Origin of the sequence: Xenorhabdus lircayensis, assembly GCF_016306625.1 — a bacterium.
Lineage (GTDB): Bacteria > Pseudomonadota > Gammaproteobacteria > Enterobacterales > Enterobacteriaceae > Xenorhabdus > Xenorhabdus lircayensis.
Genome location: NZ_JACOII010000023.1, coordinates 1 through 57,671 on the forward strand (window position 1 = coordinate 1; position 57,671 = coordinate 57,671).

General features: G+C 43.1%; 49 protein-coding genes. 14 read left to right on the forward strand and 35 right to left on the reverse strand.

The features are described from left to right. The coding region (icd, locus tag H8A87_RS05300; protein ID WP_198688956.1) for an NADP-dependent isocitrate dehydrogenase at positions 1 to 1,112 on the reverse strand (1,112 nt) is incomplete at its 3' end. 140 nt (positions 1,113 to 1,252) lie between these two features. Between icd and rluE the strand changes: the two genes are divergently transcribed. The 8 genes from rluE to H8A87_RS05340 all read left to right on the forward strand — a co-directional run bounded on the left by rluE (position 1,253) and on the right by H8A87_RS05340 (position 9,550). Then, entirely contained in the window at positions 1,253 to 1,882 is a 630-nt protein-coding gene (rluE, locus tag H8A87_RS05305) for a 23S rRNA pseudouridine(2457) synthase RluE (protein ID WP_198688957.1), read from the forward strand. Next, positions 1,875 to 2,327, forward strand: coding sequence for an NUDIX hydrolase (locus H8A87_RS05310; RefSeq protein ID WP_198688958.1), 453 nt, complete (start codon positions 1,875 to 1,877; stop codon positions 2,325 to 2,327). The genes rluE and H8A87_RS05310 overlap by 8 nt, the downstream gene beginning before the upstream one ends. A 109-nt stretch (positions 2,328 to 2,436) precedes the next feature. Next, positions 2,437 to 3,540: a tRNA 2-thiouridine(34) synthase MnmA gene (gene mnmA, locus H8A87_RS05315; RefSeq protein ID WP_198688959.1), complete on the forward strand. Its 1,104-nt coding sequence runs from the start codon at positions 2,437 to 2,439 to the stop codon at positions 3,538 to 3,540. A gap of 2 nt (positions 3,541 to 3,542) precedes the next feature. Then, a complete protein-coding gene (gene hflD, locus H8A87_RS05320) occupies positions 3,543 to 4,169 on the forward strand; it encodes a high frequency lysogenization protein HflD (RefSeq protein ID WP_198688960.1) in 627 nt (208 codons plus the stop codon). A 50-nt stretch (positions 4,170 to 4,219) separates the two neighbouring features. Continuing rightward, positions 4,220 to 5,590, forward strand: a complete 1,371-nt coding sequence (gene purB, locus H8A87_RS05325; RefSeq protein WP_198688961.1) for an adenylosuccinate lyase — start codon at positions 4,220 to 4,222, stop codon at positions 5,588 to 5,590. A 604-nt stretch (positions 5,591 to 6,194) separates the two neighbouring features. Next, positions 6,195 to 6,878 (forward strand): two-component system response regulator PhoP, encoded by a 684-nt coding sequence (gene phoP, locus H8A87_RS05330; protein WP_198688962.1) that lies wholly within the window; start codon positions 6,195 to 6,197, stop codon positions 6,876 to 6,878. After that, positions 6,868 to 8,325, forward strand: coding sequence for a two-component system sensor histidine kinase PhoQ (gene phoQ / locus H8A87_RS05335; RefSeq protein ID WP_198688963.1), 1,458 nt, complete (start codon positions 6,868 to 6,870; stop codon positions 8,323 to 8,325). The genes phoP and phoQ overlap by 11 nt, the downstream gene beginning before the upstream one ends. 103 nt (positions 8,326 to 8,428) lie before the next feature. Further along, entirely contained in the window at positions 8,429 to 9,550 is a 1,122-nt protein-coding gene (locus H8A87_RS05340; protein WP_198688964.1) for a ribosomal protein uL16 3-hydroxylase, read from the forward strand. A 44-nt stretch (positions 9,551 to 9,594) separates the two neighbouring features. On the opposite strand, the gene pepT is transcribed toward H8A87_RS05340, so the two are convergent. The 5 genes from pepT to lolC all read right to left on the reverse strand — a co-directional run bounded on the left by pepT (position 9,595) and on the right by lolC (position 15,039). Beyond that, a complete protein-coding gene (gene pepT, locus H8A87_RS05345) occupies positions 9,595 to 10,842 on the reverse strand; it encodes a peptidase T (protein WP_198688965.1) in 1,248 nt (415 codons plus the stop codon). A gap of 64 nt (positions 10,843 to 10,906) precedes the next feature. Next, positions 10,907 to 11,737 (reverse strand): Sir2 family NAD+-dependent deacetylase, encoded by an 831-nt coding sequence (gene cobB / locus H8A87_RS05350; RefSeq protein ID WP_198688966.1) that lies wholly within the window; start codon positions 11,735 to 11,737, stop codon positions 10,907 to 10,909. A gap of 158 nt (positions 11,738 to 11,895) precedes the next feature. Beyond that, positions 11,896 to 13,143 carry a lipoprotein-releasing ABC transporter permease subunit LolE gene (gene lolE, locus H8A87_RS05355; RefSeq protein WP_198688967.1) on the reverse strand — a complete coding sequence of 416 codons (1,248 nt, stop codon included), beginning with the start codon at positions 13,141 to 13,143 and terminating at the stop codon, positions 11,896 to 11,898. Beyond that, a complete protein-coding gene (lolD, locus tag H8A87_RS05360; protein ID WP_198688968.1) occupies positions 13,143 to 13,844 on the reverse strand; it encodes a lipoprotein-releasing ABC transporter ATP-binding protein LolD in 702 nt (233 codons plus the stop codon). The genes lolE and lolD overlap by 1 nt, the downstream gene beginning before the upstream one ends. Further along, complete coding sequence (gene lolC / locus H8A87_RS05365) at positions 13,837 to 15,039, reverse strand: lipoprotein-releasing ABC transporter permease subunit LolC (protein WP_198688969.1); 1,203 nt, start codon at positions 15,037 to 15,039, stop codon at positions 13,837 to 13,839. The genes lolD and lolC overlap by 8 nt, the downstream gene beginning before the upstream one ends. 186 nt (positions 15,040 to 15,225) lie before the next feature. On the opposite strand from lolC, the gene mfd reads away from it, so the two are divergent. Further along, positions 15,226 to 18,675 (forward strand): transcription-repair coupling factor, encoded by a 3,450-nt coding sequence (mfd, locus tag H8A87_RS05370; RefSeq protein ID WP_198688970.1) that lies wholly within the window; start codon positions 15,226 to 15,228, stop codon positions 18,673 to 18,675. 148 nt (positions 18,676 to 18,823) lie between these two features. Here the strand turns inward: mfd and umoD are convergent, their stop codons facing one another. From umoD to yceD, 19 genes are all read right to left on the reverse strand, one after another. Beyond that, positions 18,824 to 19,294 carry a UmoD family flagellar biogenesis regulator gene (gene umoD / locus H8A87_RS05375; protein WP_198688971.1) on the reverse strand — a complete coding sequence of 157 codons (471 nt, stop codon included), beginning with the start codon at positions 19,292 to 19,294 and terminating at the stop codon, positions 18,824 to 18,826. Positions 19,295 to 20,136: 842 nt separating this feature from the next. Then, on the reverse strand, positions 20,137 to 21,441 hold the full coding sequence (locus tag H8A87_RS05380) for an NAD(P)/FAD-dependent oxidoreductase (RefSeq protein WP_198688972.1): 1,305 nt from the start codon (positions 21,439 to 21,441) through the stop codon (positions 20,137 to 20,139). 426 nt (positions 21,442 to 21,867) lie between these two features. Then, the gene (nagZ, locus tag H8A87_RS05385; protein ID WP_198688973.1) at positions 21,868 to 22,887 is read right to left on the reverse strand and encodes a beta-N-acetylhexosaminidase; all 1,020 of its coding nucleotides are present in this window, start codon (positions 22,885 to 22,887) and stop codon (positions 21,868 to 21,870) included. Positions 22,888 to 22,971: 84 nt separating this feature from the next. Continuing rightward, the gene (locus H8A87_RS05390) at positions 22,972 to 23,856 is read right to left on the reverse strand and encodes a phosphotransferase (protein WP_332460334.1); all 885 of its coding nucleotides are present in this window, start codon (positions 23,854 to 23,856) and stop codon (positions 22,972 to 22,974) included. Then, complete coding sequence (gene lpoB, locus H8A87_RS05395; protein WP_198688974.1) at positions 23,819 to 24,388, reverse strand: penicillin-binding protein activator LpoB; 570 nt, start codon at positions 24,386 to 24,388, stop codon at positions 23,819 to 23,821. The genes H8A87_RS05390 and lpoB overlap by 38 nt, the downstream gene beginning before the upstream one ends. 67 nt (positions 24,389 to 24,455) lie before the next feature. Beyond that, on the reverse strand, positions 24,456 to 24,803 hold the full coding sequence (gene hinT / locus H8A87_RS05400; RefSeq protein WP_198688975.1) for a purine nucleoside phosphoramidase: 348 nt from the start codon (positions 24,801 to 24,803) through the stop codon (positions 24,456 to 24,458). A 27-nt stretch (positions 24,804 to 24,830) separates the two neighbouring features. After that, a complete protein-coding gene (locus H8A87_RS05405) occupies positions 24,831 to 25,610 on the reverse strand; it encodes a metal-dependent hydrolase (protein ID WP_198688976.1) in 780 nt (259 codons plus the stop codon). Positions 25,611 to 25,632: 22 nt separating this feature from the next. Further along, positions 25,633 to 26,622: a DNA polymerase III subunit delta' gene (gene holB, locus H8A87_RS05410; protein ID WP_198688977.1), complete on the reverse strand. Its 990-nt coding sequence runs from the start codon at positions 26,620 to 26,622 to the stop codon at positions 25,633 to 25,635. Between the two features lie 19 nt (positions 26,623 to 26,641). Beyond that, positions 26,642 to 27,274: a dTMP kinase gene (tmk, locus tag H8A87_RS05415; protein WP_198688978.1), complete on the reverse strand. Its 633-nt coding sequence runs from the start codon at positions 27,272 to 27,274 to the stop codon at positions 26,642 to 26,644. Beyond that, positions 27,271 to 28,296, reverse strand: coding sequence for an endolytic transglycosylase MltG (mltG, locus tag H8A87_RS05420; RefSeq protein WP_198688979.1), 1,026 nt, complete (start codon positions 28,294 to 28,296; stop codon positions 27,271 to 27,273). The genes tmk and mltG overlap by 4 nt, the downstream gene beginning before the upstream one ends. 60 nt (positions 28,297 to 28,356) lie before the next feature. Beyond that, entirely contained in the window at positions 28,357 to 29,184 is an 828-nt protein-coding gene (pabC, locus tag H8A87_RS05425) for an aminodeoxychorismate lyase (protein ID WP_198688980.1), read from the reverse strand. Between the two features lie 186 nt (positions 29,185 to 29,370). Continuing rightward, positions 29,371 to 30,612 (reverse strand): beta-ketoacyl-ACP synthase II, encoded by a 1,242-nt coding sequence (fabF, locus tag H8A87_RS05430; protein WP_198688981.1) that lies wholly within the window; start codon positions 30,610 to 30,612, stop codon positions 29,371 to 29,373. 74 nt (positions 30,613 to 30,686) lie between these two features. After that, positions 30,687 to 30,923 carry an acyl carrier protein gene (gene acpP / locus H8A87_RS05435; protein WP_012989255.1) on the reverse strand — a complete coding sequence of 79 codons (237 nt, stop codon included), beginning with the start codon at positions 30,921 to 30,923 and terminating at the stop codon, positions 30,687 to 30,689. Positions 30,924 to 31,074: 151 nt separating this feature from the next. Then, the gene (gene fabG, locus H8A87_RS05440) at positions 31,075 to 31,809 is read right to left on the reverse strand and encodes a 3-oxoacyl-ACP reductase FabG (RefSeq protein WP_198688982.1); all 735 of its coding nucleotides are present in this window, start codon (positions 31,807 to 31,809) and stop codon (positions 31,075 to 31,077) included. A gap of 11 nt (positions 31,810 to 31,820) precedes the next feature. Continuing rightward, positions 31,821 to 32,750, reverse strand: a complete 930-nt coding sequence (gene fabD / locus H8A87_RS05445; RefSeq protein WP_198688983.1) for an ACP S-malonyltransferase — start codon at positions 32,748 to 32,750, stop codon at positions 31,821 to 31,823. Positions 32,751 to 32,768: 18 nt separating this feature from the next. Continuing rightward, positions 32,769 to 33,722: a beta-ketoacyl-ACP synthase III gene (locus tag H8A87_RS05450; protein WP_198688984.1), complete on the reverse strand. Its 954-nt coding sequence runs from the start codon at positions 33,720 to 33,722 to the stop codon at positions 32,769 to 32,771. Then, on the reverse strand, positions 33,723 to 34,766 hold the full coding sequence (gene plsX / locus H8A87_RS05455; protein ID WP_198688985.1) for a phosphate acyltransferase PlsX: 1,044 nt from the start codon (positions 34,764 to 34,766) through the stop codon (positions 33,723 to 33,725). 29 nt (positions 34,767 to 34,795) lie between these two features. After that, complete coding sequence (gene rpmF / locus H8A87_RS05460) at positions 34,796 to 34,966, reverse strand: 50S ribosomal protein L32 (RefSeq protein WP_004247080.1); 171 nt, start codon at positions 34,964 to 34,966, stop codon at positions 34,796 to 34,798. Between the two features lie 12 nt (positions 34,967 to 34,978). Continuing rightward, positions 34,979 to 35,503 (reverse strand): 23S rRNA accumulation protein YceD, encoded by a 525-nt coding sequence (gene yceD / locus H8A87_RS05465; protein WP_198688986.1) that lies wholly within the window; start codon positions 35,501 to 35,503, stop codon positions 34,979 to 34,981. 144 nt (positions 35,504 to 35,647) lie between these two features. Between yceD and H8A87_RS05470 the strand changes: the two genes are divergently transcribed. Continuing rightward, positions 35,648 to 36,241: a Maf family protein gene (locus H8A87_RS05470; RefSeq protein ID WP_198688987.1), complete on the forward strand. Its 594-nt coding sequence runs from the start codon at positions 35,648 to 35,650 to the stop codon at positions 36,239 to 36,241. Here the strand turns inward: H8A87_RS05470 and rluC are convergent. Continuing rightward, positions 36,235 to 37,191, reverse strand: coding sequence for a 23S rRNA pseudouridine(955/2504/2580) synthase RluC (gene rluC, locus H8A87_RS05475; protein ID WP_198688988.1), 957 nt, complete (start codon positions 37,189 to 37,191; stop codon positions 36,235 to 36,237). The genes H8A87_RS05470 and rluC overlap by 7 nt on opposite strands. A gap of 557 nt (positions 37,192 to 37,748) precedes the next feature. On the opposite strand from rluC, the gene rne reads away from it, so the two are divergent. Continuing rightward, a complete protein-coding gene (gene rne / locus H8A87_RS05480; protein ID WP_198688989.1) occupies positions 37,749 to 40,976 on the forward strand; it encodes a ribonuclease E in 3,228 nt (1,075 codons plus the stop codon). Positions 40,977 to 41,154: 178 nt separating this feature from the next. Then, the gene (locus H8A87_RS05485; RefSeq protein ID WP_198688990.1) at positions 41,155 to 41,781 is read left to right on the forward strand and encodes an SDR family oxidoreductase; all 627 of its coding nucleotides are present in this window, start codon (positions 41,155 to 41,157) and stop codon (positions 41,779 to 41,781) included. A gap of 74 nt (positions 41,782 to 41,855) precedes the next feature. On the opposite strand, the gene tmaR is transcribed toward H8A87_RS05485, so the two are convergent. Beyond that, positions 41,856 to 42,176, reverse strand: coding sequence for a PTS system regulator TmaR (tmaR, locus tag H8A87_RS05490; protein WP_187654960.1), 321 nt, complete (start codon positions 42,174 to 42,176; stop codon positions 41,856 to 41,858). 693 nt (positions 42,177 to 42,869) lie between these two features. Here tmaR and sbcB point away from each other — a divergent pair. Beyond that, positions 42,870 to 44,336 (forward strand): exodeoxyribonuclease I, encoded by a 1,467-nt coding sequence (sbcB, locus tag H8A87_RS05495; protein WP_198688991.1) that lies wholly within the window; start codon positions 42,870 to 42,872, stop codon positions 44,334 to 44,336. Positions 44,337 to 44,424: 88 nt separating this feature from the next. Here sbcB and dld read toward each other — a convergent pair whose 3' ends face one another. From dld to yieE, 8 genes are all read right to left on the reverse strand, one after another. After that, on the reverse strand, positions 44,425 to 46,170 hold the full coding sequence (gene dld / locus H8A87_RS05500) for a D-lactate dehydrogenase (RefSeq protein WP_198688992.1): 1,746 nt from the start codon (positions 46,168 to 46,170) through the stop codon (positions 44,425 to 44,427). A 233-nt stretch (positions 46,171 to 46,403) separates the two neighbouring features. Next, the gene (locus H8A87_RS05505; RefSeq protein ID WP_198688993.1) at positions 46,404 to 47,780 is read right to left on the reverse strand and encodes an APC family permease; all 1,377 of its coding nucleotides are present in this window, start codon (positions 47,778 to 47,780) and stop codon (positions 46,404 to 46,406) included. A gap of 664 nt (positions 47,781 to 48,444) precedes the next feature. After that, positions 48,445 to 50,427 carry a ligand-gated channel protein gene (locus H8A87_RS05510; RefSeq protein WP_198688994.1) on the reverse strand — a complete coding sequence of 661 codons (1,983 nt, stop codon included), beginning with the start codon at positions 50,425 to 50,427 and terminating at the stop codon, positions 48,445 to 48,447. Positions 50,428 to 50,585: 158 nt separating this feature from the next. Beyond that, positions 50,586 to 51,374: an ABC transporter ATP-binding protein gene (locus H8A87_RS05515; protein ID WP_198688995.1), complete on the reverse strand. Its 789-nt coding sequence runs from the start codon at positions 51,372 to 51,374 to the stop codon at positions 50,586 to 50,588. Then, positions 51,371 to 52,456, reverse strand: a complete 1,086-nt coding sequence (locus H8A87_RS05520) for a FecCD family ABC transporter permease (RefSeq protein WP_198688996.1) — start codon at positions 52,454 to 52,456, stop codon at positions 51,371 to 51,373. The genes H8A87_RS05515 and H8A87_RS05520 overlap by 4 nt, the downstream gene beginning before the upstream one ends. Positions 52,457 to 52,475: 19 nt before the next feature. Further along, positions 52,476 to 53,576 carry an ABC transporter substrate-binding protein gene (locus H8A87_RS05525; RefSeq protein ID WP_269749520.1) on the reverse strand — a complete coding sequence of 367 codons (1,101 nt, stop codon included), beginning with the start codon at positions 53,574 to 53,576 and terminating at the stop codon, positions 52,476 to 52,478. Positions 53,577 to 53,844: 268 nt separating this feature from the next. Further along, positions 53,845 to 55,329 carry an amino acid permease gene (locus H8A87_RS05530; RefSeq protein ID WP_198688998.1) on the reverse strand — a complete coding sequence of 495 codons (1,485 nt, stop codon included), beginning with the start codon at positions 55,327 to 55,329 and terminating at the stop codon, positions 53,845 to 53,847. A gap of 139 nt (positions 55,330 to 55,468) precedes the next feature. Then, complete coding sequence (gene yieE, locus H8A87_RS05535) at positions 55,469 to 56,332, reverse strand: DNA-binding transcriptional regulator YeiE (RefSeq protein ID WP_198688999.1); 864 nt, start codon at positions 56,330 to 56,332, stop codon at positions 55,469 to 55,471. A gap of 188 nt (positions 56,333 to 56,520) precedes the next feature. Between yieE and H8A87_RS05540 the strand changes: the two genes are divergently transcribed. Next, positions 56,521 to 57,600 carry a YeiH family protein gene (locus H8A87_RS05540; protein ID WP_198689000.1) on the forward strand — a complete coding sequence of 360 codons (1,080 nt, stop codon included), beginning with the start codon at positions 56,521 to 56,523 and terminating at the stop codon, positions 57,598 to 57,600. The last annotated feature ends 71 nt before the right edge of the window (positions 57,601 to 57,671 follow it).

The following is a 57,671-nucleotide window of genomic DNA, read 5'->3' on the forward strand; positions in this document are numbered from 1 at the left end:
AACCATCCCATGTGGCGCAACATCATCTCTGCGGAAAGGATCACAGAGCCTGGGTTTACTTTGTCCTGGCCAGCATACTTAGGTGCAGTACCGTGTGTTGCTTCGAACAGTGCACACTCGTCACCAATGTTCGCACCTGGTGCAATACCGATACCACCTACTTGAGCAGCCAGAGCATCAGAAATGTAGTCACCGTTCAGGTTCATACAGGCGATAACATCGTATTCTGCCGGACGCAGCAAAATCTGTTGTAAGAAAGCATCCGCAATCACATCCTTAACGATGATGTCTTTGCCATTCTTAGGATTCTTGATCTTAACCCATGGACCACCATCCAGCAGTTCTCCGCCGAATTCGGTACGAGCCAATTCATAACCCCAATCTTTGAAGGCACCTTCTGTGAATTTCATGATATTGCCTTTATGAACCAAAGTAACTGATTCACGGTCATTATCGATGGCATATTCAATTGCAGCACGTACCAAACGCTTTGTACCCTCTTCTGAACAAGGTTTTATGCCGATACCACACTGTTGAGGGAAACGGATCTTATTAACGCCCATTTCATCCTGTAGGAATTTGATGACTTTGTCCACTTCCGCTGAACCTGCTTTCCACTCAATCCCCGCATAAATGTCTTCTGCGTTTTCGCGGAAAATGACCATATCAGTCAGTTCAGGTTGCTTAACAGGGCTTGGTGTACCTTGATAGTAACGAACCGGACGCAAGCAGACATACAGATCCAGTTGCTGACGCAGTGCGACGTTCAGCGAACGGATACCGCCACCTACTGGCGTTGTCAGAGGACCTTTGATAGCAACACGATATTCACGGATCAGATCCAGCGTCTCATCTGGCAACCAAACATCTTTACCATAGACATGCGTGGATTTTTCACCCGTGTAGATTTCCATCCAAGAAATTTTGCGCTCACCGCTATAAGCTTTCTGAACCGCAGCATCAACAACTTTCAGCATGACCGGCGTAACATCAACACCAATGCCATCCCCTTCGATGTAAGGGATTACAGGGTTATTCGGAACATTTAATTTACCTTTGGCATCAATAGTAATTTTTTTACCTTCCGCCGGAACAACTACTTTGCTTTCCATTAACCTCTCCTTTCAAATAAGCGCAATGCCTTGTTAATTTTTTGTAAGGGACCTGTCAATACTACTTGAATATTCCGCAAACGCCAACGGTCACAGATTTAAGGTATAATACACGCCCTAATTTTTCACGATGGCTTATCATGACAAATATCTCTTTTAAAAAACGCCAACTTAACCGATTCAGCCAAAGAAAAAATAACAATACTATAAAAAAATTAACAGGCCCCCGTCGGGTATTGGTTTTTAACAAACCTTATGATGTTCTGCCCCAATTCACCGATGAAATGGGAAGAACAACGTTAAAAGATTTTATCCCGTTTACTGATGTTTATGCCGCAGGTCGTCTGGATCGCGATAGCGAAGGACTACTGGTGTTGACCAATGATGGCAAATTACAGGCTAAATTGACGCAACCCCATAAAAAAACAGCTAAAGTTTATTATGTTCAGGTCGAAGGTATTCCTGATGAAACCGCCCTGAATAAGCTGCGTAACGGCATCACGTTGAAAGATGGCCCAACTCTGCCTGCTGGCGCAGAGTTGGTAGAAGAACCTGAGTGGCTCTGGAAGCGAACACCCCCTATCCGGGAACGAAAAAGCATTCCGGTAAGTTGGCTCAAAATTACTCTGTATGAAGGCCGTAACCGTCAGGTACGTAGAATGACAGCCCATATTGGCTTTCCTACATTGCGCTTAATTCGTTTCAGTATGGGTTCGATACAATTAGAGCCATTATCCCCCGGAGAATGGAGAGAAATTAATTTTGTTTAGTCCACACGTCACCGTTGCTTGTATTGTGCATGCAGAAAACAAATTTTTGGTTGTCGAAGAGCTGATCAATGGCAAGCTCCTCTGGAATCAGCCTGCGGGTCATCTTGAGGCTGACGAAACATTGCTGCAAGCCGCTGAACGCGAATTATGGGAAGAAACTGGCATTCGTGCCCAACCACAGGCATTTTTGAAACTGCACCAATGGATTGCGCCTGACGGAACACCATTTATCCGTTTCCTGTTCTTGGTTGAAATGGAAAAAATCATGGATACAGCTCCACAAGATAACGATATCCATTGCTGCCACTGGTTAAGTGCAGAAGAAATCCTTAATAGTTTGCAATTACGTTCACCATTGGTTGCCGAGAGTGTCCGCTGTCATTTGGAACACAAGGTTTATCCTCTATCAATACTGGACAGCTATGGCTCACCTTTCGCTAAATAATTGCTTAAATAAAGAAACCGAATAAAAAGAGCATGAAGACGTTTGATGCACCATGATTGCCAACGTGCTAAAGTGTTGCGTTTGTTTTTTTCCGCAGTGAGATATATCCATGTCAGATAACAGCCAAAAAAAAGTCATTGTCGGAATGTCCGGCGGTGTTGATTCATCAGTTTCCGCCTACCTTCTGCAACAGCAGGGCTATCAGGTAGCTGGGCTGTTCATGAAGAACTGGGAAGAAGACGATGGTCAAGAGTATTGCTCGGCTGCCGCCGATCTTGCTGATGCCCAAGCAGTTTGTGACAAATTGGGCATTGAGTTGTATACCATCAATTTTGCAGCCGAGTATTGGGACAATGTATTCGAACATTTTCTTGCTGAATATAAAGCAGGCAGAACGCCAAACCCGGACATTCTTTGCAATAAAGAAATTAAATTCAAGGCATTTTTAGAGTTTGCCGCAGAGGATTTGGGAGCTGACTACATCGCAACCGGGCATTATGTCCGCCGTCGGGATGTGGACGGTATTAGCCAATTGCTCCGCGGCTTGGATGGCAATAAAGATCAAAGTTATTTCTTATATACCTTAAGCCACCAGCAGATTGCCAAGAGCCTGTTTCCAATCGGAGAATTGGAAAAACCCGAAGTACGCCGCATTGCAGAAGAAATCGGTCTAGTCACAGCAAAGAAAAAAGATTCGACCGGTATCTGCTTTATTGGTGAACGTAAGTTCCGTGATTTTCTGGGACGCTATCTACCTGCCCAACCAGGCCCAATTGTGACAGTGGATGGAGAGACTATCGGTCAGCATACTGGCTTGATGTACCATACACTGGGTCAACGCAAAGGATTGGGGATTGGTGGAACTAAAGATGGCAGTGAAGATCCATGGTATGTTGTTGATAAAGATGTCGAAAACAATACACTGATTGTCGCCCAAGGCCATGAGCATCCCTGCCTGATGTCTGTCGGTTTGATTGCACAGCAACTTCATTGGGTTGAACGCCAGCCGTTAAAGACAGAAATTCATTGTGTGGTAAAAACACGCTACCGCCAGCATGATATCCCCTGCACTGTCATTCCTCTGAGCGAAGATAAAATTGAAGTTCGTTTTGATAGCCCTGTTGCCGCTGTCACTCCCGGTCAATCAGCCGTGTTTTATCAAGGTGAAGTCTGTCTCGGTGGTGGTGTGATCGAACAACGTATACAGGAGTAATCGTGGCTAAAAATTATTACGATATTACACTGGCACTGGCAGGTATCTGCCAGTCAGGCCGTCTGGTACAAAAGCTTGCCCATGAAGGCCAGTGTGATACTGATGCTTTTGACGTAATGATCAACAGTATCTTGAATATGAATCCGACATCCACGCTGGATGTCTTTGGCAATAATGTCTGTAACCTGCGCGTTGGCCTTGAGGCCATGTTGGGCATGTTCAACGGCTCACACAGCGGTGTTTCTGCCGATCTTACCCGCTATATGCTGAGTTTGATGGCACTGGAACGGCATCTGAACAAAAATCAGTCGGCTGCCAATGAGCTGGCAAATCGCATTAGCCAGTTAGAGCGTCAGCAAGCCTATTTTGAACCCATGTCAGAGGGGATGCTTAACGCCCTTGCCGGAATTTATGTCGATGTTATCAGCCCACTGGGGCCGCGCATTCAAGTTACGGGTTCACCTGACGTATTACGCAATACGCTAGTTCAGGCGAAAGTCAGATCAGCGTTACTGGCGGGTATCCGCAGTGCCGTTTTATGGCAACAAGTCGGCGGCCGCCGCTTGCAAATCATGTTTTCTCGTCAGCGCCTGATCCGACAGGCAAAAGACATTCTTGCTCATTGTTAAACAAAAGCTGTTAAACATAATTTTTAAATAAAATCCGGGAGTTGCTACCAATGGAATTATCCTCACTGACCGCTGTTTCTCCAATCGATGGCCGTTACGGCGATAAAGTCAGCGCACTACGTGCTATTTTTAGTGAGTTCGGCTTACTGAAATTTCGTGTGCAGGTCGAAGTACGTTGGCTGCAAAAACTGGCCGCTACGACAGAAATTAAAGAAGTTCCTGCTTTTGATACAAACGCAAACGCTTACCTTGATGAAATTATTGTAAATTTCAATGAGCAAGATGCGTTGCGCATCAAAGAGATTGAACGCACAACCAACCATGATGTTAAAGCTGTTGAATATTTTCTGAAAGAAAAGGTCGCGCACATCCCTGCTTTACATCAAGTTGCAGAATTTATTCACTTTGCCTGCACTTCAGAAGATATCAATAACCTGTCACATGCGCTGATGCTTCAAACCGCCCGTGAGGAAGTTTTGCTACCTCAATGGCGCCAATTGATCGACACCATCACACATATGGCACATGATTACCGCGACCTGCCCCTGCTATCACGTACTCACGGTCAACCTGCCACACCTTCCACTGTCGGCAAGGAACTGGCTAATGTGGCTTATCGCATGGAGCGCCAATTCCGCCAACTTGGGCAGGTGGACATTCTGGGTAAAATCAACGGGGCAGTCGGTAACTATAACGCGCACCTGTCAGCCTATCCACAAGTTGACTGGCATCAATTCAGCGAATCATTTGTTACCTCTCTGGGTATCCAATGGAATCCGTATACCACCCAGATCGAACCTCATGATTACATTGCAGAACTGTTTGATTGTGTAGCACGTTTCAATACTATCCTGATCGATTTTGATCGCGATATCTGGGGTTACATCGCCCTGAATCATTTCAAACAAAAAACTATTGCTGGAGAAATTGGTTCTTCTACTATGCCGCATAAAGTCAATCCGATTGATTTCGAAAACTCAGAAGGAAATCTGGGGTTGGCAAACGCCGTTCTGGGGCATCTTGCCAGCAAACTGCCCGTTTCCCGCTGGCAGCGTGACCTGACGGATTCAACCGTACTGCGTAATCTGGGTGTAGGTCTGGGATATGCACTGATTGCTTATCAATCCGCTATGAAAGGGTTGAGTAAGCTAGAAGTTAATGAACAACACCTACTGGATGAGCTGGATCACAACTGGGAAGTACTGGCAGAGCCTATCCAAACTGTCATGCGTCGTTATGGGATTGAAAAACCGTATGAAAAATTGAAAGAGCTGACTCGTGGTAAACGTGTTGATGCTGAAGGCATGAAAACGTTCATTGATAGTCTCGAACTTCCTGAAGCAGAAAAAGAACGCCTTAAATCCATGACGCCAGCAAACTATATTGGTTATGCTACTTCGCTGGTTGACAAGTTAAAATAATCTTTATTTCTGTACATGGGCGGGATATGTCCCGTCCATACTCAACCCATTTCAAAATACATTTCAAATTGTAGCTCAACAGCCAATCCGAAACTCCCCCTCACTAACTCAATCTAACACCGCTACAGTTAAACTATCTCAGCAATTTTTGACCACAATGCTATACCAACTGCATAACCAGCAACGGTTCTGTCTCCTACCCGAAATCGACTAGAAATCTTGTGTATCGAACGCTAAAACAGTACTGAAACAAAGTTATCTACTATTGGAAACAGTGAGTTAAAGCATAGATAGCCTCATGATTTGAAGAAGTAAATAAAACCAACAGAACAAAGAGTTGAAAGGTGGAGAGGTATCTAACTCAATGACGGCGTCACCTTATATAAAATATAAATAGATTGTAAATTTATTTGTTATTCCAATCTAATTATTTGTTTTTAAATGATTCACTCATTAACATACCAACAAAGGCTAAAAAGTTACTATACTTAGATTAATCATAATTAAATATTTATAATTTTATTTAATATTTATTGACGAAATTGACTACTTAGCTATTTTAAATTCATTTAGTAAACGTTACTGATTAGCATAAGGAATCATCATGCGGATATTGATCGTTGAAGATAACGCATTACTTCGCCATCACTTAACCGTACAACTGCGGGATATTGGGCATCAAGTCGATGCTGCGGAGAATGCCAAAGAAGCGGATTATTACCTTAAAGAGAGTCATCCTGATATTGCCATCGTTGATCTAGGATTACCGGGAGAGGATGGACTCAGCATGTTACGGCGCTGGCGTAGTGAGCAAGTTAAGTTACCTATCCTTGTCCTCACTGCTCGTGAAAGCTGGCAAGAAAAAGTGACTGTGTTAAACGCAGGAGCTGATGATTATGTTACCAAACCCTTCCATCTGGAAGAAATTAACGCTCGCATACAAGCATTAATGCGGCGTAATAGTGGGTTGGCGTCACAATTAGTTGAAATTTCACCTTTTTTAATTGATCTGTCGCGAAAAGAGTTTTCTGTCAATCATGCCAATATCAAATTGACCGCCTTTGAATATACAATTATCGAAACCTTGATGCGCAATAATGGCAAGGTTGTCAGTAAAGAATCGTTAATGCGCCAGTTGTATCCAGATGCTGAATTACGCGAAAGTCATACAATTGATGTATTAATGGGGCGTTTGAGGAAAAAAATATTGAATGAATGGTCCGAAGAGGTGATTGTCACAGTCCGTGGTCAAGGATACCGTTTTGACGTGAAATCGAATGATGCTTAATTTCTCTGAAAATCATTTTTCTTTAAGAACCCGCTTTCTCATGGCAACGGCAGCTATTATCTTCGCCTTGACGCTATCATATGGAATTGTTGCTATTGTTGGGTATTTAGTGAGTTTTGATAAAACGAACTATTCTATACTCCGGAGCCAAAGTAATTTATTTTTTACGCTTGCTAAATGGGAAGACAACAAGCTAGAAATTCTTGTTCCAAAAAATTTCCCCCTGAATTCTCGCCCCTTAGCCCTGATTTATGACAATAAGGGAAATATACTCTGGCGCCAAAATAATGTGCCTGAATTGGAAAAAATGCTCGACCCCAATTGGTTGAAAAAAAATGGTTTATATGAATTAGAGACCTATTTCAAAGAAAAAGGAGATTTTTTCTATAACCAAACATCAAATAAAGGTAATGCAAACAAGACAGACGACAATAACGATATGTTATTAACTTACTCAGTTGCCGTAAATATTTATCCTGCAACTGACAGACTACCTGCAATAACTATCGTTATCATTGACACCATCCCACAAGATGTACAGGAATCAGCGAAGGTCTGGGAGTGGTTTGGATATGTATTAATTGCCAACCTACTTCTGGTCATTCCATTAATCTGGCTTGCTGCTGATTGGAGCCTTCGACCAATTAAATCATTAATTATTCAAATAAGCTCTTTAGAAAACGGAGAACGAGAAAAACTTGATGAGAATCCACCCACAGAATTAAAAACTCTGGTCAGAAACTTAAATGCCTTATTAACCAATGAGCGTAAACGTTATGCAAAATATCACACGACACTTTCTGATTTAACGCATAGTCTGAAAACACCTTTAGCGGTACTGCAATCAACTTTGCGCTCTCTGCGCCACCCACAAAAGATGGCTATTGAACAAGCTGAACCCATCATGCTTGAACAAATTGACCGAATATCCCAGCAAATTGGCTACTACTTGCATCGAGCCAATATGCGCAGTGATCATACCCTACTCCTGAGGCAAATTTCTTCCGTCCCAATCTTACTGGATAGCCTAATCAATGCCCTAGCCAAAGTATATCAACGTAAAGGCGTCAACATCTCGCTAGATGTATCCCCCGAAGTCACATGGCTGGGTGAAAAGAATGATTTTTTAGAGGTGATGGGAAGTGTTCTAGATAATGCCTGTAAATATTGCCTGGAGTTTGTCGAAGTCAGCGCCACAATGGGGGTGAATTCTGTCACTATCATTGTTGATGATGATGGACCAGGTGTCCCACCAAATAAGCGTGAGATGATTTTCCAGCGGGGTTTACGAGCTGATACATTACGATCAGGCCAAGGATTAGGTTTGTCGATAGCTTCTGAAATTGTCGAGCAATATGAAGGCGATATCAGTATTGAGGATAGTCCACTTGGCGGAACTCGGGTGAATGTGATATTTCGGGTGCAACAAATCAACGATGATGATTAGGCGATTACGCTGGCAATCGCGAAATATTTCAACCAAGCCTGATATCGTCGTCGACTATTCGTTATAATAGCGCGAAATTCACTTCTCACTTCAGGATGTCACCATGGATTATCCGCTGAATCTGGACTGGCAGGCGTTTTTGCAAAACCATTGGCAGAAGCGACCTTTGCTGATTAAACAGGGTTTCCATCAGTTTATTGATCCCCTTTCTCCCGATGAGTTGGCGGGACTGGCGATGGAAAATGAAATCGATAGCCGTTTGGTCAGTCAGAAAAATGGCCGCTGGGAAGTTTCCCATGGGCCATTTGAAACCTACGACCATTTAGGCGAGAAAGATTGGTCTTTGCTTGTACAAGCCGTTAACCACTGGCATCTCCCCTCCTCTGCACTGATGAAACCATTCCGTGTGCTATCTGATTGGCGCATGGATGATTTGATGGTCTCTTTTTCTGTATCCGGTGGTGGTGTCGGCCCCCATCTTGATCAATATGATGTTTTTATCATCCAAGGAAAAGGTCGTCGGCGCTGGCGTGTAGGCGATAAAATACCAATGAAACAACGTTGCCCTCATCCTGATTTATTGCAGGTTGATCCCTTCGAGGCAATCATTGATGAAGAAATGCTGCCAGGCGATATACTTTATATTCCACCGGGTTTTCCACATGAAGGCTATGCCATTGAGGATTCACTGAACTATTCAGTAGGATTCCGCGCGCCCAATGCACGTGAGTTATTCAGTGGATTTGCTGATTACATTCTGGCAAACGAACTGGGAAGCCATCGCTACAGCGACCCCGAACTGACCTTCCGTAATAATCCAGCACTGATCCAGACAAACGAACTGACCACGCTGCGTTCAATGATGCGTGAATTGCTGGAACAACCTGAGACTTTCCAAAATTGGTTTGGTGAATTCATCTCTCAATCACGCCATGAACTGGATCTTGCTCCACCTGAACCCTCTTATGAAAGCGACGAGATCTATGAGTTGCTGAAACAGGGCGAAGAGTTAAATCGATTGAATGGATTGCGTGTCCTGCGTGTCGGCGATCAATGTTTCGTCAATGGAGAATTGATGGATACTCCTCATATCAATGCCGCTGATGCACTTTGTCAGCATAGTAAGGTCAACGCCGAACTTCTGGGTGATGCTATCGACGATGTTCGATTTGTCAGCCTGCTGACGGCCTTGGTCAACAGCGGTTATTGGTATTTTAATGACTAATCAGTGAACAATCCGTGAACAAAGGGGCAAATATTGCCCCTTTGTCAGTCATCAGATAACGCATTATTTTCACGCCTTGCCGCCAATTCAGCAATCCGCATAATGACGCGGACTGCCTGTTCCATGCCTTCCAGTGAAATAAATTCGTGCTTACTGTGATAATTATATCCACCAGTGAAAATATTCAGGCAAGGCAGGCCACGATAAGATAGCTGTGCACCATCAGTACCTCCACGGATCGGCTGGATTATCGGCTCAATATCACAATCCAGCATAGCTTGTTTAGCAATAGCAATAACGTGTGGATGTTTAATCATTTCACTGTGCATGTTGTAATAACTGTCATCAATCGTCAGCTCAATATAGCAATCTGGATGGAGTCCTTTCCCTACTTTTTCCGCAATGGCGAGTAGTGTTTTTTTGCGTTTTTTAAAATTCGCACTGTCAAAATCTCGGATAATGTAGTGCATCTCGGCACGCTCTACCGTGCCTTTTATGCTTTGCAAATGATAAAAACCCTCATAACCTTCTGTGTGTTCAGGCGTCTCTTCGGGAGGCAGTGCATGATGAAGGCGCATTGCCAGAGACGATGCATTAACCATCACCCCTTTGGCACTGCCCGGATGAACCATGTTACCCACGATCTTGATAGTTACTGATGCTGCATTAAAATTTTCAAACTCCAATTCTCCCACGCCGCCTCCATCGACGGTATAGGCCCATTCTGCCCCAAAAGCTTCTATATCAAAATAATGTGCCCCTTTGCCAATTTCTTCATCGGGCGTAAATGCAACCTGAATATCACCATGTGGAATATTTTTCTGTTTCAAACGCACCATTGCTGTGATGATTTCAGCAATGCCGGCTTTATCATCAGCACCTAACAGCGTTTTTCCATCAGTCGTAATTAATGTTTTTCCCCATAGACTATGCAATACCGGAAACATGACAGGCGACAGCACTTCATCCCCCATTCCCAATGCAATATCACCACCACGGTAATTTTCCAAGATTTGAGGATTAACATGCTTACCAGGAAAATCCGGTGAGGTATCGAGATGTGAAATGAAGCCAATAACCGGCACAGTCCAGGCAACATTTGATGGCAATGTTGCCTGGACTGTGCCCCGCTCATTGAAGGTGACATCAGAAAAACCAAGTTGAACCAGTTCCTCGTATAATGCTTTGGCAAGTTTCAGTTGACCGTCACTGCTGGGAATGGTTTTAGCGGATGGTTTTGATTGAGTATTAAATGCAATATATTTAAAAAAACGCTCTAATAATCTATTCATCTTCTCCCCCTGAATCATATAGATTTATTATGGCGAAGATGAATAGAGTAAGTATTGCGTCAAATCAGCTTTTATCTGCCTTCATCTGCTGAATTAAAGTCTGAACATATTCAGTGACAATTTTACTGGCATGACCATAGTGTTTTTCATCAAATAGACTTTCGACCTGACTAGGCTCCAGATTCAGTTCAACAGCGTGTGTGCCAGATAATTTAGCTTCATGCACGAAACCCGCTGCGGGATAAACGTGGCCTGATGTTCCGATAGCAATAAAGATATCAGCATCAGCTAAAGCAGAATAAATCTGCTCCATACCCAATGGCATTTCCCCAAACCATACTACATGAGGACGCAGTGGAGACGGAAATTGGCAACAATGACAACGATCTTCCATCGTCAACTCAGTCGTCCATTCAATCACCTGCCCAGACTGACAACAACGAACTTTCAGTAATTCACCATGCATATGCAGAACATGATGACTTCCCGCACGTTCATGCAGATCATCGATGTTCTGTGTCACCAACAGAAAATGGTCGCCAAGTACCTGCTCAAGTTCCGCCAAAGCATAATGCGCGGCATTGGGTTTGATTTCCGGCTGCTGGAGTTGCCCTCGGCGCGCATTGTAAAATGCCTGAACCATATCTGGGTCACGCTGGAAACCTTCCGGTGTAGCAACATCTTCGACTCTATGCTCTTCCCATAGGCCATCAGAAGAGCGAAATGTTCGAATACCTGACTCGGCAGAGATCCCTGCACCTGTCAGCACCACCACATGAGGTTTTTCTATTTTATTTGCCAATCGAATATCCCTGTAAAAATTTTGTCTATGTAATCGCTGACGCCGTAACCGTCTAATCCGAAAAAATTTACTGTGCCGATAACGAACCCGCATATGACTGTTTCCTTAAAAAAGGTTTCCTTAAATGCTCTTCAATCTCGAATAGCTATTCCACTCAGAACATGTGCATAAGGACGTTTTTACCGATTCATTTTTACCCGATTCAAGATCATACGATAGCGTGCTTAGATACGTGTTGATACTCTGGTATATTATTGACCACTCAAAATCTGCGCTGGATCAAGTTTACTGGCCCGACGGGCAGGATACCAACTAGCCAGCAAGCTCAATATCAATGCCGTTAGCAGAACATAAAAGATATCCAAGATATGTAACTCTGACGGCAAAAAATCAATAAAGTAGATATCTCCTGACAGGAAGTGGTGCCCAAACAGCTTTTCCAATCCTTTAATGATAGTCGTCAGATTTAATGATGTGAAAATGCCAACAATCACACCAATGAGGCTACCAATCATGCCCGCCAGTAATCCATACCATAAAAAAATCGCCCTGATATGACCATCTTTGGCACCCAGCGTGCGTAGGATAGCGATATCACTGCTTTTATCCTTCACTGCCATAATCAGCGTTGAAATAATGTTAAAACAGGCGACACCAATAACCAAAATCATAGCCAGATACATGATACTGCGCACCATCTGGATATCGTTGTACATATAGCCGTAATCTTTTATCCATGTGCTGATATACACATATTTTTCCGTGGCTTTACCCGCATCCAAAACCCGCTGTTCTGCTGCAAAAACATTATCCGCTTTGATCGCAATACCTGTGATGGCATGACCATAATCCAGATATTTCTGGGCATCAGATAAGGGAACCAGTGCCAAACTGTGATCCAACATACCACTCAACTGGAAAATACCCTCAACTTGTAAACGAATGCGTTTAGGCTGCAAGAGTTTTAGGCTCGGATCACTATTGGGGATCATGACGGTCAGCCAATCACCTTGTTTCACATGGAGTGAATTGGCCACGCCCTGCCCCAAAATCACCTGATTTTTACCTGCCTTAAACGTTTTCCATGCCCCATTACGCACAAATTGAGGTAAGGCACTGACGTTCGCCTCAGTGTCCAGAGCAACACCACGCACCTGTACTGCATGGAGTTTTTCACCACGCTCCATCAAGCCAGTAAACTCAATATAGGGAGAAGCCCCGACAATACCCGATGTCTGTTTTACCCGGTCGAGCGCCTGTTCCCAATCCTGAAAAGGTTGTTCCACCGCATAAATCTGTCCATGTGGAACAACGGAAAGTATTCGATTTTTCAGTTCTCGTTCAAAACCGTTCATGGCGCTCAGACCGATAATCAGTACTGCAACACCGAGCATAATACCCAGTGTTGAAATAACAGAAATCAGAGAAACCATTCCTGAACGACGGCGACCCCGGCTAAATCGTAATGCGGTAAATAATGCAAGAGGCAGATTTGCCATTACATCTCCCCCGTTAAGATTAACTCATCCTGTAGATACCCATCACGCATTTCCACCTGACGCTTAAGCCGGCTAGATAATTTTAGATCATGCGTCACAACCAGAAATGCCGTGCCTTGCTGTTGATTCAATTCTTGCAAAAGTTGAAACACACTGTCTGCATTACGTTGGTCAAGATTACCAGTCGGTTCATCCGCCAGTACCAACGAGGGTTCATTTACCAGCGCCCGAGCAATAGCAACACGCTGACGCTCTCCCCCCGACAGCTCAGATGGCCGATGTTGTGCCCGATTTTCCAACCCAACGGCCGCCAGCATGTCTAATGCTTTTTGTTGGGCCTGACGTTTTTTACCACCAATTAGTAGCGGCATAGCAACATTTTCCAACGCATTAAAATCAGGCAATAGATGGTGAAACTGGTAAATAAAACCAATTTCACTGTTGCGTAATTCTGCCCGCGCAGAAGAGGACATCTGGTTCAGTAATTTCCCTTTGAAAGTCACTTCGCCAGCCGTAGGTGAATCCAAACCGCCAAGCAAATGCAAAAGCGTACTCTTGCCTGAACCCGAACTGCCGACAATCGCCATCATTTCTCCTTGTTGCATGGAAAAAGTGACATTTTTCAACACTTCTGTGGAAACCTTCCCTTCCTGATATTTTTTACACAGATGATGACACAGCAATAGGGGTTGATTACTCATAACGTAAAGCCTCAGCAGGTTGAGTGGCAGCCGCGCGCCAGGAAGGGTATAAGGTTGATAATAGGGAAATGAGCATGGCACTAATGGTGATAATCACCACTTGCATGGTATCAATCGCAACGGGTAATTGAATGCCCTCAGTCAACAGGCCGACAACTGGCATTAAACTATTTAACTGGCTGGAAAGGAGTACCCCCAATCCAGTTCCCAGTAAAGCACCAATGATACCCGCTCCCGCGCCTTGGATCATGAAGATAGCCATTACCTGACGACGAGTCAGTCCTTGCGTCTGCAAGATAGCAATTTCTCCCTGTTTTTCCATCACCAACAAAGAAAGAGAGGTAATAATGTTAAAGGCAGCTACGGCGATAATCAGGCTCAACAATAAACCCATCATGTTTTTTTCCATGCGAACCGCCTGAAAAAATTCTCCCTTCCGTTCACGCCAATCTTTCCAAATCAACCCTTCTGGCAAAGTTTGCTGGCTCAACTCATCAACCGACAGGGGTTCATTGAGATACAAACGCCAACCCGTAATATTACCGATAGGATAACGTAACAATCGTGCTGCATCTTGCTGATTAACCAACATTTCTGTGCCATCAACTTCACTGTTGGCAAAGAACGTGCCCGCTACTGTGAATAATCGCTGGCTGGGAATTCGGCCCATCGGTGTCAACTGGCTGGCACTCGGCACGATAACGCGAATTTGATCACCACGTGTAACCCCCAATCTTGCTGCCAGCTTTTCTCCCAGAATGGCAAGATAACGCCCGGGTTGTAGCTGGCTGCGATCAACATCAATAATATGTTCCGCCAATGGTGCATATTCATCATGCGTAATGCCCAGCATAACACCGACACCAACGTTGCGAGGACTCTGTAACACTACATCTCCTTGTACAAGGGGTGTAATGCGGTTGACACCTTTTAATCCCGCAAGCTGGTTACTCGGATGTTCAACCGGATTGATAGAACCTTTTTCCGATGTAATGATAGCCTGTGGCATAAAACCTAAAATGCTACCTTCCAGTGAACGCTCAAATCCATTCATCACTGACAATACGGTGATCAATGCAGCCACCCCCAGCGTAATGCCAATAGCTGATAGCCATGAAACAAAACGGCCAAATTTATCGACCGCCCGCCCGCGCATATAGCGCAATCCTATAAATAATGAGACAGATTGGAACATGAAATCTGTTACGCCCCTGTTGCCAAAGCAAAGTGTTCGAGGATAATAAAGGGTAGCAATACTTTATGGAACCACCCGAATCCCGGTTCTGCGGTTTTTTTTACTTTATCTCAACCTGCCTGCGTATTTATTGGGTCAAAAATGTGTTGGGAATGGACTGAATCTTAGAGAACACATCAAACGCTTATGTCCGCAAAATACCGTTATCAACTTCCTGAACGTCGCGGTGATAGCCGCCAATTAGGCCACTTAACTGGCGCTGCCTGCGCTGTGGAATGTGCCGAAATCATTGAACGTCACTCAGGGCTAATACTGCTGGTGACAAAAGATATGCAGAATGCCCTGCGATTGCGTGATGAAATTCAACAATTCACCCACGCACCAATAAATATGATGTCAGATTGGGAAACCTTACCTTACGATAGTTTCTCTCCTCATCAAGAAATTATCTCCAACCGCTTATCCACGCTTTATCACTTACCCTTCATGACGAAAGGCGCGTTAATCCTTCCCGTTAATACTTTGATGCAACGTGTCTGCCCGCATGAGTACCTAAAAGGGCATGCTTTGGTCATGCGTAAAGGGCAGCGTCTTTCCCGTGATAAACTGCGTACAGAGTTGGAGCAAGCAGGTTATCGCAGTGTTGAACAGGTACTTGAGCACGGCGAGTTCGCTACGCGCGGAGCCTTGTTCGATCTATTTCCAATGGGCAGCGAGTACCCCTATCGCATTGATTTCTTTGATAATGAAATTGATAGTCTGCGCACCTTTGATGTGGATACCCAACGAACGCTAGCTGAAGTGGAACAAATCAGTTTATTGCCGGCTCATGAATTTCCAACCGACCAAGATGCGATTGAGCTGTTTCGCAGCCAGTGGCGCGAACAGTTCGAAGTCCGTCGCGATGCGGAACATATTTATCAACAAGTCAGTAAAAAAATTCTGCCAGCAGGCATCGAGTATTGGCAATCGTTATTCTTTGCACAGCCCTTGCCTACCCTCTTTGGTTATCTGCCCGAGAATACGCTGCTAATTACACAGGATTTAGTCAGCGCTGCGGAGCGTTTCTGGCAGGATACGGAACAGCGCTTTGAGAGCCGCAAAGTTGATCCCATGCGACCTTTGCTCGCCCCTGAACGGATCTGGTTGCCAGTCAATAAGCTTTTCTCAGAGCTGAAAAACTGGCCTCATATTCAAGTCAATAACGAAACGCTCCCACAAAAAGCAGGAAAAACCAACCTTGCTTATCAAACTCTGCCTGATTTATCAGTTGTTGCACAGCAAAAAGCGCCGTTGGATAAATTACGCCGTTTTATGGAACAGTTCAGCGGTAAAATCGTTTTCTCGGTGGAAAGTGAAGGACGCCGAGAATCCGTGCAAGAATTGTTATCACGAATCAAAATCAATCCGGTAAAAATAAATCAGTTAATAGATGCCGATAAACCCGGTCATTTCTTGATGATTGGAGCCGCAGAGCACGGTTTTGTTGATGAAGACAATAAACTCGCACTCATCTGTGAAAGTGACATGCTCGGCGAACGTGTCAGCCGCCGCCGTCAGGACAATCGGCGGACCATCAATACCGATACGCTAATCCGCAATCTCGCTGAGTTACGGCACGGTCAACCCGTCGTTCACCTTGAACATGGTGTTGGACGCTATCAGGGGCTGACAACGCTGGAAGCGGGTGGCATTAAGACAGAGTATCTTATCCTGACCTACGCCGGAGAAGACAAACTGTATGTGCCAGTTTCCTCCCTTCATCTCATCAGCCGTTATGCTGGTGGTGCTGAGGAAAGTGCCCCACTGCATAAGCTGGGGGGAGAGGCATGGAATAAAGCCCGCCAGAAAGCAGCTGAAAAAGTACGTGATGTTGCCGCCGAATTATTGGATGTTTATGCACAGCGTGCCGTTAAGCCGGGTTTTGCCTTTAAGAACGATCGCGAACAATATCAACTGTTCTGCCAGAGCTTTCCGTTTGATACCACTCCCGATCAAGAACAAACTATCACTGCTGTATTTGATGATATGTGCCAGCCCATTGCCATGGACCGACTGGTATGTGGCGATGTCGGTTTTGGGAAAACTGAAGTAGCGATGCGTGCCGCATTTCTATCTATCTCCAATAATAAGCAAGTCGCAGTGCTTGTGCCAACAACTCTGTTAGCACAGCAGCATTATGATAATTTCCGGGATCGCTTTGCAAATTGGCCTGTACACATTGAAGTTATGTCACGCTTTCGCAGCGCAAAGGAACAACAGCAAGTCATTGATATGGCGGCTGAAGGAAAAGTGGATATCATTATCGGTACCCATAAGCTCCTGCAAAATGATTTACGCTGGAAAGATCTTGGCTTGTTGATCGTCGATGAGGAACACCGCTTCGGCGTTCGCCATAAAGAACGCCTTAAAGCTATCCGTGCAGATGTCGATGTTCTGACCCTTACGGCAACCCCGATCCCTCGCACGCTTAACATGGCAATGAGTGGTATGCGCGACCTGTCCATTATCGCCACTCCCCCTGCCCGCCGTCTGGCAGTAAAAACCTTTGTACGCGAATATGACAACCTCGTGGTTCGTGAATCCATCCTGCGTGAAATCTTGCGTGGTGGACAGGTTTACTATTTGTATAACGATGTCGAAAACATTGAGAAGGCAAAAGCCAGGCTGGAAGAATTGGTTCCCGAAGCCAGAATCGTTGTAGGCCATGGGCAAATGCGTGAGCGTGATTTGGAACGCGCCATGACGGATTTCCATCACCAACGTTTTAATGTGCTGGTATGTACCACCATTATTGAAACAGGTATCGATATTCCCAGTGCCAATACCATCATCATTGAACGCGCCGATCATTTTGGATTGGCGCAACTGCACCAGTTACGTGGACGTGTCGGGCGTTCCCACCATCAAGCCTACGCTTATTTACTGACACCACATCCAAAAGCCATGACCAGTGACGCCCAAAAACGGCTGGAAGCCATTGCATCCCTTGAAGATTTAGGGGCTGGTTTTGCATTGGCAACTCATGATTTGGAAATCAGGGGAGCGGGTGAATTACTGGGCGAAGATCAGAGCGGACAGATGACCAGCATAGGTTTCACCCTCTATATGGAGTTGCTGGAGAGTGCTGTTGATGCCCTCAAAAATGGGCGGGAACCTTCACTTGAAGATCTCACCAATTGCCAGACTGATATAGAGCTACGCATGCCAGTACTTTTGCCTGATGATTATATTCCTGACGTCAACATGCGCCTGTCTTTCTATAAACACATTGCCAGCGCACAGGATAATACTGAACTGGATGAACTAAAGGTAGAACTCATTGACCGATTTGGTTTATTGCCCGATCCGGGGCGCCAATTGCTACAATCGGCCTCCATTCGCCTGATAGCTCAGGAGTTAGGTATCAAACGTATTGAGGCGCATGAAAAAGGTGGCTTCATCGAGTTTAGCAATAACAATAAAGTCGATCCTAGTTACCTGATCGGTTTATTGCAGACACAGCCCAACGTTTATCGGCTGGATGGCTCATCTAAACTGAAATTCATGACTGAATTAACGGAGCGGGCTACTCGATTGTCTTTCATCCAGCAGTTGTTGGAATCCTTTGTTCAGCATCAGAGCCATCCCCAATAGATTTCAATCAGCAAATTGAAAGATGAGAGGTTAACTCTATGATTGCACTATTTTGCCAATACAGTTCGTCAATATAACTTAATGCGAACTGCATGCAAAATAGTGCAATCCTCCACTCAATCTTCCACTAAAGAGTGGGATGAGGTCATTATTCTAAATTTGTCTTGATAATTAATTGACCTTTTTCATTTAAGGGAATAATTTCCTCAGGTTGATATAGCATCCTGACTTTTCCCGGCTGATCTCCAATAACATAACTGACATCGTACCCAACAATACGTGGTTTCTTAAAATCAACGGCGATGCAATTTTTTAATACTGAATGGTTCAAAACAGGGTATTCCCTCTTTACTTTTAGTACATCAAGAAGAGTTAATATGCGATATTCATGCTCAGTCAAACGATTTCCCACAATATCTTTTACTGTAATAGGAATAGGAAATACCGTGATATGACAATAGGATTGATGAACATCAACAGTTGATCTGATAGGTCGCGAAGATAATACTTGCGCAACGCTAGGGCGTGGAGATTCAAAACAAAACGTTGCGGCAGCACCAATAATGGCAATAGTAATTATAGAACCAATTACGTACTGTCTTATCTTTAGTTTAACCACATAGCACCTTGATATATTAATAATTTTCCACACATTTTGACTGACAAATATTTTTCCCAATATTTGAGGTGAACTAAAAATGCGCCAAATTCATTATTTAAGAAAAGTCCTATTTCATTGATCTAATATTATTAAATCATTAAGATCTTATCCCAGTAAACATGCCTTCTCCCTTAGGGCCACACTAAAGTACGTTCAAACTCTATCACTTTTGACTGGGCACGGCCCAGATTAAAAATAATAAATAAAATAGCTTAATGAGATAGTCCCTAATTTTATATTCTTCATTTCTCCTCTATCTCCAATACAAGTTTCTGCGTTATGGAAAGTAAATGGAGCCCTCAGAAACATAAAATATCTGTGATATCTATAGGTTAAATAGCTATGTGACTGAGGTAAATTAGCACAATCAGTAAAATAATAATTTACACAACGCAGGACATATATCACTTCTGTGTCTAATCCTAACAGTCCGAGCAAAATTGTGATACTACAGTAACCGAACTAAAACAGGCTTTATTACAACGATTAATTAAACACACAGATAAACTATTTCATTTACCTGTAAAAAAACCATGCACAACAGTGCCAGTTGAGTTTATCTTTTGCATCATATCAATATAATAACAGTCCTATTATTTAAGAAACCCACACATAACAATAATGAGTTAACTCAAATAGATGAATGCATTTTATATAAATACAATTTATTCATTATAATAATGAACCGCGATAAATTTAGAGAAGAATAATTATGATATGTATAACAATAAATATAATGGGTAGGAAAGTGGCTCATCGAAGTTAATTACATTCAGATGGGCCACTTTTCAGCTAACTAATTAGTGTAATTTCAACCGTGGACGAATAACACGGTTAATTCCACCAACTAACATCATCAAGCCTGTTTTAATATACCCATGCAGGGCTACCTGATGCATACGATACAAAGAGATATAAACTATACGTGCAATACGGCCTTCTACCATCATTGATCCACGCATCAAGTTCCCCATCAGGCTACCAACAGTACTGAACTTAGATAATGAAACCAGTGAACCGTGATCTTTATAAACATATTCTTTCAATGGTTTTTCATTCAGTAGTGCCTGAATGTTGTCGTAGCAACGACTTGCCATTTGATGAGCGGACTGGGCACGAGGAGGCACAAAACCACCTTCTTTTTTCGGGCATGATGCACAATCCCCAATAGCGAAAACATGATCATCCAGTGTGGTTTGCAAAGTTGGTTTCACCACTAATTGGTTGATACGGTTTGTTTCCAACCCACCGATGTCTTTCATAAAGTCAGGTGCTTTAATCCCTGCCGCCCAAACCATCAGAGAAGCTTTGATCTGCTCTCCATCTTTAGTATTCAGCCCATGCTCATCGGCACTGGTCACCATAGTCTTGGTTAATACTTTGACGCCAAGTTTAGTCAATTCTTGATGGGCCGCACCGGAAATGCGTGTTGGCAACGCAGGCAGAATTCGCTCACCCGCTTCAACCAAGGTCACATTCAAGGCATCTGAATTCAAGCTTTCAAAACCATAACTGTTAAACTGCTTAACCGCATTATACAGTTCTGCTGACAGCTCCACGCCAGTTGCACCACCACCAACAATCGCGATATTCACTTTTTCTTCTGCACATTGATTTGCAGAATATTTCAGAAACAGGTTTAACATTTCATTATGGAAACGATGTGCCTGCTGCGGATTATCAAGGAAAATACAGTTTTCCTTCACACCTGCCGTACCAAAATCATTCGACCGACTACCCAATGCCATGACAAGAATGTCGTAAGCCAGCTCACGCTCTGGTACCAACAAATCACTGCCTTCATCACGGATTTCAGCCAGATTAATTTTCTTCTCTTCACGATTAATATTCGTAAGTGTACCTAGCTGGAAATTGAAATGATGGTTACTGGCATGAGCTAAATAACTCAGTGCATCAACACCATCATCAAGAGAACCCGTCGCTACTTCATGTAATAATGGTTTCCATAAATGGCTGTTGTTGCGATCCACCAAAGTAATTTCGGCTTTTTGCTTACGACCCAATTTATGTCCCAAACGCGTTGCCAGTTCTAAACCACCAGCACCCCCACCAATGATGACAATTCTTGTCTTTGGCGTTGTCATGACTACCCCACTGAAAATACACCTAATGTTATGTAAGGAGCTAAACTCATCTCTTTGAGTAAAAAACCTTGAATAACGTCCTTAAATAACACCAGACTAAACAAATTTCATACTGCAAATATCCTCAGAATATCATGGTAGGACAGTTGGTCATACCAAAAACAGTCACAATCAAATTCTTTTGATTAATTAGACGACAATCACAAAATATGCGGGATGATTTTCAATTAATTAGACTCAAATCTGATTTATGAATAATTAACATTGTAAATGTTAATATTATGTGAATATGGAAATTTAAGTATACCAAGTCACACTATCGGGAAAATACAGAGAGATAAAATGTTGGAAGAGGGAAAGGAATAAGATCATCAGTGGCGATCCTATTCCTGATTTTTATTGAAACAAATTTACATAATTCAATAATTATTCACATCTTATCCATTTTTCGCACAAACCATGCAATGCTTTATTAGCCTGTTGCCAACGTTCAGATTTCTGTAGTTCTTCCAAACTGAATCGTTTGCCTTGATGATATAACCGAGTGACTTTATCTGAATTGATCACCGGAAGGTTATCCAGCACACTGACTGCCCCTTCCCGATTGTTGCACACCAAAATCATGTCACAGCCAGCATCCAACGAAGTTTTCGCTCGCTCGGCATAACTGCCCATAACAGCAGCACCTTCCATTGATAGGTCATCAGAAAAAATGACACCTTCAAACCCCAATTGCTCACGCAATACAGATTTTAACCAATATGGTGAACCACTGGCAGGACGGTGATCTATCTGAGGGTAAATAACATGAGCAGGCATAATTGCATCCAGCAGATTCCGTTGAATGAAATCGCGGAAAATCACCATATCATGACAACTGATGGCATTCATTGAGCGATTATCCCTCGGTGTTTCTTTATGGGAATCCGCTGTCACTGCCCCATGCCCCGGAAAATGTTTACCCGTCGATCTCATACCCGCAGAATGCATGCCCTTAATAAATTTTTCGGCCATGATCATCGCAAGTTCAGGCTCTTCGTGGAATGAACGCTCTCCAATCGCAGTACACTTATGTCCCAAATCCAGCACTGGCGCAAAACTGATATCGATGTCCATTGCAATCATTTCTGATGCCATCAACCAGCCAGACTCTTCTGCTAAATGCGCTCCCATAAGCATGTCATGCACGCCAGCGAAAGACTGTGCTGCGGGTAAACGAGTAAAACCTTCGTGAAAACGCTGAACTCTTCCCCCTTCCTGATCAACGGCAACCACCAGACGATGATGGGAAGCTTCACGAATTTGGCGAACTAACTCACTTAATTGTTTCGTATCGTAGAAGTTGCGGGTAAATAGAATTAAACCGCCCACTAATGGATGTTGCAGAATTTCGCGTTCTTCATTATCCAATTCATAACCAACAACATCTAACATTACTGGACCCATAGCATTCCTCATTTCTCTTTATTGGTTGCCATTGTGATTAATTATCGTTAAGTTTCACTGGCGTGTTACGCCAATTTAAACTTATTACATCAGCTTAAAACTGTGGCGCAGAGGATGCACCAGTGATAAAAATTGTTGCTCTCTTGTCTGCTGCCAACGTACTTCATACCACATCAGCATCATATATCTAACCCACGGTTCCCATCGCTTAATCTGCTGTTTCAATCGTTGGATATCTGAATACCCTGATGCTCGGATACAATAATAATCCAAAAAAGTTTGTTGCTGTATCTCATCCCATTGATTTCCCTTAAATAGCACAGCCAATGAGAAACCAATATCAACATCAGCAGCATATTCCCAATCAATCAATTTTAGCCCTTCTTCGGTCATTAGCAGATTATCAGGGTGAATATCCATGTGAGCAGGAGCGATTTTTAAAGCGGTAGGCATTTTAATTGCTATAAAAAATTTATGCAGGCGTAACCAGCGTGGAGACAAACGTTTCCGGTCAATCTGCTGCCACTGAGAGGCAATTTGCTGTTTGAGTTTAAGGGGATAGCCCAATGGAGAATGGTGATGGAGAATGACAAGTGTCCGAGCCAATGATTGCTGTAAAGCTGGCTGACCCAATGTTTCAGCGTCTATTTTTGTGCCCATGAACCACTCTAGCAATAGCCAAGTTCCATTCATAGCCATCACTTTGGGCGCAATATCTGTGGAAAATAACCTGCGTAAGATCTGATTTTCCCGCTGGCGATCCACTCCCAGAGTTCTATTAAGTGATGTTTGTGCACGCCCAACCATCTGACGCACACCATCCGTAATATAGTAACTTCCTTGTGTCAGACCCGTTAATGGCCTAATTTCCCAAGACTCTACTGGAATGTCAGGCCATTGCTGACATAACATTTTCAATAAAGAGTTATTGTTAGTTAACGTCACCACGACCAGACCAGAGTATCTCACCGGTTTTGACCAGCATAAGCTGCATATCTATGTCACGCTGACCATTATGACTAGAGACCTCGGAGTAAAGAACATAGTCAGCGTTCAAATAGCGCGCCAACCCAATGGACTTACTGCGCAATCCTAAGCTATCTTCCGATGACAATCCCAATGCTTGCTGGGCTGTATGGACTTGGGATTTAGGTACAACTTGAAAGACCTGTTCGATACTGATTGCATCTGTAATCGCATCAGTGGCTTTCAGGGTTCGTAAGGAACCATTAGTGTTATTTTTGACAGAATCAACAAGTAATACTTTTCCCGCATCTACACCATTGGCCTTAGCCATCTGCTCAACCAATGGCTGAACGATATTATTCCAATTAATAGACTGGAGCTTGGGTGGTTGAGGCACTTTTTCCGACCGCTCTACCGGCGGCTCCTGTTTTTTCTTTGGTTCCACTGGTGTAACAGGAGCAGGCTGTTGTGTTTCCAGAGTTACACAACTCGCCAGCAACATTGCTGATAATATAACAAAGAGAATTCTTTTCATTAATCTACTCCGGTTACATCGCTCTTGTACCGATACTCGTGAACAATATTGTTCCGCCAACCTATTATCATGCCAACAATGGTCCTAATGGACGTCCACCGACCAAATGCATATGGATATGGAAAACTTCCTGCCCTGAGTGGCGATTACAGTTCATAATCAAGCGATAGCCATCTTCTGCAACGCCTTCCTCTTTTGCAATTTTTGCTGCAACCGTAAACAAACGACCCAATGCAATTTCATGATCAGTGGTAACATCGTTAACCGTTGGGATCAATACATTAGGTATAATCAAAATATGTGTTGGTGCCTGAGGGGAAATATCACGGAACGCTGTGACTAAATCATCCTGATAAATAATATCAGCAGGAATTTCACGACGGATTATTTTACTAAAAATAGTTTCTTCTGCCATCTTATTTCTCCTTTTTGCCATTTAATTTTATTTAATATCGATATGAAACAGTTCACAAAAGTTTCTTGTTGTCACCGTTGCCAATTCATCAATACTAACACCTTTTAAAACTGCCATATATTCAGCAACGTCACGCACATAAGCTGGCTGATTCTGTTTACCACGATGAGGAACAGGTGCCAGATAAGGTGAGTCAGTTTCTACCAGAATGCGATCTAATGGCACAAATCTCGCCGCTTCACGGATCTGCTCTGCATTACGGAAGGTGACGATACCAGAAAAAGAGATATAGAAACCCAAATCCAGCAAGGCTCTTGCCGTTTCTTTGTCTTCCGTGAAACAGTGCAGAACTCCACCACATTCTTGCACTTTCTCTTCCCGCAAGACCATCAGTGTATCGTCTCTTGCTTCACGGGTATGCACAATCACCGGTTTATTTAATTCTCGGCCAATTCGGATATGTTTACGAAATGATGTTCTCTGGAGTTCAACATTTTCTTTCTGATAATAATAGTCCAGACCAGTTTCGCCCATTGCGACGACATCCTCATCCGCAGCCAGCCGGGCAAGCTCTTCAAAATTGTAACCCTCATCCAGATTCAGTGGATGGATACCACAGGAATAAGCTACATTTTCTCGTTTACCAATCAGATTTTTCATCTGCTGGAATCCGGGCAACGTAGTCGCTACTGCCAGCATATACTTCACATCCCTTTCTGCGGCTTTCGCCACAACATCATCTACACTTTTGTGCAGCGTTTCATAATCAAGGCAATCGAGGTGGCAATGCGAATCAACTAAAAACATAATATGCTCGTATATAAATAAGTTACTGTGTGGGGCAAAGCTGTTTTTCCCAATTGAGTAATTGTTCTGTCAGCAATAATTCTCGATTGATACCCACCACCGAAAATAATTGATGACGACAATGTATCCAACCATCAACGGTACTTAATAATGTGTCCACACTTTGGGCAGAAGCCAGATGATGAATCAAAGCCTGCTGATCTTGGTTAACGCAGTAATTTTGCGCTTTCTGCTGCCATTTCACAGCATCGGATAATAAACTAATCAGCCAATGCAAAGAGCGCTGTACATCATCACGATTCAACAATGGCAAAAGTGACAGGGTATCACATTTATGCAATGCCTGTGCAATTGCCTGGCAAAGCGAACTTCTCTGCTGCCATTTTTCAGGCTGAAGTAACTGCTCCGCTGCCAGTGGTGCTCCCTGAGAAAGTTTTAATGCTGTCTGTACATCCAGAGAGGGTATAGCTGGAAGCTGGTTTTTCAGCCAATAAAGCCCTACAGAGTTTTCAGGTACCGGGAGAAAATAATAAAAACAGCGACTACGCAGTGTTGCCAGCAAATTTGTAGGGCTCTGACACCGCAACAGAAAATAAGTGTTTTTAGGTGGCTCTTCCAGTGTTTTCAACAAGGCATTGGAAGCTGCATCGGTCAGGGATTCTGCCAATGGTAACCAGACAATTTTAGCGCCTCCTTGCTGAGAATGTTCGTAGAGTTTTACGCTGATCTGACGTACAGCATCCACTCCAATAGTATTTTTTCCCTTTTCAGGAGCAAGGACATGCCAGTCAGAATGGGTTTCTGCCAACATCAAGTGGCAACCATGGCATTTGCCACAGCTTTTCATACCCTGTTTATCCTGACACATTAACCAGCGACTCAACCCATAAAGTAATGCATCTGCGCCAGTTCCTTCGTGGGCATGAAGCAAAACAGCATGGTGCCCACGTCCCTGTTGATGGGATTCAACTAACTGGCGGTACGCATGATTGAGCCACGGATACCAATTCATGTTGGTGTTTCCTGTTCTTTCAACCACTATTTTTCAACCAATCAAGTAAGGTATAGCGGATATCATCCTGCACTTTTTCCAGCAACTGAGTGGCATCAACCTTCCTGATGCTGTCATCTTTCTCCACTAATTCGAGATATTTTTCACGAGTGCGATGGAAGAAGTCCAAAGATTCTTTTTCAATGCGATCCAATTCGCCACGCTCACGGGCACGTTGTAAACCCACCTCTGGAGGTAAATCAAGATAGATAGTCAAGTCTGGATGAAAATCACCCAATGCAGCTTCGCGTAATGATTCCATCAGATTTTGATCTATACCACGACCGCCGCCCTGATAGGCCTGGGAAGAAAGGTCATGACGATCACCAACCACCCAAGTTCCCTTTGACAATGCTGGCTTGATGATGTTTTCCACCAATTGAACTCTGGCAGCATATATCATCAATACCTCTGCCTTATCTGTCAGTGATTCTCCTTCAACACCCTGTTTAATCAGCTGGCGTAACTTTTCTGCCAATGGCGTTCCACCCGGTTCACGGGTAAAAATCAAGTCAGAAATACCATACTGTTTCAATGTTTCAACCACTGTTTGGATTGCTGTCGTTTTTCCCGCACCCTCAAGACCTTCAATTACAATAAATTTGCTATTCATTTATCCTGCTTTAATCTCTGACGGTAAAGATTTACCGCCTTATTATGTGCTACCAGATTAGTGGTGAATGTGTGTCCGCCATCGCCATTCGCAACAAAATATAAGTATTCTGTGACAGCAGGATGTCCTGCTGCCTTAATCGAAGCCAGACTTGGCATAGCAATGGGTGTTGGTGGTAACCCATCAATCATATAGGTATTGTACGGTGTAAAAGCGGTTAGATTGCTGCGAAAAATCGTACCAGTATATTTATCTCCCAACCCATAAATTACCGTTGGATCAGTTTGTAATCGCATCTTTAACCGTAGACGATTCACGAATACAGAAGCAACTTTGGTACGTTCAGACTCAATTGCCGTCTCTTTTTCAATGATGGATGCCATGATAAACATCTCATAGGCATTCTTATACGGCAGATTTCTTTCGCGGCTTTCCCACTCCTGCTTTAGTACCATTTTCATTTTGTTATTAGCGCGCTTGAGTAACTCCACATCACTCGTGCCTGCTGTATACAGATAGGTATCAGGATAAAACCAGCCTTCCAGTGATTCTCCCGCTTTCATCCCCAAAGCATCAATCAGTTCTTGCGGTGTTTTACTCTCAGCTTCATGCTTTAAGTATGGCGCATCCTGCAATATTTTTGACCAATCAGAAAGGCGACTGCCTTCAACAAAGCGAATAGCAAACTGTGTTTCTTTACCGCTGGCGAACAGTTGCAAGACGGCTCTTAAGGACATGCCTTTTTGCAATCGATAAGTCCCTGCCTTAAATTTCGCCAATTCAGGTTTAAATCGAAATAACCACGGCAATAATTGATTATTTTCAATTAACTTATGCTGAATCAGCAAAGTTTCTAAGCCAGCACGTCCAGTTCCGGCCGGGACAGTAAATATAAATTCTTGATTAAGATTAATATTCTGATCAGCAAAGTTTTCGATTTTCTTCACAAAAGAAAAAAATACAATCACTGCGACCGCAATAATCAATCCAGGTAGAATGAAAATGCGCTTTTTTAGTTTCATTCGGTAATCACTTTTATTTGTGCTTCAATGATGAGTAATTAATAGCTAATGCTTTAAACATTAAGGCGTTAAACATTTGGGTAATAAATACTCATGTAACTCTCTTGATTGATATTTCCACGCAGGTTGATTTTTATGCGCTTGAATTTGACATACTGGAATCACTGGCATCAGGGAATTACAGATAATCACTTCATCTGCATGAGCCAGTGCTTCAGGATAACGCATGACACATGACAGGTTATAATCACTTTTCGTCAATAATTCGATTATTTTCTGCCGCATAATCCCTTCCACACCGCACTGGCTAAGATCAGGCGTATAAACATTTTTTCCTTTTCGCCAAAATATATTGGCAGTACAACACTCAACTAATAAACCATCACTATCAAGCACCAATGCCTCATCAACTTGGGATTGCTCAATGAATCTTTTGATCAAAATCTGCTCCAAACGATTCAAGTGCTTGATACCTGCTAAATAGGGATTAATTCCCATAGGAATAGGGCTAAGAACCAATGAAACGCCTTTTTGACGCTGAGTAATATACTGTTCCGGATATGAACTCAGAAAAAGGATTTGAGTGGGTTCAATCGTGTCAGCAATACTATAACCACGGTTCCCCGTTCCTCTGGAAAGAATGACTTTCAAAACACCTGATTCACACCCTTTCACTACTTGTTTAATATGATTCTCAAGTTGCAGCCAATCCAATGCTGGCATAAACAATTTTTCAACGCCTTTTTGCAGCCGCTTTATATGCAAAGGTAGCAAAATCGGCTGCCTTTGCTCAACTCTTATCGTGGTGAAACAACCATCACCAAATTGAACCGCGCGATCATTCACAGGTAAGTGCTCGCACTGATTACCATTAATCCAATACGTCATTTTAATTTCTTATTTTCGATAAAAAGGCGTAATAACCTCATCTATTAAGGGGCGTTATAATAGTATAGGTGCCTCAGTAGTGCAAAAAACCATACAAAGACGATCATTTCAAAAAACAATCATAAAAATATAGGCATAAAAAAAGCCCCAACAAGTGTTGAGGCTCTTTATAAACACAACGTGTTTTTAGATCTTACGGAAAATCAATGACCCATTGGTGCCACCGAAACCGAAAGAGTTACACAATGCGTATTCCATTCCTTCAACTTTACGTGCTTCATCTGGAACTAAATCCAAATGGCAGTTCTCATCCTTATTTACCAAATTAATGGTTGGAGGAACAATCTGATCACGCAGGGAAAGAATAGTGAAAATGGATTCAATCGCTCCCGCAGCACCCAACAAGTGGCCTGTCATTGATTTGGTTGAACTCACTAATACTTTAGTACCTTCACCAAAAACAGACTCTACTGCACGGGCTTCTGCAATATCACCGACTGGTGTTGAAGTGCCATGAGCATTGATATAGCCCACCTGCTCTGGTGAAATACCCGCATCTTTCAGGGCATTTTCCATCGCTAACGCAGCACCCGCGCCATCTTCAGGAGGTGATGTCATATGGTAAGCATCACTGCTCATGCCAAAGCCAACAACTTCAGCATAGATTTTTGCACCACGTTTTTTGGCATGTTCGTATTCTTCAAGAACAACCACACCCGCTCCATCACCCAGAACAAAACCATCACGATCTTTATCCCAAGGACGGCTTGCAGTCAGAGGATCGTCGTTACGGGTCGATAACGCCCGTGCAGCACCGAATCCGGCAACACCAAATTCTGTACTGGCTTTCTCTGTGCCACCTGCCAGCATAATATCAGCATCATTATAGGCAATGATACGAGCCGCATGGCCGATATTATGTACGCCAGAAGTACAGGCAGTTGCAATGGAGATACTAGGGCCACGAAGTCCATAAAGGATGCTCAGATGACCTGCCACCATATTGATGATGGTCGAAGGTACAAAGAATGGGCTGACCTTGCGAGGCCCTGCCGAAAGCAATGTACTGTGGTTCTCTTCAATCAGCCCCAAACCACCAATACCAGAACCAATAGCAGCACCAAAGCGGCTAGCATTGGCTTCTGTTACTTCTATTCCTGCATCTTCAATGGCTTGTGCGCCTGCAGCAATACCATACTGAATGAAGAGATCCATCTTCCGTGCATCTTTGCGCGAAATATTGAAATCTTCATGATTAAAATTCTTCACCACACCTGCAAATTTAGTTGCATGGTTAGAGGTGTCAAAATGTTCGATAAGGCCGATACCACTCTGTCCTGCACAAACAGCATTCCAAGAAGATTCTACTGTATTGCCGACAGGAGATAACATGCCTAGTCCGGTCACGACTACTCGACGCTTAGACACGGTTATCCTCCAGGGAGGGAAAAAATTTAGGACGAAAAACATAGGCGGTCGAATGACCGCCTAGGTATGTGTGCTTATTTACCTGCGTTTTCAACGTAGTCAATAGCAGCCTGAACTGTAGTGATTTTTTCAGCTTCTTCGTCTGGGATCTCGATATCGAACTCTTCTTCCAGAGCCATTACCAGTTCAACTGTGTCAAGAGAATCAGCGCCCAAGTCATCAACAAATGAAGCTGTGTTCACAACTTCTTCCTCTTTAACACCCAGTTGTTCAACGATGATTTTCTTAACGCGTTCGTCGATAGTGCTCATACTATTAAATTTCCTATCAAAACTCGCTTTTGCGATGGTTTTCGTAGTTTATAAAATACAGGAAAAGATGCAACCAAATCCCGGCTGGTCGAACCACAATCTGCTTCTTTTTGTACAAAAAATACATCAAAAACAGAGGGTTCGCTCATTTTTAGATCATGTACATGCCACCATTGACATGTAATGTTTCACCCGTAATGTAAGCGGCCTCGTCAGAAGCAAGAAACGCTACAGCACTGGCAATTTCTTTTGCATCACCGAGACGATTGGCAGGAATTCCAGCTGAAATGCCTGCACGTTGTTCGTCTGTCAACGCTCTGGTCATATCAGTTTCAATAAAACCAGGTGCAACAACGTTGACGGTGATGCCACGAGAAGCGACTTCACGAGCCAATGATTTACTAAAACCAATAACTCCTGCTTTCGCTGCCGTGTAATTCGCCTGCCCTGCATTTCCCATCGTCCCGACAACAGATCCAATGGAAATAATACGTCCATAACGTTTTTTCATCATAGCGCGCATTACTGCTTTTGACAGACGAAAAATCGAAGAAAGATTAGTGTCAACAATGTCTTGCCACTCATCATCTTTCATGCGCATCAACAAGTTATCACGAGTGATGCCTGCATTATTAACTAAAATGTCTATTTCACCAAATTCAGCACGAATATTCGATAGTGCATTCTCAATGGATTCTGAATCTGTGACATTCAGTACAAAACCTTTGCCTTTATCACCAAGATAGGCACTGATTGCTTCAGCTCCTTTTTCACTGGTTGCGGTACCAACAACACATGCACCACGTTCTACCAGTAATTCTGCAATCGCGCGACCTATGCCACGGCTAGCGCCAGTGACCAGTGCAATTTTTCCATCAAAGCTCATGTTTTCCTCAGTCATTTGTTCAGAGCAACTGTGAGTGATGATACATCATTTACTGCTACAGCATTTAAAGTATCAACAATTCGTTTAGTTAACCCAGTTAATACCTTACTCGGCCCAATCTCTAATAGTTGTTCAATACTTTGCTCAGCAATATATTCAACGGATTCTGCCCAACGTACAGGATTATACAACTGACGAACCAAGGCGTCTCGAATCGCATCAGCAGATTTTTCTACTTTTACATCGACGTTATTGACGACAGGGAATTGTGGCTGATTAAACACAACTTCTTGCAGTGCAGCCGCCAATTGCTCGGCCGCAGATTTCATAAGTGCACAGTGCGAAGGCACGCTAACGGATAACGGCAATGCTCGTTTAGCACCCGCAGCCTTACATGCTGCTCCCGCACGCTCTACAGCATCTTTTTCACCTGCGATAACAACCTGCCCAGGTGAATTAAAATTAACAGGTGAAACAATCTGGCCTTGTGCTGATTCTTCACATGCCTTTGCAATGGATTCATTATCTAAACCGATAATGGCATACATTGCCCCCTGACCTTCTGGTACAGCTTCCTGCATCAATTTTCCACGCAACTCAACGAGTTTAATTGCCTGCTGGAACTCAATCACTCCAGCACAGACCAGCGCTGAATATTCGCCAAGGCTATGGCCTGCCATGATGGAAGGTGCTTTACCGCCCTTTTCCTGCCATACACGCCAAATAGCCACTGAGGCAGCCAGTAACGCAGGTTGGGTTTTCCACGTTTTGTTCAGTTCTTCTACAGGCCCTTGCTGAACCAATGTCCACAAATCATATCCCAAAACCGCAGAAGCTTCTGCGAAAGTCTGTTCAACCAGCGGAAACTCTGAAGATAAATCCGCCAACATACCCAGAGCTTGAGAACCTTGACCGGGAAACACCATTGCAAAATCAGACATGTTTATTTTCCTGTTGAATTAAAAACGTACCAGCGCTGAGCCCCAGGTAAAGCCACCGCCAAATGCTTCAAGTAAAATTAGCTGGCCGCGTTGAATTCTTCCATCGCGCACCGCTTCATCAAATGCTGTCGGAACAGATGCTGCCGACGTGTTGCCATGACGATCCAGAGTCACAACGACTTTATCCATTGTCATATCTAATTTCTTGGCTGTCGCTGAAATGATACGCAAATTCGCCTGATGAGGTACTAGCCAATCAAGCTGGGAATGAGGCAAGTTATTCGCTTCTAATGTTTCATCAACAATATTAGCCAATTCACGAACAGCCACTTTAAAGACTTCATTGCCAGCCATCGTCACATATTCTGGTGTATCACACTTCACTCGGCTTTGATGAGGTAATGACAGCAAATCACCATAACGCCCATCCGCATGAAGATGGGTGGATAAGATACCAGGCTCCTCTGAAGCCCCGACAACCATTGCGCCCGCAGCATCCCCGAATAGAATAACTGTACTGCGATCTTGAGGATCTACAACCCTTGAAATAATGTCAGAACCGATCACCAGTGCGTGTTTGGCTGCGCCTGTTTTAATAAATTTATCTGCAACGCTCAACACATAAGTAAAGCCGGCACAGGCTGCGGCAACATCAAAAGCCGCAGCGCTTTGAATTCCCAATAACTGCTGAATTTGACAAGCCGCGCTTGGAAAAGCATGCGTTGAACTTGTGGTAGCAACAACAATTAAGTCAATTTGTACTTTATCGATGCCAGCCATTTCAATGGCCTTTTCAGCAGCTTTGAAACCCAAAATTGCAACATTTTCATCTTCCGCGGCAATACGGCGTTCACGAATTCCCGTCCGAGTGACAATCCACTCGTCAGACGTATCTACCATTTTTTCTAAATCTGCGTTTGTACGCACCTGCGCAGGCAAATAACTGCCCGTACCTAAGATCTTTGTATACATTTATGTTTGTTCACTCTTGGGTAATACTGCATCCAGCCGGGCAGCGATTCTGTCAGGAACCTGCTTCTCTACAGCCTGCACTGCTTGATCAATAGCAGCCTTAAACGCTTGTTCATTGGCAGCACCGTGACTTTTGATGACGATGCCACGCAACCCTAATAACGTTGCTCCGTTATGCTGGTCAGGGTTTAGATGACCAAACCGCTTCGTTACCTGTTTCAGCAACCATTTCTTGAATATCTTCATCAACAAAGAAGTTTTTTTCTGCTGACCGTCCGGTGATTTTATCAGAGATAGAATGACTCTGATCGCACCTTCCATCGTCTTCAGCGTAACATTACCTGCGAAGCCGTCACACACGAGTACATCTGTTTTCCCCGTCAGTAACTCATTTCCTTCCACATAACCTATGTAATTAATCACTGAGGTATTGCGTAAGGTTATAGCGGCTTCGCGGATATTATCTAGCCCTTTGAATTCTTCTTCCCCGATGTTGAGTAGTGCGACACGCGGATTATTCACACCTGCAACATACTCCGCCATTACGGCGCCCATAATCGCAAACTGAACTAACATACGGCTATTACAATTAATATTAGCGCCTAAATCCAATACAACTGTCTTCTGCTGTTTTAGATTAGGTATCACTGTCATCAACGCAGGCCGTTCAATTCCTTCTATGGATTTCAGCATCACTTTGGCCAGCCCCACCAAGACTCCTGTATTTCCTGCACTGACACAGGCCTGCGCTTCACCCGATTTAACCAGATTTAGTGCAATACGCATCGAAGTACCATGGCTGGAACGAATACCCTGAGAAGGCCTTACATCGTTGGAAACGACACGTTCCGCTGGGATAACTTGCAAGCGGCTGAACAGCTCAGCATTTTTATTTGCAAGCAAAGGAGAGATGGTTTCAGGATCACCGACCAACAATAGCTTTAGTTGTGGATTAGATGCCAGTGCCTGCAATGCAGCAGGCACCGTAACGCGAGGACCAAAGTCCCCGCCCATAGCATCTAACGCTAAGGTTAGATTAGCCAAGATATCAACTTGCTAATGGTTAGCTGAAATTACTTGTTGATTACCTTGCGGCCACGGTAGTAGCCATCAGCAGTCACATGATGACGCAGGTGAGTTTCACCAGAAGTTTTGTCTACAGAGACATGTGTTGCAGTCAGTGCGTCATGAGAACGACGCATACCACGTTTAGAACGAGTTGGTTTATTCTGTTGTACGGCCATTGACCTTACTCCTTAAGTACTTTTCTTTAAACTGGCTAATACGGCAAATGGGTTTGGTTTTTCTGCTTCAGGAGGCAGTTCACCAAACACCTTATCCGCGTCGGACACTTCACAGTGTTCAGAATCATGTACCGGAATCACCGGCAGAGATAGAATTATTTCATCTTCAATCATTGCCAGCAAATCTATTTCGCCAAATTCATTAACGCCAATTGGCTCATACTCTTCCGGTAATGCTTCAGCCCTCTCATCATTGACGACCGGGCTAAAACAATACGTTGTGTGAACATGATGACTGAAATTACTGCCACAACGCTGACAGGCGAGTGTGACATCCACATCGGAATGCCCTTTTACAACTGCCAGACGCTGATTATCAATTTCAAATGATAATGAGCTATCTACATCACTATCCACACTGACCACGGATTCTGCAATACGAGAAACTTGCCCAGCAGAATAACTACCTTGGTAGTCCAATCTTTTCTGGGCTGTTCGAAGCGCATCGATGGTCAGGGGTAATTTTACCTTTTGCATAAGGCGCGCATATTATCTTTGTAATGAGACATAGTCAAAGAAAAAGGCCACACATCTGCACCTTTCCGCCAAATATTCGCTTATTAAGCGACGTATAGTTTAAAATGCCTGTGAATATTTCTCTACGTATTTTATGGAAAAATCATGCTTCCGATTGTTTTATCGTCAACTTCTGTATATCGCCGCTTATTATTGGAAAAAATAGGATTACCTTTTACCTGTGCCTCCCCTAATATTGATGAAAGTCCACAGGAAAATGAAAGCCCAGAACAATTGGTCATGCGGCTCTCACATGCAAAAGCTACCGCATTACAACGGGATTATTCCAGCCATCTGATTATCGGTTCAGATCAGGTTTGCGTTTTAGATAACAAAATTACTGGCAAACCTCATAATTTTGAAAACGCTTATGCACAACTCAAAGAAGCCAGTGGTAAATGTGTCACTTTTTATACTGGCATTACGCTGTTCAATAGCAAAACCAAGGATATGGATACCCGTTATGAGCTATTTCATGTCTATTTCAGAGATCTTACCGAAACAGAAATCACCAACTACTTAAACAAAGAAAAACCTTTCAATTGCGCGGGTAGTTTTAAAAGTGAAGGATTGGGAATTACGTTATTTGAAAAACTTGATGGTAGAGATCCCAACACATTAATCGGTTTACCATTAATTACTCTGACAGAAATGCTTATCCGTCAGGGGGTAAACCCTCTGACGGTATGTTCTCAGTGATTATTTTGTCGCAGTGTTTTTAAACATTGCCGTAACCTATCATCCATTGGAGCTTCAAAACGCAGAGTTTCCCCCGTGGATGGATGGGTAAACTTTAATGAGCTGGCATGCAGGAACAATCGGTTAAGCCCCGTTTCTACAAGCTGTGCATCAAATGCTCTATCACCATAACGATCATCAAAAGCAATGGGATGACCTGCATGTAAAGTATGCGCGCGGATCTGGTGAGTCCGCCCCGTGACTGGACTCGCCCGCACCAACGTAGCGAAAGTATATCGTTCTTCAACTTTGAAGCGTGTCTCGGATGGTTTGCCTTCATTACTGACTTTTACTACCCTTTCACCGCCTTGCGGTATATTTTTCAATAAGGGGACATCTACCACTTTGCAATGGGATTGCCATTGCCCACGCACTAACGCCAGATAATCTTTCTGCATCTGCCTCAGACGTAACTGTTCATGTAAGACACGCAATGCAGAACGTTTTTTCGCAATCAACAAAATACCCGATGTATCACGATCGAGACGATGCACCAGTTCAAGAAAACGCGCTTCAGGACGCAGTGCACGTAACCCTTCGATCACACCGAAACTCAGCCCGCTGCCACCATGTACTGCCGTTCCTGATGGTTTATTAATGACCAGAATATGGTCGTCTTCATACAAGATACACTCCGCCAGAGCAGCCACCTTACCCAGCTTTGCAGATACAGGTGCTTCCTGCTTTTCTGCCACTCTGACTGGTGGGATCCTGAGGATATCACCTGCTGTCAATTTATATTCAGGCTTGACTCTTCCCTTGTTAATTCGAACTTCACCCTTGCGCAAGATCCGATAAATCATGCTCTTAGGTACACCTTTCAAACGAGCCAGCAAAAAATTATCAACTCGCTGACCGGCCTCATCGTCATCAATCGTGACAAACTGTACAATTTGATTATTTGTTTTCATGGGCGAGATTCTAATTATCCAACAAACAGAGCGCTACTCATTTTTAAATATGTCTAAATAACATACATGTTTTCCTACTTCATTATTTCAAGTGTCTTAGGATAAAGGCTAAAGATTAACAACTTATCACTATTTCCTAATAAAAAACCCCCAAAGCGATAAAGTCACCTTGCTATCACCCCAATAGCAATGGAATAATGCTTTCTGGCCACAGTTTACTAAACTATGAATGGCAAGATTGAAATTGTTTGTTATCTGTTTGATCGAACAAAAACGCAGCAATGGCGTAAGACGTAATGTTTAATCAAACAATTTATGGGCTGCGAGTTGCAGCTTACTGGATTGGGTCAAATCTGTACCGGTTTATTACAGTGTCCCCAATAAAGAGTGCTGTGTTTAAATGAAATTCAGACGCGCCGACAAATAGGCGCCTCTATACAAACGATAGCCGTGAGGCTGGCGGCTTTGTAAAAGACACGAGGCCATCGGTAACCAGTAGCTCACCTCTTTTTTACTCGCAGCTCTATACTAATGTAAAAAATAATGAGTAAGTTAGAATGAAAAGAATGTTAATCAACGCAACCCAGCAGGAAGAGTTGCGTGTTGCCCTTGTTGACGGGCAACGTCTTTATGATTTGGATATTGAAAGCCCAGGACACGAGCAGAAAAAGGCAAATATATATAAAGGTAAAATTACTCGAATTGAACCTAGCCTAGAAGCTGCTTTTGTTGATTATGGTGCGGAACGACATGGCTTCCTGCCCATTAAAGAAATTGCTCGCGAATATTTCCCAAGTAATTATCATTCTCATGGCCGCCCTAACATTAAGGATATCCTTAAAGAAGGTCAGGAAGTCATCGTTCAAGTTGATAAAGAAGAACGAGGCAATAAAGGTGCAGCCTTAACAACTTTCATCAGTTTGGCTGGAAGCTATCTGGTTCTAATGCCAAATAACCCAAGAGCAGGCGGTATTTCTCGTCGTATCGAAGGTGATGATCGCATTGAATTAAAAGAAGCACTTTCTTCTCTTGAAGTCCCGGAAGGTATGGGGCTTATCGTCCGTACTGCAGGTGTAGGCAAATCCGCAGAAGCCTTGCAGGGAGATTTAAACTTCCGCCTGAAACATTGGGAAGCAATCAAGAAAGCCGCAGACAGTCATCCCGCTCCGTTTCTGATCCATCAGGAAAGCAATGTTATTGTGCGCGCCTTCCGTGATTACCTGCGCCCAGACATTGGGGAAATCTTGATTGATAACCCGAAAATCCTTGATTTGGCACGCCAGCATATTACTGCGCTGGGACGCCCTGATTTTGCCAGTAAAATCAAACTGTACGGCGGTGAAGTTCCACTGTTCAGCCACTATCAAATAGAATCACAGATTGAATCGGCCTTCCAGCGTGAAGTTCGACTGCCTTCCGGCGGTTCAGTCGTCATTGATACTACTGAAGCCTTGACTGCGATCGATATCAACTCATCCCGCTCAACTCGTGGAGGTGATATTGAAGAAACAGCCTTTAATACCAATTTAGAAGCCGCTGATGAAATTGCACGTCAATTGCGTCTGCGTGACCTCGGTGGTCTTATTGTTATTGACTTCATTGATATGACGCCAGTACGTCACCAACGTGAAGTCGAAAATCGACTGCGTGATGCTGTGCGCCAAGATCGTGCTCGTATTCAAATTGGTCGCATTTCCCGCTTTGGCTTACTGGAGATGTCACGTCAGCGTTTAAGTCCATCACTGGGTGAATCCAGCCACCACGTCTGCCCTCGCTGTAGTGGTACAGGGACTATTCGTGATAACGAATCACTTTCCTTGTCAATTCTGCGCTTAATCGAAGAAGAAGCACTAAAGGAAAACACCCATCAGGTTCATGCGATTGTCCCTGTACAAATTGCTTCCTACCTACTGAATGAAAAACGTAAGGCAGTCAGCGCGATTGAACACCGCCAAGGTGATGTTGGAGTTGTTATCGTTCCAAACGATCAAATGCAGACCCCGCATTTCTCTGTTTCACGTGTGCGTAAAGGCGAAGAAATTGCTGCTTTAAGCTATATGCTTCCACAATTACATGAAGCGGAAATGATCAATGTTCAGGATGACAGCCAGCCTGAACGCAAACGTCCAGAACAGCCTGCTATTTCAACTTTTGATTTACCAGCAGAAACACCTGCACCTGTAACAGCAAAAACAAAAGAGAAAAAGGCAGCGCCCGATAATCAGAATCAAGCTGAAAAACCAGGGTTGTTCAGTCGTTTCCTCTGTGCTCTGAAAAAAATGTTCAGTGGCGAAGAAGAAAAACAAACCCAAGAAGAGAGTAAAAAATCTTCTGGTAATGATAATCGCCGTTCATCAGAACGTCGCAACCCACGCCGTCAGAATCAGCGTCGTGAACGCAACGAGAATGATACTCGCAATAACCGTGAGCGTGATGAACAACGAAAAGGCCGCAATGCCCAACAGAAAAATAATGTCCAAGAAAACATTGCCGTAGACAATGAGGCTCATGAAGCACAGCAGCAACAACGCCGTGAACAAAGAGCTGAACGTCAGCGCCGCCGCCAAGAAGAAAAGCGCCAGCAACAACTGGAAGTTAAAGCTCAGGAGACAACAAATAGACCTGATATTGTCGAAGAAGAAGCTGAAGAGCATCAGCCTGTCATACCTCGTCGCCAACGTCGCCAGCTTGAACAAAAAGTACGCATCACTGATGAAGTGAAAAAAGAAGCTATTGTTACTGCTTTACCAGCAGTAATGTCTGAAACTGTATTAGCTAAAGCAGAAGAAGAGAAAAAAGCTTCTGTACCTGCCGTTATCGATACAAATGTTGAAGTAGCTAACCAACCTGCAATACCACAAAGTACTGTTGTACAAAATGCGGCTTCACAAAACAGTGAGCAGCAAGATAACACCATGCCACGTCGTTCCCGCCGTTCACCACGTCACTTACGTGTCAGCGGTCAGCGCAGGCGCCGTTATCGTGATGAACGTAATCTGACTCAATCACCTGTACCATTGACAATGGCTGTGGTATCGCCAGAACTGGCATCAGGTAAAGTATGGATTCGTTATCCTGTAACACCAATGACAACTGCTGAACTTGGAGTTTCGACTGCTGTTGATGTCGTTGACGAAACAGTTGAAGAAAAGACAACATCTGTACAACAGGAGAATGTGATTCTGATGCCAGCACCGACAGAATCTCCTTCAATTTCAACAAATTATTGCATTGAAGTTGCAGAGCAGCAGGATATTACTATTCATGACAATGCTAAATCTGCTACCGATAACGCTTCCATTGTGGCATCTGTAGAGCCGGAATTTGAAATACCTAAAGTTCCGGAGCCAGAAACCTTAGAGCCAGTCATCAATCATGATGAAAAATATCAGCCAGAAGTTTTAGGTGGCACAGTGCTGCATGATGCAGTACCACATGATTCTGAAGAAACACGTCACACGGCAGAACCTATCATTGTGACGTCTATCCTTGAACAGGAACATCATGAAGAACAACCAGCTGTCGCAACGGAAATATGCTCTAAGGCAGAGGAAGTTAAAACGGAAGAGACAAAAGTCGCTGAGTCTTCGTTTATCGTGGAAACAAATCATCACGCTTATTCCCCAATGAAAAAGGCTCCAGCACCAGATATGATGACAAAATCGGTTATTATCACTGAATGGCAGCGCCCAGCTTATCCATTCGAAGGAAAAGGCGGTGCAGGCGGGCACTCTGCAACAAATATTGCAACCTCTGCCATGTCTAAACCACAGTCATTTGAATAATTGGATGTTGTGATTTCCTGGTAAAACCCAAAATGGCTCCTCTTGTTAGGAGCCATTTTTTATCCCGCATACTACAAAAAACTAACCAACTTCATTTCTTTCAACCCTCTATTCCAATAAAATCGGATGGTTATCATTATCATTTAAGATGATTAATTTTATGGAGAATGTCCTATCTATGAAACCTTGGCTAATTTTTGGTGCTGGGAAAGGCGTTGGACGCCATTTGGTTACCATTGCACTAAAACAAAACCGCCCTGTCACAGCATTAATCCGCAATGTACAACAAGCTGTGGAACTGAGTGCAATCGGCGTTAATGTAATACACGGTGATGCCTGTGACAAAAAGAGCATAGAAAAAGCGCTCATACAGGCGGGAGAGAATCCGGTTGTTTTTTCAACTATTGGAGGAGGTGATGCAGATCATTATGGCAACATTGCCATCATAGATGCATTGGATCAAGCTCAAATTTCACGCATGTTACTGGTGACATCCATCGGATGTGGGGAAAGTTGGAAGACATTGTCTCCAAGGGCAAAGTCAATATTTGGGCAATCGGTCAGACACAAATCACTGGCAGAAAGTTACCTGCAAACCAGCTCTCTGGATTTTACAATCATTCGCCCAGGTGGCCTTACCGATCAACCAGGTACTGGCCATTGTCTGCGTTATCAAAACGAAATTCATGGCATGGTGAGCCGAGAAGATGTGGCAGAACAATTGGCACAAATGGCCGAAGATGAACAGACTTACTATCAAATTTATGCCTTAGTCGACCCAGAGCTAAAGCCTCACTGGAACTGATTTTAATAAGGACAAAAGGACAACCACGCCCAACGGCGTGGTTAACCACCAGTTCAAGTTTGAACTACTACAACTTACTTAATGCCACCATCCATCGCTTTAAGTTTTTTAGATAATTCACGGCGTTCTTTAGATAGCTCAGCATTTTTGATGATATATTCATCAACGCGTTCTTCATAATCGCTGCGCATATGAGCAATAATTCCTTGAATATCTTCAACCGACATTCCCGGCTTAATGTAATCACTCAGGTTATCGAGCAGTAATACACGCTTTTGGTTATCCCGAATCTTTTTCTCGTTATCTACAATTTCGCGCTGTAATTTGTTTTTACGACGAAATATACGCACAAACTCCAGTACATTGTGGAATGTTGGTTTATTTGTGTTGTCCATTTTTTACACCTTTTTAATCAGACCAATAATTTCTTATGCTGACTACACAATACAATTTCAAGCAACGTATAGACAAGTCAGTTTCGACAATTTATTGACGTGACCTACTTTCGAGATATATTCCTTAATCAATAACTTCATTTATTCCCGTATCTGGTGACCAGTAACCGCCACCACCATGGTAGGTTTCCGCTCCTAAAATGAGCTGCTCACCACAATGCCAACAAGAAAAATGGTGGCCATTTAGTGCTGAAGCTTTAAGCGACTAGACGTATCTTGCACACTTGGCGCTTAATCCTTTCTCTGCCGGCTTCAATGGACTTTGCAGACATCCCAGCTCACTCACGTAAATGGCCTATTCTTGTGGTATCGGAAATACTTCTGTGATTTCTTCATTATTACCATCCTGCCGTATCAGAGAGTTCAATACGTTCAAAATATGGGACATATAAAACCAAGATTCTCACCTCTCCACATAGCTGCCATCCATATCCGATTATTCAGATTAGCCAGAATATGGTTTACCATGTATAACACATAATTTAGTGTCACTGAGAATCATCGCTTTTGGTACGCACTTTGAATATGAATTCAATACATATCATTGGAATGAATTCAACCAAGTAGTAAAGATATCTAGCGATGAAGCCAGATAAATGTGATGCCAATACAAATATAATTCATTGATTAGTAATGCTTAAAATTGGCGATAACGGAGAATACACAACGTTGAACACCAGTAAAGAAAAACAAAGTTTCTACTTCCATGATTATGAAACTTTTGGTAAACATCCGTCCCTAGATCGCCCAGCTCAATTTGCGGGAGTTCGCACTGACAGTGATTTCAATATTATTGAAGAGCCTTTGGTAGTTTATTGTGCTCCCGCTGACGATTATCTTCCCGACCCTGAAGCCGTCATGATCACAGGAATTACACCGCAGTTGGCATTGAAAAAAGGGGTCAATGAGGCTGAGTTTGCTCGTCAAATCCATGAAGTATTCAGCAAATCCAATACGTGCATTCTTGGATATAATAACATTCGTTTTGATGACGAAGTCAGCCGTAACATCTTTTATCGTAATTTTTACGATCCTTACGCCTACAGTTGGCAAAAAGGTAGCTCCCGCTGGGATCTGCTCGATGTATTACGTGCCTGCTATGCCCTGCGTCCAGAAGGCATTATCTGGCCAGAAAATGATGATGGATTACCTAGTTTCAAACTGGAGCATCTGACAAAAGCCAACGGTGTTGAACATACCCATGCCCATGATGCGATGTCTGATGTTTATGCCACTATCGCAATGGCAAAATTGGTGAAGAAAGCCCAACCTCGCTTGTTTGATTACTTTTTCCAATTAAGGAATAAGCAGAAAATAAGCAATCAAATTGATATCCCACAAATGAAACCTCTGGTTCATGTATCAGGTATGTTTGGGACTCTACGCAGCAATATCAGTCTTATTGCCCCTCTGGCATGGCATCCGACAAACCGTAATGCTGTTATCATGTGCGATTTGTCAGGTGATATCTCTCCACTGCTGGAACTCAATGCGGATGAATTACGCGAACGCCTGTATACCCGACGTAATGAATTACAACCAGACCAAAGCCCGGTGCCAATTAAATTAGTGCATATCAATAAGTGCCCAATCATCGCACCAGAAAATACATTGCGGCCAGAAGATGCAGAACGAGTGGGGTTAGATCGCAACCAATGTGAACAGAATCTGGCTATTTTGCGCAATCATCCGCAAATCAGAGAAAAGGTCGTTGAGTTATTTTCTCATTCAGAAGAATTCCCGGAATCTGATAACGTCGATGCCAAGTTATATAGCGGCTTTTTCAGTGATGCCGATAAAACCGCAATGGAAATTATCCGAGAAACGGTTCCTCAAAACTTGTCCGCCTTGGATTTAACGTACCAAGATGCACGCATCAAGGCACTGTTATTCCGCTATCGCGCCAGAAACTATCCAGCAACTCTGAATTATGACGAGCAACAACGCTGGTTGCGCCATCGTCAGGATATCTTAACTCAGGAAAGCATCAGTCAATATCTTGCAACTATTGAGAGATTTTTTATTGAATATCAGTCAGATGAAGAAAAGTGCCGCCAGTTAAAAGCATTGGTTGATTATGCAATCCAACTGGCTGGGTAAAACTTCCATATAATTTCCGGTTTTTGAAAAGAAAAAGACAAATGCTATACCTTGTCTTTTTCTATTTTTATTTCGCCATGAAGGCAAGCTAGTCACGCAGATGATCAACATGCTGACAACCGCACGCTCCTCCCCAATTTTTCAGTTTGGAGGTTTTACCAACTCCCGGATTTAAAGTATTGGTAGGATCTGTCATTTGATAAAACTGCTTAAGCTGTGGTTTAGCCTGATATAAATGGCCAACATTATGTTCAGCAGGGTATTCAGCCCTCCGTTGGTTCAAAATTTCCAGCATTTTTGCTTTCAGCGCATAAACATCTGTACCCTTTTTGACGATATAGTCCTGATGGAATACATGGCACATAAAATGCCCATAATATAGGCGGTGCACTAATGCTTGGTTGATTTCTGGAGGCAGAGATTCAAACCATTCACGATCATTGCGTCGCAAGGCAATATCCAATGCCAGAATATCTTCTACTTCATTACTATGAACGGCCTGGTAACGAATGGCGGCTCCTGCGGCGGCAAAGCGGTGTAAAAATGCCTTAGTCCCCTCCTCTGGCGTACATGCAAAATATTCACCGTCAGCCTGTTGGAAGTAACTTTCCAACCACTCATTCGCTTCTTTTATACCTTCACCAGACATCTTCAACATTAAATGATGTTCAAAGCGATTTCGGTACTCTTTCAGACGAGCAGGTAAATGGGAAGGTAATAAACGACTCAAGCCCTGTATGACGCGGTCTGTCAAATGCGATGGCAAAAATGGCACTTTAGCAAACATGGCATCCATTCGCCCTTTCAGATTGAAAAACGTCGGCATTTTATCTGTACCTAATTTATCAATCATGACAAAAGTATCTTTTCCGTACACTTCAGCAATATCAAAAATATCCCGATGCATGTATTCTCCAGCCACTGGCAAATGCCGGAAATTCGATAGAATATGACGGCGTAATTCCGTCAATACTTCGGGTTGATTGGTGCCAATGTAGAAAACTTGTGCAGACGATTCTGCTGGAAAAGTATCCAAGCGGACGGCAAAAACAACTAATTTCCCAGCACAACCAGAGGCTTCAAACAGCCTACGCTCATCAGCATTAAACCGTGATGGAGTATCAGCATCAACATCACGGACGCGCTGTGAATATTCATGATCAGAAGCCACTTTGTCACTGTGCTGAATATCTTCGGTACGATAGTGCTGCTCTTCCAAACAAGTCAGCATATCTTCAGGCGTATCACCCAACGATATTCCTAAATGGTTGATAAGTTCAGCTTCTCCTTTTTCATTTACACGACCATATAGTGCCATTTCGGTATAAGCAGGCCCACGCTGAACCAGAGAGCCTCCTGAATTATTGCAGATCCCTCCAATAATAGATGCACCAATACAGGATGAACCAATAACTGAATGAGGTTCACGTCCCAACGGCTTCAATACTTTTTCCAAATGCCACAATGTACTGCCGGGAAATGCAATAACCTGATTAACTGATTGCAGAATTTGGATTTTATCCATTCGTAGGGTGCTGATAATGACGATGTCACGATCATAGTCATTACCATTCGGTGTAGAACCTTCCGTTAACCCAGTATTGGCTGCCTGCATCAAAATAATTTTGTCAGCATCAATACAAGCTTTAAAAACTTTCCACTGTTCCAATAATGAACTTGGAAATACAACGGCAAGGGCATTTCCTTGTCCAGAACGAAAACCTTTACGATAACGTTCTGTTTTTTGAGGTTCGGTGAGAATATGGGAAGATCCAACGATGTTCGTGAGAATAGCAATGAGTTGCTGATTCTGAGGGCTTTTAGCATCATTCATAGTCGTTTTCTTACCTTGCTAGAGCCAAACAAGCGTGCTCTTAATGAAATCAGGTATGGTGAAATTACTGTTCATTATATGATGCTTTCTAATGATTATTGTATGATTTTTACACTTTTTTATTCCCTTTAAGCAAAAACAGCACCCGAAGGTGCTGTTCCGAAAGAAGTATCAGTGTATTCTTAATTTTCAAGCGGCTGCTTTATTAGCCGTAATTTGAAATCTATCTTTTATTATGACTCACTGAACTGTGGCATGGGTTGACGGAAACTACGAGTCAAGAAGAACATGTAAAGAAGACCAATTCCTCCCCAGACCAAACCTAACTCCATAGATTCTGCTTCCAAATTAATCCACAAGACACACACTGTCGCTGCACCAAGAAGTGGCAGAATCAAAAAATGCAAAGTGTCTTTCAGTGTACTGTTGCGACGTTCACGAATATAGAATTGCGAGATTACCGACAAGTTAACGAAAGTAAACGCAACCAACGCGCCGAAATTAATCAGTGCAGTTGCTGTCACCAGATCCAGCCAACCCGCTGATAAGGCAACAATACCAACCAATAAGACATTGATTGCTGGAGTACACCATTTCGGATGAACATAAGCAAATACTTTCTCAGGCAATACACTATCACGCCCCATTACATAAAGCAGACGGGATACACCCGCGTGTGCAGCCATACCGGAAGCCATTACAGTAACACAGGAGAACACCAAAATAATCGCTTGGAATAGTGCGCCTGCAACGTACAACATAATTTCTGGTTGAGACTCATCGGGGTTTTTAAACCGAGAAATATCGGGGAAATAGAGTTGTAAGAAATAAGACATGGCAATGAAGATCACGCCACCAATTAATGCGGTCAGGAAAATTGCTTTTGGAATAACCTTTTCTGCATTAGGTGTTTCTTCAGACAAAGAACTGATGCCATCAAACCCGAGGAAAGAGAAACAAAGTATCGTCGCTCCGGTTATCATTGGAATCAATTTTGCTTCTTCCGACGTAAATGGTCGCATACTGAACAGAGTTCCAGCACCTTCACCATGATGTACGCCGTACATTAATAAACCGACAAATGCCACCATAACAGCAATTTGGACAACCACAATCAGGCCATTGAGATTCGCCACAACATTAATGCCACTCAGGTTGAAAACGGTCATCAGTACTGCCAAGCCAACCACAAAGATCCACGGGTCAACGCCTGGAAAAATGGCTTGAAGATAAATTTTTGCCAGCAGGATATTGATCATCGGCATGAGCAAATAATCCAGCAAAGATGACCAGCCTACCATAAACCCAAGATGGGGATTCATTGATTTTTGTACGTATGTATAGGCAGAACCTGCTGATGGAAAACGTTTTACTAATTTCCCGTAACTTAAAGCTGTAAATAAAACTGCGATCAGTGCAATAGCATAAGATGTCGCAACATGCCCGTCTGTCAATTTGGAAACAATGCCAAAAGTGTCAAAGATAGTCATTGGCTGCATATAAGCAAGGCCCATCATGACCACCTGAAACAGGGTCAAAGTTCTTCTCAATTGAACGCGGTTGCTGGCACTGGTTTGATTAGTGTCGAAGGTGATTGAATTATGCGACATGAGCGAAATCCCCCATAACTTCGATCTGGGTACTGATACAACTACTTAATCGATAGTTACTGGGTAGACTTCGCATCTGTCTATAGACAGAAAAGAAAGAGGAGTTAGAGGATGGTGAATTGACAGAGGAGCATGCCCCATAGTCATCATTGCAGCAACGAGCGCCAATTGGCACAAGTGCAAAAGAGAATAATTGCTCCATATTTGCGTTCCTCAGTACAGCAACCCTGTCTCAGTTATGGTTGCTTATGGTCAGTATCGATCCGGAACAAAGTCCGGCCTCTTTGTGTTGTAAAAAATAACTCAATGCAAAAAAATAACTGGTGCATATTTACGCACCAGTTATTTTTAGTGCACGCATTTTGCACTTCAAGTCCAGAAATAGCAAGCACCATGACACTAAAAATTTATTATTTTTTACGACACTACAAAGCCTTATAGAATAGGCTCTTACTGAGCTAGTGCTGAAATTTAATGCCATCATATCCGTTGATTGGCCTCTTATAAATTTTTAGCACAGAGGGAAACTATTTGCCATTTAATTATGATGGTTTTGACATCAAAAAAATCATCCCTTCACCAATTTTATGATGAAGGGATGATTTTATATTACCTCTAAATGTTAGCTATAATGACTAATATTAATAAGAAAGCGAAATATTAATTAAAAATCATAATTAATGCCGATATTGTAACGGCGGCCGTCGAGGACTGCATCATGGGTTTTCTCGGTGACTCGCTTGTCAAAGACGTTGTAGACACCACCTAACAGACGCAAATCTTTCGTCAAGTTATAGGTCATTCCCAAATCTACGAAAGTGTAAGATGGAGTACCATTTTTCACACCAGAACGATATACATAATTGGTTGATTTACTTCTAAAATTAATGCGAGTCCACACTTCCATTTCTGGTAGTGTCTGCCAGTTTAAGGTGGCGTTGGCCATATGTTTTGGCATTTTATTCAACGCCTGACCTTTATACTTACCGCTTTTCTGCTCTGATTCGGTATAAGTATAATTTGCAGCTAAGGACACGCTTTCTACGATCCCCCAGTTCATTGTAGCTTCTATACCACGTACATTGGCTTTATCCAAGTTTTCACGCTTGTTAATAAAGTCGTAAGTGGCATCACCGACTGGTTTACATGGATTGTCAGTATCTTTATTACAAAATACAACTTCCGTGATCTTGTCTTTAAAATCTGTATTAAAGACCGTTACACCACTGGTAAAGTTGTCTTGGTTATTCCAAATAACGCTAATTTCTTCACTGACACTTTTCTCTGGTTTTAGGTCTGGGTTTCCTATAATCATACCCTTAGTAAACCTACCACCAGTCGTCTGCCCCCAATTAGGAGAAACTTGTCTCAACTCCGGTGAACGATAACCAGTAGAAACACCACCTTTGACTGTCCACTGTTCATCAATATGCCATACACCATATAAGCGAGGCGTCCAATGCGCACCAAAGTTTTCATCTTTATCTAATCGAATGCCGCTCGTCAAGGCAAAATCATTGGTCATTTGCCACTCATCTTCTGCAAATAATGCCCAACTCCAACGAGTTAATTTGTCAACACCTTTTGCTGAATCCAATTTATTACTAGTATCTCGTAAATCTTCATAACGATACTGTCCTCCTACACTTAATGTATTATCATCCAACATAAAGGTAGTTTGGTTATTGAAAATTGTATCGTTATTTTTCATTTCACGTTCAGGATTACGTGATTCATCTCGCTGAATATAAGAAGTCACTGTGCCAAAGTCATAAATACCATTATGGGTAATCGAATAGTTATTACGCTTATAGCGGCTTGTATCATCTTGGCAAGATTTTGGCTGACAATCACGAGTCTTACCAATCGTTGAATCACGATCTTGCTCATAGCGCCCAACTTCAAAATCAAAGCTATTTTGTTCATTTGGTGTCAGAGAGAAAGTCGCTGCACCATTACGCATTTCTTGTTTTCTAAATCCACCAAGAAACTTATCTTCGTTACGATGAGAGAACAAACCATTCACTTTCAGTCCCAGCAATCCATCAATCAATGGCCCCGCGGCATAAGCGCTAGTCTGATAGCTATTACCAGAATTTTTACGCTCGTTCAACGTAGTATCTGCACGCAAGCTGACATGCCATTCTTTCTGTACCTTACGGGTAATGATATTAATAACGCCGCCCATAGCATCAGAGCCATAGAGAGAAGACATTGGCCCACGTACAACTTCAACACGTTCAATTGCTGCCAATGGCGGCATCCATCCCTGCTCAATCCCTGAACCATCGCTGTTTGGGCGAGTACTGCGGGTATCAACACGCTTACCATCAATCAGGATCATGGTATATTTTGAGGCCATACCACGAATACTGATATCACTGCTGCTACCACCATCCGTAACAACCACGCCCGGCACATCTTTCAATGCATCCGTTACATCACGGTAAGCTTTAGTTTCTAACTGCTCACGGCTAACGACTGAAATAGAAGCAGGCGCATCTTCAATCTTTTGCTGGAAACCCGCAGCAGTGGTGACAACAATTTTATCTTCGCCATTATTGGCAGCATTCGCAGCCAAAACAGTGCTGGATGAAATAGCGGCAATAATGCCTAATACGATCTTTTTCTTTGCAAAAACAACCATTCCCGATTCTCCAAAAGGTAGAATAGAATTATTTAAATTAATTAATACGGATAACCGACATACGCCCGCAGCACAGGGATAATGATTTATCCCTGTCAGTGTTATATTTATTAAATTACACTTTAATTTTATTAAGGCATTTTATGTCTTTTATTATTCTAACTCGCTAATTCTGCCACCAAACCATCAATTAATACTTGTGGTACGCCCTGAGAACAACGTTCAATTCGGCCTTTAATTCCATAAACCTCGGCCAAACTATCTGACGTGATAACCTGTTCTGGTATACCTTCGGAGATTAATTCACCTTTCTTTAGCATTAATACATGGTCACCATGACGCAATGCGATATTAATATCATGAACAACGACAATCGTTATAATATTACGACGACGCGTTTCACGTGCAACTAAATCCATAACGTGGTACTGATAATTTAAATCCAGAGCACTTAATGGTTCATCTAATAATAATAGAGTCGGACGCCGAATTAATGATTGAGCTAACCCAACCAACTGTTTCTGACCACCTGATAGTTGATCTAGATAACTGAGGGCTAAATGATCAATACCAAGTTGGCGCAACAGCTCCATGACTTCTTGCTCACATTGGCGACTACTCACACTGCCCGATGCTCGTTGAGCAACAATCACAGATTCCAGCACATGAAGATGAACACCCGCCGGTAATGATTGTGGCAGATAAACCACGTTCTGAGCACGCTGGGCAAAATTCATTTGCATCAAATCTTGCCCATCCAGCAAGATTTCACCACTGGCTTTATTCAAACCCGCCAGCGCACGCATAAGTGTGGATTTTCCGCAACCATTAGGCCCCAACAATACGGTGATTTGACCACGCGGCAATGACTTAACATCCAGATTTTCAATTACAGGATGCTTCGGATACCCTGTCGTTAAACAATTTATTTTTAGTCCCTGACTCATACATTCCCCCTATGGCGTAAAACTATGCTAAGGAAGAAAGGCACTCCAACCAAGGATGTTACAATCCCCACTGGTATGATGACGCCCGGAATCAGATTCTTGGAAGTGATGGAAGCCATTGACAAAACCAATGCGCCAATCAGCGCACTCGCAGGCAGAAAGAAACGGTGATCTTCACCAAACATCATTCTGGCGATATGAGGAGCTACTAATCCAATAAAAGCAATGGGGCCAACAAACGCGACCGCTAATGCAGTTAGGATACTGATACGCAACAACGTCCCCAAACGAAGACGGCTGATATTGATTCCAAAACTAGTTGCACGATCTTCTCCCAGACGCAACGCTGTCAATTTCCAAGAGTTCGACATTGAAATAGGCATCATAACGGAAAAAACTAACATCATGATGCCCAATTTTTCCCACGTCGCTCTGGAAAGACTACCCATCGTCCAGAAAACCAGCCCTTGTAAGGTGTCTTCTGTGGCAATAAATTGCATCATTGAAACCAGTGCTTCAAAGGTAAACACCATCGCAATGCCGAACAATACAACGCCTGAGGTTGCCACTCTTGTCCAGCGAGTGATGCCATCAAGCATCAAGGCAGCCAGTAATGCAAAGAGAAAAGCGTTTGCGGAGATGAACCACTGATCCGGTATTCCAGGAATACCGATTCCAAGCACAATCGCCAATGCCGCACCAAAAGAAGCGGCATTGGAGACACCCAAAGTAAATGGGCTGGCTAGCGGGTTATTCAGGATTGTCTGCATTTCAGCGCCGGCCAGCCCAAGTGACAAGCCGACCACTACCGCCATCAGGGCGTAGGGTAATCGAATATCCCAAACAATCACCCGTGTTGATGCGTTAACACTTTCTGGTGCAACCAGTGTTTGCCAAAGGGTTTGTAGCGATAACCCTGATGGCCCCATTGTAAAATCCAATACAACAGAGGTGCCAATAACAAAAACGATGAACAATATCCATGCAATACGTCGACGCAGGATATGACGATAGTGTGCTTTTATATCGCACTCACTCAATTGCTGTTTCACCATTGGCATAGGCTCGGTAGTGACACTCATTTTTATTACCCGTTACTGCTTATTTTTCACTAACCCAATACGTACCTGCTGGTTCAACAGCCAAGAATTTATTGTGAAGCTCTTTCAATGTTTGTTGCGGATCTAAATCAGCAAATTTTTCAGGGTAAAACCATTTTGCAAAAACTTGCGTAACAACAACATTATAAGGAGAGTTGTAGTAATGATGCCAAATAGCATGGCTACGACCTTCCTTCACGGCAGTTAAGGTATTGATGCCTTTACGCTCAGTGATAGCTTTCAGGCTAGCACGAGCAATATCAGCAGAAGTTTGGGCTCCCATGTGGACCCCTTCACTTTTCTCACCCGGATTTTGTGCACCACTTCCTATATAAATATAAGGATCTTCGGCAATCACTTTTTCCAGATTCATTGTTCCCAATGGAGATGGCAATACATCTCTGGCGATGTTTTTACCGCCAGCCAAGTCAATGAAATTCCCCATATTACCGTTACCCGCCGTACCACAGCAATCTTCGCTGGAACCCGCTATTAGCTCAATAAATACGGAAGGTTTCTGAGCATGTGGTATACGGTCAGTAATATCAGTCACTATTTTCTGATTTTTTTCATAAAAATCAGCATAAGCATTAGCCTGCTCTTCACGGTGCAGGACTTTGCCCAGCATACGGATGCTAGGTAATGTGTTTTTTAGAGGGTCGTTGCGGAAATCGACAAAAACAACAGGAACACCAGCTTTTTCCAACTGCTTCACCAGCTCACTATTCTTTCCTGGACCGTGTCCAGACAGACCAAAAATAGCGACATCAGGATTAAGTGTCAGTACTTTTTCGGCACTGACACTATCAGCACTAGTATTGCCAATTAGAGGAATATTATCGATTTCAGGGAATTTAGCTTTATAGATAGCGTAAGTTTGTGGATCCAGTTTACGGAAATCACCTTGCCAGCCAGCAATACGAGCCAGAGGTTTGCCCCCTTCTAAGATTGCGATAGAATGGAATAGACGACCTTCACCCAACAAGATACGATTGACTTTCTCAGGCACCTCAACAGTACGCCCAGCAACATCAGTGACTGTTTCAGCCCAAGATGCAAAACTTGCCATCATAGCGGAGCCTGCCATTAGACTGATACTCATACTCTTCACGACTGCTCGAAATACAAACTTCACTTTGGTTAGCCTCTTCATTCATGCAACAATTGTGACGCTAACAATAAAGCAAATAAGAATACTTATCAATGCGATTGGATTAGTATATCCAAAATTTACTGTATATTTTCTTTTCCTAACCCCATGGAAAATAAAAACTGCCAATTCCATTACAGAACAGGCAGCTTTTTGTAAAATAAATGCAATAATACATTAATCAACAAATATCAATTTATCGATATTTATTAACAAATCATTATTTATCAGTATATTTAAATACTGGAAATTCCATCTCACTGTATTTAACAAAACAAGTTTTCTTTTTCAGTTTGTACCCAAACCAAATGATTAGGAATACCGGAATGCCAATGTAAGTCGCAATAACTCCGTACCAATCAATCTTATCTTGCAGAAACGCCTGATAGTTCTGCCCCAATGTAATCACCAGACACAAAATAAAGGCAAAAATTGGCCCGATAGGGAAGAAACCGGAGCGATATGGCAGACTATTCAGATCCAGACCTCGTGCAACATAGCCTTTACGGAAGCGGTAATGACTAATTGCAATCCCTAGCCATGCAATAAACCCAGTCATCCCTGAAGTATTCAATAACCACAGATATACCGTTTGATTTCCAAACATGGAGCTGAGGAAACACAATCCCGCTACCACGGTTGTAGCATAAAGCGCATTACGTGGAACGCCGCCTTTCGACAAGTGACCAAAAATTTTCGGCGCTTTACCTTCCCTCGCCAATGTGAATAGCATACGGGTAGAAGCATACATTCCCGAATTTCCCGCTGAAAGCACAGCGGTCAATATCACCGCATTCATTATCACGGCCGCTGACAACAGCCCCGCATTTTCAAATACCAGTGTGAATGGACTAACACTGATATCTTTCACCCCATTACGCAATAAGCTGGGATCAGTATAAGGAACAATCAGACTGATGATTAAAATAGCAAACACGTAAAACAATAGGATACGCCAGAATACTTTACGTACAGCACGAGGGATATTTTTTGCCGGATCTTTAGATTCTCCTGCGGTAATACCAATCAGTTCGGTCCCCTGAAAAGAAAAACCGACAATCATTGCCACCCCAATCATGGCTGCGAAACCGCCCGCGAAGGGTGCATCACCGACTTCCCAGTTATGCCAGCCTGCACCCTCGGCACCTTTCATAATGCCGACGATCATTAAAATACCGACAATAATGAAAACAATCACCGTAGTGACTTTGATCAAGGAGAACCAATATTCTGCTTCACCAAAGCCTTTGACTGAGATGAAATTCAACAGGAAAACCAAGCCAAGGAACAGCGCACTCCATATCCAGCCAGGAACATCATTAAACCAATAGCCCATGACCAATTGTGCGGCGACAAGGTCAACAGCAATCGTCACCGCCCAGTTGTACCAGTAGTTCCACCCCAGCGCGAAGCCAAAGCCTTCATCAACATATTTAGAACCATAGGTTGAAAATGACCCTGAAACTGGCATGTACGCAGCCAACTCGCCCAAGCTGGTCATCAGGAAATAGACCATTAGGCCAATTAATACATAGGAAAGTAAGGCCCCACCAGGACCAGCCTGAGAAATCGTTGCACCAGAAGCAACGAATAACCCCGTACCAATTGAGCCACCTATGGCAATCATTGCCATATGTCGTGCTTTTAATTCACGGCGCAGGGTTGGTGGAACCTGATCCCGTGGCGTACATTGTTCTTGAGACATTCTGTTCCTATATTATTAAATAATATCTTTAACGCAGAATTGTAACAAATCCTCGTCTCCAGAATAGCGGCTATTCGTGGTTATAAGATACCTTCATAATCCATAGCCAATTATTAGCTATACGATTATATCCTCAATATTAGTTACAATAACTCAGTAACTTCTGTAACGCGTTGGACATATGTTTCTGGCGATGGTAAATCAGGTACAGAGTGCGACTGAGACTAAGCTCAGGGATCACAAGTTCCGTTAATGTCCCATTTTTCAACTGTTCTTGGACGACTCGTCGGGAAAGGCAACTGATCCCCATTCCATATTGGACGGCATGTTTGATGGCTTCCGAATTTCCCAGCTCCATCGCGATATTGAATCGAGGCATTTGTGAAAATAAAAGATGATCCAGAACTTCCCTTGTTCCTGAACCTTTTTCTCTCAATATCCAGGGTGCTTTAATCAGATCCTCCACATTAAGGTCATGATGTAACAATGGGCTTTCTGGTGAGGAGAAGATGATCAACTCATCTTTCATCCAGGGTTGTGTGATCAATTCAGGATCATGACACAGACCTTCAATCAGCCCCAAATCAACACGAAATTCCACAACGGCCTTTATGACATCTTGGGTATTGCTGATATTCAATTCCAATGGTGTATCAGGGTAATCTTGACGATATTTCGCGAGCATTTTAGGCAACATATAATTACCAATCGTGCTACTGGCCGCTAATCGTAATGCCCCCAGTTCAAGTTTGAAAAGCTGTTCCACTTCGCCAGCCTGTTCAAGCAATGCCAATGCCTTGGGATAGAGCAAACGCCCGTGTTCATTGGTAACCAGCCGCTTTCCTACCCTATCAAACAACTTTACTCCTAACTGCCCTTCGAGATCCGTCAGTGAAGCACTCACCGCAGATTGTGATAACGCTAATTGCTGAGAAGCCTGTGTCGTTGAACCACTTTTCAGAACTTCTGCAAAAATCTCCAGTTGTCTCAGAGTGATACGCATATGGCCTCACGGGAAGTAAAATAAAATAGAAAGGTAGTCTTGATTTTAGACAGTATTATGCAACTTAACAAAAGTCGCACTTAATTAATCCATTTAACTGGTTATATATATAAATACTATAAATTTTATTGATTTTAAAATCCTCTATATGCTTATTTCTAAAATGTATAAGCTATAGAGTAGCCGCAATGTCCGAAAATCAACTGGGAAAATTTACAAAGTCCCACCAACATGCAGTATTAAAACTCATTCCCGGGGTCATATTAGCCTCAGCCCTGACTATGCTCTCTATCTATATCGGTAGTATTCCGTGGTTTATAAATATGGGATTGGGTGTTCTGACGCTTGCCATCCTATTGGGGATCATTGTCGGCAACACATTGTATCCTTTCTTAAAATCCGCTTGTGATAGTGGCATCCATTTCTCCAAACACTATCTACTCCGAACTGGCATCATTCTTTATGGTTTTCGGCTGACGTTCCAACAAATCACAGATGTTGGTGCAACTGGGATATTGATCGATGTCATCATGCTTTCTTCGACTTTTTTTATCGCCTTATGGATCGGGCGCATTCTTTTTCGGCTGGATAGCCAAACCGTGATCCTGATTGGTGCAGGAAGCAGTATTTGTGGAGCCGCTGCTGTTATGGCAACAGAACCCGTTGTCAAAGCCTCTGCCAGCAAAGTCGCCGTGGCCGTCTCTACTGTGGTAATTTTTGGCACGCTCGCAATCTTCATCTATCCGTGGTTTTATCAGCTCAATGCCTATTACCAATGGCTTAACTTCTCCCAGGAAACATTTGGTATTTTCTCTGGCTCAACCGTTCATGAAGTCGCCCAAGTCGTTGCCATTGGACATACATTGGGAAATGATGCTGAAAATGCAGCCGTCATCAGCAAAATGATCCGCGTGATGCTACTGGCACCATTTCTGTTGCTACTTTCTGGCTATATCAGTCGCATAGGAGCAAAAAGTGACAGCCCCCAAGAGACCCCCCCGATCACCATTCCGTGGTTTGCTGTGTTTTTTATTGTCACAGCAGGTTTCAACTCCTTTCATTTATTACCTGAATCCTTTGTTAACCATATCATTACCGCAGATACCATCATGCTAGCAATGGCAATGGTTGCATTAGGCCTAACCACCCATATCAGCGCCATTCGTCAGGCTGGTATTAAACCCATTCTATTGGCACTGTGTTTGTTTATCTGGCTGACGGTAGGAGGATTAATCATCAATCAAAGCATTCAACATTTATTGGGCTAACTTAAAAAAATAAATGAGTTTGATCCTCAATTGAATGACTGTTTCTTACAGAAATTTTATCGGCAGGGTGA

Excerpts from the sequence above, each read along its gene's own strand:
- H8A87_RS05450 (WP_198688984.1), bottom strand. The coding sequence starts at position 33,722 with ATGTATACAAAGATCTTAGGTACGGGCAGTTATTTGCCTGCGCAGGTG.
- H8A87_RS05485 (WP_198688990.1), top strand. The coding sequence starts at position 41,155 with ATGAAACCTTGGCTAATTTTTGGTGCTGGGAAAGGCGTTGGACGCCAT.
- H8A87_RS05510 (WP_198688994.1), bottom strand. The coding sequence starts at position 50,427 with ATGGTTGTTTTTGCAAAGAAAAAGATCGTATTAGGCATTATTGCCGCT.
- hinT (WP_198688975.1), bottom strand. The coding sequence starts at position 24,803 with ATGGCAGAAGAAACTATTTTTAGTAAAATAATCCGTCGTGAAATTCCT.
- H8A87_RS05470 (WP_198688987.1), top strand. The coding sequence starts at position 35,648 with ATGCTTCCGATTGTTTTATCGTCAACTTCTGTATATCGCCGCTTATTA.
- cobB (WP_198688966.1), bottom strand. The coding sequence starts at position 11,737 with ATGCGGGTTCGTTATCGGCACAGTAAATTTTTTCGGATTAGACGGTTA.
- lolD (WP_198688968.1), bottom strand. The coding sequence starts at position 13,844 with ATGAGTAATCAACCCCTATTGCTGTGTCATCATCTGTGTAAAAAATAT.
- lolE (WP_198688967.1), bottom strand. The coding sequence starts at position 13,143 with ATGGCAAATCTGCCTCTTGCATTATTTACCGCATTACGATTTAGCCGG.
- yceD (WP_198688986.1), bottom strand. The coding sequence starts at position 35,503 with ATGCAAAAGGTAAAATTACCCCTGACCATCGATGCGCTTCGAACAGCC.
- mfd (WP_198688970.1), top strand. The coding sequence starts at position 15,226 with ATGTCCGCAAAATACCGTTATCAACTTCCTGAACGTCGCGGTGATAGC.
- mltG (WP_198688979.1), bottom strand. The coding sequence starts at position 28,296 with ATGAAACTAAAAAAGCGCATTTTCATTCTACCTGGATTGATTATTGCG.
- pepT (WP_198688965.1), bottom strand. The coding sequence starts at position 10,842 with ATGAATAGATTATTAGAGCGTTTTTTTAAATATATTGCATTTAATACT.
- fabG (WP_198688982.1), bottom strand. The coding sequence starts at position 31,809 with ATGAGCTTTGATGGAAAAATTGCACTGGTCACTGGCGCTAGCCGTGGC.
- H8A87_RS05525 (WP_269749520.1), bottom strand. The coding sequence starts at position 53,576 with ATGAGTATCAGTCTAATGGCAGGCTCCGCTATGATGGCAAGTTTTGCA.
- H8A87_RS05530 (WP_198688998.1), bottom strand. The coding sequence starts at position 55,329 with ATGTCTCAAGAACAATGTACGCCACGGGATCAGGTTCCACCAACCCTG.
- rluE (WP_198688957.1), top strand. The coding sequence starts at position 1,253 with ATGACAAATATCTCTTTTAAAAAACGCCAACTTAACCGATTCAGCCAA.
- tmaR (WP_187654960.1), bottom strand. The coding sequence starts at position 42,176 with ATGGACAACACAAATAAACCAACATTCCACAATGTACTGGAGTTTGTG.
- sbcB (WP_198688991.1), top strand. The coding sequence starts at position 42,870 with ATGCTTAAAATTGGCGATAACGGAGAATACACAACGTTGAACACCAGT.
- yieE (WP_198688999.1), bottom strand. The coding sequence starts at position 56,332 with ATGCGTATCACTCTGAGACAACTGGAGATTTTTGCAGAAGTTCTGAAA.
- H8A87_RS05520 (WP_198688996.1), bottom strand. The coding sequence starts at position 52,456 with ATGAGTGTCACTACCGAGCCTATGCCAATGGTGAAACAGCAATTGAGT.
- rpmF (WP_004247080.1), bottom strand. The coding sequence starts at position 34,966 with ATGGCCGTACAACAGAATAAACCAACTCGTTCTAAACGTGGTATGCGT.
- nagZ (WP_198688973.1), bottom strand. The coding sequence starts at position 22,887 with ATGGGTCCAGTAATGTTAGATGTTGTTGGTTATGAATTGGATAATGAA.
- lpoB (WP_198688974.1), bottom strand. The coding sequence starts at position 24,388 with ATGAAAAGAATTCTCTTTGTTATATTATCAGCAATGTTGCTGGCGAGT.
- lolC (WP_198688969.1), bottom strand. The coding sequence starts at position 15,039 with ATGTTCCAATCTGTCTCATTATTTATAGGATTGCGCTATATGCGCGGG.
- H8A87_RS05380 (WP_198688972.1), bottom strand. The coding sequence starts at position 21,441 with ATGACAACGCCAAAGACAAGAATTGTCATCATTGGTGGGGGTGCTGGT.
- acpP (WP_012989255.1), bottom strand. The coding sequence starts at position 30,923 with ATGAGCACTATCGACGAACGCGTTAAGAAAATCATCGTTGAACAACTG.
- H8A87_RS05515 (WP_198688995.1), bottom strand. The coding sequence starts at position 51,374 with ATGAGTCAGGGACTAAAAATAAATTGTTTAACGACAGGGTATCCGAAG.
- H8A87_RS05505 (WP_198688993.1), bottom strand. The coding sequence starts at position 47,780 with ATGTCGCATAATTCAATCACCTTCGACACTAATCAAACCAGTGCCAGC.
- fabD (WP_198688983.1), bottom strand. The coding sequence starts at position 32,750 with ATGTCTGATTTTGCAATGGTGTTTCCCGGTCAAGGTTCTCAAGCTCTG.
- phoQ (WP_198688963.1), top strand. The coding sequence starts at position 6,868 with ATGATGCTTAATTTCTCTGAAAATCATTTTTCTTTAAGAACCCGCTTT.
- H8A87_RS05340 (WP_198688964.1), top strand. The coding sequence starts at position 8,429 with ATGGATTATCCGCTGAATCTGGACTGGCAGGCGTTTTTGCAAAACCAT.
- tmk (WP_198688978.1), bottom strand. The coding sequence starts at position 27,274 with ATGAATAGCAAATTTATTGTAATTGAAGGTCTTGAGGGTGCGGGAAAA.
- H8A87_RS05405 (WP_198688976.1), bottom strand. The coding sequence starts at position 25,610 with ATGTTTTTAGTTGATTCGCATTGCCACCTCGATTGCCTTGATTATGAA.
- holB (WP_198688977.1), bottom strand. The coding sequence starts at position 26,622 with ATGAATTGGTATCCGTGGCTCAATCATGCGTACCGCCAGTTAGTTGAA.
- rluC (WP_198688988.1), bottom strand. The coding sequence starts at position 37,191 with ATGAAAACAAATAATCAAATTGTACAGTTTGTCACGATTGATGACGAT.
- rne (WP_198688989.1), top strand. The coding sequence starts at position 37,749 with ATGAAAAGAATGTTAATCAACGCAACCCAGCAGGAAGAGTTGCGTGTT.
- mnmA (WP_198688959.1), top strand. The coding sequence starts at position 2,437 with ATGTCAGATAACAGCCAAAAAAAAGTCATTGTCGGAATGTCCGGCGGT.
- H8A87_RS05540 (WP_198689000.1), top strand. The coding sequence starts at position 56,521 with ATGTCCGAAAATCAACTGGGAAAATTTACAAAGTCCCACCAACATGCA.
- purB (WP_198688961.1), top strand. The coding sequence starts at position 4,220 with ATGGAATTATCCTCACTGACCGCTGTTTCTCCAATCGATGGCCGTTAC.
- dld (WP_198688992.1), bottom strand. The coding sequence starts at position 46,170 with ATGAATGATGCTAAAAGCCCTCAGAATCAGCAACTCATTGCTATTCTC.
- phoP (WP_198688962.1), top strand. The coding sequence starts at position 6,195 with ATGCGGATATTGATCGTTGAAGATAACGCATTACTTCGCCATCACTTA.
- pabC (WP_198688980.1), bottom strand. The coding sequence starts at position 29,184 with ATGACGTATTGGATTAATGGTAATCAGTGCGAGCACTTACCTGTGAAT.